The following is a 57,143-nucleotide window of genomic DNA, read 5'->3' as shown; positions in this document are numbered from 1 at the left end:
ATATCGTGCCCAGCGCCCATTTCTATTCGGTCTGGTCGGATATTCGCTCGGCCAATGCCCAGGTCGCGCTCCGCATCGTCTTCATCGCCGATTCCGCCTTCCGGATGATCGATGCCATCGTGCGCTCGATCTACCGCCTGTTCGTCAGCCGCAAGCAGATGCTGGAATGGCGTACCGCCGCCAGCATCCAGTCCTCCGCACAGGGCAGCCCGCAGGATTACTACCGCTCCATGTGGCATGCGCCGGTGGCCGCCGTCCTGGCCCTGATGATTGCCGCCCTGCCGGATGACAATGCCTTCCTCGTCGGCATTCCCTTTGTCATCCTCTGGGTCGTCTCTCCGCTGGTGGCTTGGTATGTGAGCCAGTCGGCGGAAACCGAAGATCGCCTGTTCGTGCCGGAATCCGTCTCGGTCGAGTTGCGCAAGATTTCGCGCCGGACGTGGCGCTATTACGAATCCTTCGTCACCGAAGACCAGCATTTCCTGCCGCCGGACAATTTTCAGGAAAAGCCCGAGCCGATCGTTGCCAAGCGCACATCGCCCACCAATATCGGCGTCTACCTGCTCTCCGTCGTCTCGGCCCGTCATTTCGGCTGGATCAGCTTCCAGGATACGCTGGAGCGCATCGAAGCCACGGTTGCGACCGTGGAGAAGATGGACAAGTTCCGCGGCCACCTGTTCAACTGGTATCACACCGACAGCCTTTTGACGCTCGGCCCCCGTTACGTCTCGACCGTCGACAGCGGCAACCTTGCCGGCCATCTGATCGCCGTCTCGTCCGCCTGCCGCGAATGGGCGGAAGCGCCGTCTGCGCATCTGCAGGCCTCGCTCGATGGCATCGGCGATGTGGCCGGCATCCTGTCGGAAGTGCTGAACGAACTGCCGGACGACCGCAAGACCGTCCGCCCGCTGCGCCGGCGCCTGGAAGAGCGCATCATCGGCTTCGGCAATGCGCTCGCCGCCGTCAAGCGCGAGCACGAGTTTGCCTCGATCCGCATCATCAACCTTGCGGTTCTTGCCCGCGACATCCAGAAGCTCGCCTCCAATCTCGACCATGAGGTCAGTTCCGCGCAGAGCACGGAAGTCACCCGCTGGGCCGAATCGCTCGTCGGTGCCTGCGAAGCGCATATTGCCGATACCACCTTCGACATGACCAATATCGAGCCGCTGCGCCAGCGCCTGACGCAGCTGCGCGACCGTGCCCGCACGCTCGCCTTCTCGATGGATTTCACCTTCCTCTACCGCAAGGATCGCCGTCTTCTATCGATCGGCTACCGCGTCGAGAGCAATGATCTCGATGAGGCCTGCTATGACCTTCTGGCGTCCGAATGCCGCCTGACCAGCCTCTTTGCGATTGCCAAGGGCGATCTGCCGACCGAGCACTGGTATCGCCTCGGCCGCCAGGTCGTGCCGATCGGTGCGCGCGGCGCGCTGATCTCCTGGTCGGGCTCGATGTTCGAATACCTGATGCCGCCGCTCGTCATGCAGGAGCGTCAGGGTGGCATTCTGAACCAGACGAACAACCTGATCGTCGAGGAGCAGATGAACCATGGCCGCCGGCTGAACATCCCCTGGGGGATTTCGGAAGCCGCGTTCAATGCCCGCGACCATAACCTCAACTACCAGTACACGAACTTTGGTGTGCCGACGCTTGGCCTCAAGCGCGGTCTCGGCCAGAACGCCGTCGTCGCCCCCTATGCATCGATCCTCGCCAGCCAATACAATCCGCTGGCAGCGCTCGAAAACCTGCAAAAGCTGCGTGCCGTGGGTGCCCTCGGCAAATACGGCTTCCATGACGCCGTCGATTACACGCCGACCCGCGTGCCGGAAGGCAAGAAATGCGCGGTGGTGTTCAACTACTATGCCCACCACCACGGCATGTCGATTGCAGCCATTGCCAACGTCGTCAACAACGGCAAGCTGCGCGAGCTTTTCCATGCCGATCCGGTGGTGGAAGCGGCTGAACTGCTGCTGCAGGAAAAGGCGCCGCGCGAAGTGCCCGTCATGGGCTCCAAGTATGAGCCGGAAACGCCCGGCAAGGGCCAGGCCGATCTCTTGCGCTCCGAAATCCGCACCATTCAGGATCCGGCCGGCCGCGATCGCGAACTGGTCTTCCTGTCCAACGGTCACTATTCCACGATGCTGACGGCAACCGGCACCGGTTACTCGCGTTGGAACGGCATGGCGGTCACCCGCTGGAAAGCCGATCCGGTCGAGGATCGCTGGGGCAACTTCCTCTTCCTGCGCGATACAGCGAGCGGCCAGTGGTGGTCGACGACGGCCGAGCCGCGCCGTGCGGAAGGCGAAAAGGTCAAAACCGTGTTCGGCGATGAAAAGGCCGAATTCGTCAAGACTGTCGGCACGCTCACAAGCACCGTCGAATGCATCGTGGCAACCGAACACGATGCGGAAGGCCGTCGCCTGACGCTGCTCAACACGGGCACCGAAGATCGCTTCATCGAAGTGACCTCCTATCTGGAGCCGGTGATTGCCAATGAGGATGACGATAACGCCCATCCGGTCTTCTCGCGCATGTTCATTCGCACCGAGATCGGCCGTCGCGGCGATGTGATCCGTGCCTGGCGCAACAAGCGCAACCCGAACGAACCCTCGATGCACATCGCGCATCTGGCCGCCGACAATGCCGGCTCGTCGCGCCCGACCGAGTTCGAGACGGACCGTCGCCGCTTTATCGGCCGTGGCCGCACGCTTGCCGAAGCTGCCGCATTCGATCAGGATGCGACGCTCTCCGGCACGGATGGCTTTACGCTTGATCCGATCCTGTCGCTGCGCCGCGTCGTGCGCGTGCCGGCCGGCAAGAAAGTCAGCGTCATCTTCTGGACGATCGCTGCCCCGAGCCGCGAGGAACTGGACGGCGCCATCGAGCGCTATCGTCACCCGGATGCGTTTGGCTCGGAACTGACGCAGGCCTGGACGCGCGTGCAGGTGCAGATGCGCCATATCGGCATCAGCTCCCAGCAGGCAGCGGCCTTCCAGCATCTTGGCCGTTACCTTGTCTATCCCGACATGTATCTGCGCGCCGATGCGGCAACCGTGGAAGCCGGCCTTGCCTCGCAGCGCCAGCTCTGGGGCTTGTCGATCTCCGGTGACCTGCCGATCTTCACGCTGCGCATCAATGACGAAATCGACATGGATGTGGTGAAGGAGGCGCTGTCGGCGCAGGAATATCTGCGCTCGCGCGGCGTCATGGCGGATCTCGCCGTCGTCAACGAAAAACCTGCTTCCTATGCGCAGGATATGCAGCACGCCATCGATCACATCAGCGAAAGCGTGCGCCGCCTTGGTCAGTCCGAAGGCCGCCAGCAGGTATTTGCGCTTCGCCGCGACCTGATGGACGAGGAAACCTGGGCCGCTCTCATCGCCGCCTCGCGTGTCGTTCTTCACGCCCGCAACGGCAAGATCGAGGATCAGGTCAACCGCGCCGTCTCGCTCTTCTCGTCCCCGCGCGGGGTCGAGGTGGAAACGGATCGTCGCGTCCTTCTGTCTGCCGAAAACTTTGGCGCGCCGGTTGCAGCACCCGTCACCGATCTCGACTTCTGGAACGGTTACGGCGGCTTCTCCGGCGATGGCACGGAATATGTCGTGCGCCTCTCCGGCGGCGGCGCCACGCCGCAGCCGTGGATCAACGTGATCTCCAATGAGAATTTCGGCTTCCACATCTCGGCGGAAGGCGCCGGCTTCACCTGGAGCCAGAACTCGCGCGATTACCAGTTGACGCCGTGGTCGAACGATCCGGTCATCAATCGGCCGGGCGAAGCTTTCTATGTCGCCGATCTCGACAGCCTGCAGGTCTCGACACCGTTTGCCGCTCTGTCACGCCGTCCCTCGGTCGCCTTTGAAACCCGCCATGGCCTTGGCTATTCAACCTTTACCGCCAAGGAAGAGGGCCTTTCGCTCACCTTGACGCAAACGGTTGATCGCACGCGCCCGGTGAAGTTCTCGAAGATCACCATTGCCAACACAAGCGACGAGCCCCGCCGCCTGCGCGTCTACGGTTATGCCGAATGGATCCTCGGCAACAATCCGCAGCGCACGCAGTCGTTCATCTTGAGCGGTCGTGACGAGGCAACGGGCGCGCTCTTTGCGACGAACCCTTACAGCATCGATCACCATCGCACGGCCTTCTTCGGCACGGATGTCACGGCGTCTGGCTTCACCACCAGCCGGCGCGAATTCATCGGCCGCTTCGGCTCGATTGCGGCGCCGACGGCGGTTATCACCGCTTCCGGTCTGAACGGTGCGCTGGAGCCGGATGGCGCGCCTTGTGCGGCTCTGGCCTGCGATATCGAGCTGGCACCTGGCGAGGAGAAGGTCATCACCTTCTTCATGGGCGATTGCGGCACCCGCGCGGAGGCCGCAGGCCTTGCCGCAGAGGTCAAGGCTTCGTCCTTCCAGACCGTGCTCGAAACCACCAACGGTTTCTGGCAGGACTTTACCGGCCGCCTGAAGATCCAGACGCCGGACAAGGCGCTGGACAATATGGTCAACACCTGGCTGCCCTATCAGGCGCTCGGCTGCCGTATCCTGTCGCGCACGGCCTTCTACCAGTCGTCGGGTGCCTTTGGCTTCCGCGACCAGCTGCAGGATACGCTGGCCTTCCTGCTGCACGAGCCGGATCTGGCCCGCCGCCAGATCGTCAATGCCGCAAGCCGCCAGTTCAAGGAAGGCGACGTGCAGCATTGGTGGCTTCCGGGCACCGGTGCCGGCGTGCGCACGACCATCTCCGATGACGTGGTCTGGCTTGCCTATGCCACGCATGAATATATCCACACAACCGGCGATGCCGCCGTGCTGGAGGAGCAACTGCCCTTCCTGCAGGGAACGGCCTTGACGCCCGGCCAGCACGATGCCTTCTACAAGCCGGAGATCTCCTCCGAGACGGCCTCGCTTTACGAGCACGCCGCCCGCGCGCTGGATCTGGCGATTGTCCGCACCGGCTCCAACGGCCTGCCGCTTATCCTCGGCGGCGACTGGAACGACGGCATGAACCGCGTCGGTGTTGGCGGACGCGGCACCAGCGTCTGGCTCGGCTGGTTCCTTGCCGCCGCACTGCGCCGCTTCCTGCCTTATGCAGAGGCGCGCAACGACGAGGCTCGCGTCGGCCGCTGGACGGCGCATCTCGGCTCGCTGAAACAGGCGCTGGAAACGGCCGGCTGGGACGGCACCTATTATCGCCGCGGCTATTTTGACGATGGCGGCCCGCTGGGTGCCAACGGCAATCTCGAATGCGCCATCGATTCGCTTGGCCAGTCGTGGAGCGTCCTGTCGGGCGAGGGCGATCCGGCCCGCCAGGAACAGGCGATGAATGCGGTGATGTACAAGCTGGTCGACGAGAAGGACGGCATCATCCGCCTCTTCACGCCGGCCTTTGCCAACACGCCGAAGGACCCAGGCTACATCAAGGCCTATCCGCCGGGCGTGCGCGAAAACGGCGGCCAGTATACGCATGCCGCTATCTGGGTGGTGCTGGCGCTGGCTGGCCTCAAGCGCGGCGACGACGCCTGGAAGGCCTTCCAGCTGTTGAACCCGATCAACCACGCGCTGGACCAGGCCTCTGCCGAAACCTACCGCGTCGAGCCCTATGTGGTGGCAGCCGACGTCTACGGCGTCGGCGATCTCACCGGCCGTGGCGGCTGGACCTGGTATACGGGCTCTGCCGGCTGGCTGTACCGTGCTGCCGTCGAGGGCATTCTGGGCATTCGCCGCGAAGGAAACCGCCTCTTCGTGCGCCCGGTCCTGCCGAGCGACTGGACCGGCTTCACCGCCGATCTGCAGCTTGCCGGCAAGAGCCGTCGTATCGTGGTCGAGAAAGAAGCCGGTGCTGCATCGGTGACTGTGACCGTGGACGGTATCCTGGTTGCCGCCGACGAAGGCCTGTTGCTCGCCTGACAAGGCGGGCTCTGCAAGCCGTCTGTCGGACAGAATTGAAATGGCCCGGCCTGCCCGTCAGCAGGCCGGGCTTTTTTGTGGGGCAAAGGGAAGGCCATGCGATATGGCCTGTTTCAAGCAAAACCTCATGTCCTCTGCGGCAGTGACGAGAGAGAAAACCCGCTGAGGATCTGCCGGTGATAAGGAAGCATTCCTGTGGACCCAGGATGACCTCCGTCCGCGATCTCGTGGACAGAGAAGGTCCCTTGCCGGTCACCTTGCACTGCGGTGCTCGTTGACAGAGCCTTGCCTCGCACGCTGTCGCTCGCCCGTTTCAGCTTCAAGATCGACAAGGATGTGAAGCAGCTTTCCCACCGGATGCCCGAGAGGGCCGGCCCTGCGGCCTCAGAGGAGTTGCGGTATCCCTCCCGCCCGTCAAAAATGGGGATGCTGTCGCCGATAAAAGGTCGCTCCAAACGCCACAGCATTGACGGCCAGATGTCTCGCTACTGCACACAAAAAAACCGGCTATACGGAAGGTATAGCCGGTCCATTGGTTGATCAGTGTGCCGACGTGTGGCGCTCATGGGCGCGCGTGCCGGGCGGCGTGGCGTCAGGCCGGTTGCGGCAGGGCGAGCGTCTCGGCCGTCTTGGTATCGTCCGCCAGAATGCCGCTGGTCTTCAGGAGCGAGGCAAACCGGCCGCCCATGGCGCTGAGTTCATCGAAGGTGCCTTGTTCGATGATTCGACCATGATCCAGAAACAGCACCACGTCCGCATCGCGAACGGTCGAAAGCCGGTGGGCGATGATGAAAGTCGTGCGGTTCTGGCGCAGGCGGTCGATGGCTTCCTTGACGCGGGCTTCGGTTTCCACGTCGAGCGCGCTGGTCGCTTCGTCGAGAACCAGGATCGGCGCATTCTTCAGGATGGCACGGGCAATCGCGATACGCTGGCGCTCGCCGCCGGACAGGCGGTTGCCGCGCTCGCCGACATGCGTATCGTAGCCGGCAAGGCGGCTCTCGATGAAGTCCGTCGCGGCTGCAGCCTCTGCGGCCGCGGTGACTTCGGCGTCGGACGCGCCCTCGCGGCCGAGCCGGATATTGTCGCTGATCGAGCGGTTCAACAGGCCGGCATCCTGAAAGACGGTGGCGATGCAATGGCGCAGCGACTTGCGGGTCACGTTGGAAATATCCGTGCCGTCGATCAGGATGGCGCCATTCTGCGGCTCGTAGACCCGCTGGAGGAGGTTGACGAGTGTTGTCTTGCCGGCCCCGGTCGGGCCGACAATGGCAACGGTCTGTCCCGCCTTTGCGGTGAAGGAGACGTCGCGGACACCTTGCGTGGTGCTGGCGAAATCAAACGAGACATTGCGGAATTCCACCTCGCCGCGCACGTCGGCAAGCTCGCGTGCACCCGCCGGCTCTTCGCGATCCTTGACCGCATCTTCCAGCGTGAAGAACTCCTCAAGCTTGGAGCGGGCTTCAAAGATCTGCGTGGCGAACTGGCGCATCTGGTCGAGACGGCCGATGAGGAGGTTGGCAAAGCCGATGAAGGCGATCACGTCGCCCACCTTGATTTCCCCGTTCCGCACCAGAATGACGCCGATGACAAGGATGATCAGCATCGAAATGGTGGAGGCCATGCGATTGAGCGCGCTGGCAAGCGCCCACCAGTCGAGAACCGGATACTGGACCGAGAGAAGGTTTTCCGTGTAGCTTTTCAGCGCCCGGGTTTCCGCCTCGATGCGGTTATAGCTGTGCAACACGGTGACGTTGCTGATTGAATCGCTGACATGCGAAAAGACCGTGTGATAGTGCCCCTCGACGGAAGCCTGACCTTCCTTCGTGCGGTTCATCACCGTGCGGCCGATGATCCAGTAGAGAATGCCGAGCACGATCAGGACGCAGCTGAGGCGCCAGTCCATGGAAAGCGCGGTCGGCACTAGAAGCACCAGTGCCACAGCGGTTGCCAGATGCGTGCGCATGAATTCCAGCCACAGACCAAATAGCGTCTCGCTGGCGCGAAGCAGCGTATGGAGTGCGTTGGACGTTCCGCGCTGGTGATGCCAGGAGAGCGGCATGGAAATGATACGGCCGAAAGCCTCGGTCAGGAGCGTGGCGCGGCGTCCATGCGCAAGCCTGTCCGCCTCGCGGGCAACGAGCACATATGCCACGGTGTTGAACACGCCGAAACCGCCCCAGATGATCAGGATGGGCGTGACATCGCCGCCGCCGGAGATCGCATCGATGATCCGGCCGAACAGGATTGGTTCGGCAATCGTGATAATGGCCAGAACAATGTTCGCCACGACGACGAGAGAGACCCGGACCTTGCTGGAACCCAGGTATTTCAGCGCTCTCGCATAGACCTGAAACAAGCTCAAAGATGTTACCTCGGTACTGACTGCATCGGTCCGCTCATAGCGCATCGGACCTGTATGGAGGGTGAACGGCGCTGCCACCCTGCCTTGTGGAGCAATATGGCGATCGCTGCTGGTTCACAAGATCCCCCTTGCAATCGCCGCGAGAATAGAGCCCACTATGGAAATCGCTATCGTTCTTCAGTTCGCGCTGACACGAGTAGAAGGGGCTGGTGCAGAGGATTTGCGGTCAAGTAGTTCTAACAATAAATGTCCATGGCTGTCCATGGCAGGGGGTATGAGTGAAAATTCACTCAATTCTGCAAGTTTTGATATTGATTAACGAGATCAAGGCGCCCGAAGAACTTGCGCGAGAGCTTGAAAATCTTCTGTCCGCCTATGGTTTCGATTTTTACGGCATATGGATCAACCACAAGGCGAATGCCGATCTTTCCGATTTTATGGTGGCCGGCCATTGGCCGGAAGGTTGGCGCAAGGCCTATACGTCCAAGAAATACGCGATGATTGATCCGGTGCGTCGGATGCTGATGGTGGCCCAGCGTCCCTATCGCTGGCGCGATGCGATCAACAATTACAAGAACGATCCCTATCGCAAGCGCATGCTCCGCCTGCTGCAGGATGCCGCGAAATACAGGCTGGTCGATGGTTACACGTTTCCGGTCCATGGCCGCACCGGTCTTCTGGGCTATGTGTCCTTCGGTGGGCAGCCGGTCGACCTGTCGCCGGCAGAACTTTCGCTGTTTGAATCGACCATGCGTCGGTTGTTCTGGCGATTTCTGGAACTGCGGGGCACGGCCGCGGAACTGGAGAAGCTGGCTGTTCTCGACACGGAACTCACCAAGCGGCAGATGGAGGTTCTCTCGCTTCTGGCCGATGGGCTGACGTCGAATGAAATTGCCCGCGAACTGCAGATTTCCAGCCACACGGTCGATTGGTACATCAACGTCATCCAGGAAAAGTTCGGAGCGAAGAACAGGCAGCATGTGATTGCCATGGCGTTTCGCCTCGGACTGGTTAGCTGACGGCAAGCTGACAGATTTTTGACCACGGCAAATTGAACTTCCGTGAAAAGGCGGTAATGATTTCTTTCGCGGGTGCAGCATGCCCCGTGATGGACATGGGGAGACTGTCTTGAAGATTTCGAAGATTCTCGTTGCGAACCGCTCGGAAATTGCCATTCGCGTCTTTCGCGCTGCAAACGAACTCGGGATCAAGACCGTCGCCATATGGGCGGAGGAAGACAAGCTTTCCCTGCATCGCTTCAAGGCCGACGAGAGCTATCAGGTCGGCCGGGGTCCGCATCTTGCCAAGGACATGGGGCCGATCGAAAGCTACCTGTCGATTTCGGAAGTCATCCGGGTGGCAAAGCTCTCCGGCGCCGACGCCATCCATCCCGGTTACGGACTTCTGTCGGAAAGCCCGGAATTCGTCGAAGCCTGCGATGCCGCCGGCCTGATCTTCATCGGTCCGAGGGCCGACACAATGCGCCGGCTGGGTAACAAGGTGGCCGCCCGCAATCTTGCCATTTCCGTCGGCGTGCCGGTCGTTCCGGCGACCGAACCGCTGCCGGATGACATGGCCGAAGTTGCCCGCATGGCGGAGGAGATCGGCTATCCGGTGATGCTTAAGGCGTCCTGGGGCGGTGGCGGTCGCGGCATGCGCGCCATCCGCGACCCGAAGGATCTGGCAAAGGAGGTTACCGAAGCCAAGCGCGAGGCCATGGCAGCCTTCGGCAAGGACGAGGTCTATCTCGAAAAGCTCGTCGAGCGCGCCCGTCACGTCGAAAGCCAGATTTTGGGCGACACGCACGGCAATGTCGTCCACCTTTTCGAGCGCGACTGCTCGATCCAGCGACGCAACCAGAAGGTCGTCGAGCGCGCGCCGGCCCCTTATCTTTCGGAAGCCCAACGCCAGGAACTGGCCTCCTATTCGCTGAAGATCGCCTCTGCCACCAACTACGTGGGAGCCGGCACCGTCGAATATCTGATGGATGCCGATACGGGCAAATTCTACTTCATCGAGGTCAATCCGCGTATCCAGGTGGAGCATACGGTGACCGAGGTCGTCACCGGGATCGATATCGTCAAGGCGCAGATCCATGCGCTGGAAGGCTTTGCCATCGGCACGCCGGAATCGGGTGTGCCGACCCAGGACAATATCCGCCTCAACGGCCATGCCCTGCAGTGCCGCATCACGACCGAAGATCCCGAGCAGAATTTTATCCCTGATTACGGGCGCATCACCGCCTACCGTTCGGCTGCCGGTTTCGGTATCCGGCTTGACGGCGGCACCGCCTATACCGGCGCCATCATCACCCGCTACTACGATCCGCTTCTGGTCAAGGTCACGGCCTCCGGCGGCACGCCGCAGGAAGCGATCAGCCGCATGGACCGGGCGCTCCGGGAGTTCCGGATCCGTGGCGTCGCTACTAATCTCACCTTCCTCGAAGCGATCATCGGCCACCCGAGTTTCCGCGACAACACCTATACGACCCGCTTCATCGATACGACGCCGGAACTGTTCCAGCAGGTGAAGCGCCAGGACCGTGCCACCAAGCTTCTGACCTATCTGGCAGACGTGACCGTCAACGGCCATCCGGAGACCAAGGGTCGCCCAAAGCCGGCCGAGACGGCGCCAAAGCCGGTGGTGCCCTATATCGAGGCGCCGGTTCGCGACGGCACCAAGCAGAAGCTCGACGCGCTCGGCCCGAAAGGCTTTGCCGAATGGATGCGCGCCGAAACGCGTGTGCTGCTCACCGATACGACCATGCGCGACGGCCACCAGTCGCTGCTCGCCACCCGTATGCGCACCCATGACATCGCAAGCATTGCCGGCGTCTATGCCCGGGCGCTGCCGGGCCTCCTGTCGCTCGAATGCTGGGGCGGCGCCACCTTTGACGTTTCCATGCGCTTCCTCACCGAAGATCCGTGGGAGCGGCTGGCGCTGGTGCGCGAGGGCGCGCCGAACCTTCTCCTGCAGATGCTGCTGCGCGGTGCAAACGGCGTCGGCTACACGAACTATCCCGATAACGTCGTCAAATATTTCGTCCGCCAGGCGGCAAAGGGTGGCATCGACCTCTTCCGCGTCTTCGACTGCCTGAACTGGGTCGACAATATGCGCGTCTCCATGGATGCGGTGCAGGAAGAGAACAAGCTTTGCGAGGCGGCGATCTGCTACACGGGTGATCTCCTCAACAGCGCACGGCCCAAATACGATCTGAAATACTATGCCGACCTTGCCGTCGAACTGGAAAAGGCCGGCGCGCATATCATTGCGCTGAAGGACATGGCGGGGCTTTTGAAGCCTGCCGCAGCCCGCGTGCTGTTCAAGGCGCTGCGCGAGGCAACCAGCCTGCCGATCCATTTCCACACGCATGATACATCGGGCATTTCTGCCGCCACCGTGCTTGCCGCCATCGATGCCGGCGTCGATGCGGTGGATGCGGCGATGGATGCGTTTTCCGGCAATACCTCGCAGCCATGCCTCGGCTCCATCGTTGAGGCGCTCTCCGGCACCGAGCGCTCATCCGGCCTCGATCCTGCCTGGATCCGCCGCATCTCGTTCTACTGGGAAGCGGTGCGCAATCAGTATGCGGCCTTCGAAAGCGACCTCAAGGGGCCGGCATCGGAAGTCTATCTGCACGAAATGCCGGGCGGCCAGTTCACCAATCTGAAGGAACAGGCCCGTTCTCTGGGGCTCGATACGCGCTGGCATCAGGTCGCGCAGACCTATGCCGACGTGAACCAGATGTTCGGTGATATCGTCAAGGTGACGCCCTCCTCCAAGGTGGTGGGTGACATGGCGCTGATGATGGTGAGCCAGGATCTGACCGTTGCCGACGTCCAGAATCCCGAACGTGATATCGCGTTTCCCGACTCGGTCGTGTCCATGCTGAAGGGTGATCTCGGCCAGCCGCCGGGCGGATGGCCGCAGGCGCTGCAGAAGAAGGCGCTGAAGGGTGAGGAACCCTATACGGTGCGCCCCGGCTCGCTGCTGGCCGATGCCGATCTCGATGCCGAGCGCAAGAGTATCGAGGACAAGCTCGAACGCCCGGTCAGCGATTTCGAGTTCGCCTCCTACCTGATGTACCCGAAGGTGTTTACCGATTTCGCGCTGGCTTCGGATACCTATGGCCCGGTCTCGGTTCTGCCGACGCCCGCGTATTTCTACGGCATGGCCGATGGTGAGGAACTGTTTGCCGATATCGAGAAAGGCAAGACGCTCGTCATCGTCAACCAGGCAGCCAGTGCGCCGGATGCGCAAGGGCTTGTCACGGTCTTCTTCGAGCTGAACGGCCAGCCGCGCCGCATCAAGGTGCCGGACCGTGCTTTCGGCGCCTCGGGCGCGCTGGTGCGTCGCAAGGCGGAAGCCGGCAATGCGGCCCAGCTCGGCGCGCCGATGCCGGGTGTCATTTCCCGCGTCTTCGTTTCCTCCGGCCAGACGGTGAAAGCCGGCGACGTGCTCCTCTCCATCGAGGCGATGAAGATGGAAACGGCGCTGCATGCGGAAAAGGACGGCACCATTACCGAAGTGCTGGTAAAGGCCGGCGACCAGATCGACGCCAAGGACCTGCTGCTCGTCTACGCCGCCTGACCCTTGAGAAAATGACGGCCGCTCAACCTTCGTGGGTCTGGGCGGCTGTCACCGTGGCGACGAACTGGCGGGTGCGCTCCTCGCGCGGATGGTCGAAGACGTCGCGCGCGGGGCCGGTCTCGATCACCTGGCCCGCTTCGAGGAACACGACATGGTTGGCGATGCGCGAGGCAAGCCTGAGGTCGTGGGTTGCCATCACCATGGTCGTTCCTTCGGCGGCAAGCTTTGCCAGCACGTCCACCACTTCTGCGGCAAGTTCCGGATCGAGCGCCGAGGTTGGCTCGTCGCAGAGAAGAACGCGCGGCGATGGGGCAAGCGCCCGGGCAATGGCCACGCGCTGCTGCTGGCCGCCCGACAGCGTGGCCGGCCAGGCCTCGGCCTTATGCGCCATTCCGACCTTTGTCAGCAGTTCCATGGCGTGTGCGCGGGCCTTTTCCTTCGGCCATTTCAGCACGGTGAGAAGGCTTTCCATGACGTTTTCCAGCGCCGTGCGGTGCGGGAAGAGCTGGAAATTCTGGAACACCATGCCGGTCTGGCGGCGGATGCGCTGGATATCCGGCCAGCCAAGTTTCTTGTCCGGCGCAAACGTGATGCTGTGGTCGCCAAGCGTGAGTGAGCCCTTGCTCGGGATCTCCAGAAGGTTGATGCAGCGCAGAAGTGTGCTCTTGCCGCCGCCGGAGGGGCCGACCAGCGCCGTCACGCTGCCTTCTTCCATGGCAAGGTTGATATCCTTCAGGATGACGGCCTCGCCAAACCGCTTTTCGATGTGGGACAGCCTGATCATGCATTGGTCTCCAGCATGCCGCCATAGCGGGCGAAGCGCTTTTCGAGATGCACCTGTAGCGTGGAGAGAACCGTGCTGAGGGCAAGGTAGAGGATGGCGGCGAGGATGTAGAGGATCAGCGGTTCATAGGTTGTGGCAACGATGCGCTGGGCCGCCTGAAACAGTTCCGGCACGGTGATGGCTGCGGCAAGCGAGGTGTCTTTTACCAGCGAAATGAAGGTGTTGGAAAGCGGCGGCACGGCCACCCGCGAGGCCTGCGGCAGGATCGTGCGGATCATCGCCTGGCGCCAGGACATGCCGATGGAATAGGCTGCTTCCCACTGGCCCTTCGGCACCGAGGAGATGACGGCGCGGATGATTTCCGAACTATAGGCGCCAATATTCAGCGTAAAGCCGATCAAGGCCGCCGGAAAGGCATCGAGCAGGATGCCGACGCTCGGCAGGCCGTAAAAGATGACGAACAACTGCACGAGCAGCGGCGTTCCGCGGATCACCCAGACGTAAAAGCGCGCGACTGCCACCAGAGGCCTTACTGCAAACAGCCGCGTCAGGGCCGTGACGAGACCGAGGGCCAGCCCGAAGGTAAAGGAGAGAAGGGTGAGCGGAATGGTGAAGATCAGCCCCGCCCAGAGAAGGGAGGGCAGGGCATCCGCCATCAGTTGCAGCCAGTGCGGCACGGTGAGTGATCTCCAACAGGGTTTCGGTCAAAGGTATAAAGCGGAAAAGGCGGCCGCTCAAAGCTCCGCCTTTTCACCTCATATGGGGCATCCGTTCCCGACGGGAACGAAGCGAATGATTATTTCGAGACGTCTTGGCCGAAATAGGTGTTGGCGATCTTCTTGTAGGTGCCGTCAGCCTTGATATCGGCAAGCGCCTTGTTGATCGCGGCCACCAGTTCCGGTTCGCCCTTGCGGATGATGATGCCGGAGAAGTCGGCGTCGGCCTGTTCGGCAACCACCTTCACCGGCGCATCGGGCTTCTGCTTCTTGAAATCGAGGAAGGAGAGGCTGTCATTGACGGTGGCATCAGCCCGGCGCGTCAGCACCAGCTGGATCGACTGGTCGAAGCCGTCGGTGCCGACCAGTTCGGCGCCTGCCGTCTGGGCGATCTTGCCAAAATTGCTCGACAGCGACTGGGCGGCCTTCTTGCCCTTGAGGTCCGCGAAGGATTTGATCTCGTCATTGCCGTCGCGCACGATCAGCACGGCCTTGGAGGCAATGTAGGGATCGGAGAAATCATACTTCTGCTTGCGTGCTTCCGTGATACCGACCTGGTTGATCACCACGTCATAGCGCTTGGCGTCCAGACCGGCGATCAGGCCGTCCCACTTGCCTTCGATAAACTGCGGCTTCACCCCGAGCTTCTTGGCAACCGCCTCGCCGATTTCCACGTCGAAGCCGACGAGCTTGCCCGAGGCATCATGGAAGGTAAACGGCGCATAGGTGCCTTCCGTGCCGATCTTGATCGTGCCGGCCGACTGGATGGCGTTGAGGTTGTCGCCTGCTGCGGCGGGAAGGAGCAGGGCTGCCTGGATGAGGGCGGCGGCCGTAAGGGACTTGAACAGTGACATCGAGTGTTTCCTTGGTGTTTTTGTTGTTGAGCATTCAATCGCAGAAATGGGGCGCAAGGGCAGGAGAGAAAACCGCGCACAATGGCCAAAAAGGCGAAAATCTTTTCAAAGAGCCGCCTTTCCCGGCCATATCGCCGACGAAAGCTCTTGCGGCCGGGTCAATTGCCGGGTTATGCACGTTTAAGCGTAATCCTGCACGATTCTAGATCTCATGACCGAACTGATGCTTCCCGAAAGACAGAACCGCATCCGCGCGCGACTTGCGCAGGAGGGGCGCGTTCTGGCAGCAGACCTTGCGAGCGAATTTTCCGTTTCGGAGGATACGATCCGCCGCGACCTGCGCGAGATGGCGGCCGCCGGCCTGTGTGAGCGGGTTTACGGTGGTGCGCTGCCCGTTGGCCTTGGCAATACCAGCCTTAGGCAGCGCATGAGTGTCGCGATGGAGCGCAAGCGCGTTCTGGCGCAGGTGGCCGTCCGGCAGATCGTGCCTCGCTCCGTCGTGTTCTTCGACGCGGGAAGCACGCATCTGGCCATAGCCGAGGCGCTGCCGGACGATCTGGCGCTGACGGCCGTGACCAATGCGCCGGCCATTGCCGTGGCCCTTGCCGAAAAGCCGCGAGTGGACACGGTTCTCGTTGGCGGTCTCATTGATCGTGTCGCGGGCGGTGCTGTCGGGGCAAGGGCCATCGAGGCGCTCTCCGGCATGCGGTTCGACCTCTGCCTTGTCGGGACCTGCGGGATCGACGGGGAGGGTGGTCTTTCCGCCTTCGGCTACGAGGATGCGGCGCTCAAGCAGTTCGCCATCGCTCGCAGCAGCCGGGTTCTGGTGGCCGCCACCACTGAAAAATTCAGCATCGCTGCACCCTATGCGGTGGCAAAAGCTGCGCAATATCACTGTCTGGTCGTGGAGGACGATGCCGATCCCGCCAGGCTTCAGATCATTCGCAATGAGGGCTGCGATATCATCGTTGCCGCAAGAGGAGCGGCATCGGCCGCTTGAGGAGAGCTTTGAGATGAATGACACCCTTGCGGCCACCACCCATCGCCGCAGCCCGGCCATCACACGGGAACGGGCAGCCGTTGCGCTGATGTTCCTGATGAATGGCTTTCTGGTCGGTGCCTGGGCGCCAAAGATTCCGGAATTTGCAGCCCGCCTGTCGTTGAGCGAAAGCACGCTCGGCCTGATGATTCTCGTTTTCGGTATCGGCTCCATCGTGATGATGCCGGTGGCCGGCATGCAGATTGCCCGCTTTGGTTCGGCGCGCGTGACGCGCGTCACGGCCATTCTTGTTCTGCCGACGCTGATTTTCCTCTCTCTTGTCGGCAGCCTCTGGACGGGCGCCATTGCCATCTTTCTCTTCGGGGGGCTCATCGGCGCGATGGATGTGGCCATGAACGCCAATGCCGTTGCGGTGGAAAAACAGATGCGCCGCTCCATCATGTCGTCCTGCCATGCCTTCTGGAGCCTTGGCGGCCTGTTCGGCTCGGCAAGCGGCGGCCTCGTCATGGCCTGGCTCGGCGTTCTTGGTCACGCAGGCCTCGTGACGCTGCTTGCGGCCCTGATGGTTCTTGCCGCCTGGCCGCTGTTGCTTGCGGACAAGCCGCATCCGGAGGAGGCGGGCGCCCGGGTGCGTCTGCCACGCTCGGCACTCCCCTGGCTGATCGGTCTTGTGGCGCTGTTTTCGATGATCCCGGAAGGTGCCATCCTGGACTGGGGTGCGCTTTATCTGCGCAATGAACTCGGCGCTTCCATGCAGCTGTCGGGCCTTGCCTTCGGCGCCTTTTCGCTCACCATGGCCATCATGCGCTTTGGCGGTGATCTGGTGCGCGACCGGTTCGGCGCCGTGCGCACGCTGCGTTTCTGCACGCTTGCCTCGATCGTCGGCTTGCTGACGGCAGGTTTTGCGGTCAATTCGACAATGGCAATCATCGGCTTTGCAATTGCCGGCATCGGCATATCGAACATGGTGCCGATTGCCTTCTCGGCAGCCGGCAACCTACCGGGCATGGCGCAGGGCATCGGCCTGTCGGTTGTCACCACCATGGGCTATTCCGGCATTCTGGTTGCGCCCTCCGCCATCGGCTTCATCGCCGAACATGTCGGGCTTGCCGCTATCTTCGCTGGCCTGCCGCTTCTGCATCTGGTGGTGCTTTGCCTGTCGCATCTCGCCCGCCATGCCGACCGGCCGGCGGGGGTGGCGGTTGAAAAGTGATGGCGGACGGGTGTTGACAAGCCCTGTCGCTTGCGCCACCTGAAAGCCATTCCTTAAGAGATGCGAGACCGCGATGCCTGCCGATTATGATCCGAAACCGCGTCGTGCTTCGGTTGCCGTCGATGTCGGCGGCGTGATTGTCGGCGGCGGCGCCCCCGTCGTCGTCCAGTCGATGACCAATACCGACACGGCCGATATCGATGCCACCGTTGCCCAGGTTGCCGCCCTCTACAAGGCTGGCTCCGAAATCGTGCGCATCACCGTCGACCGCGATGAAAGTGCGGCTGCCGTGCCGAAGATCCGCGACCGCCTGCTGCGGCTTGGACTGGACGTGCCGCTGGTCGGCGATTTTCACTATATCGGCCACCGCCTGCTCGCCGATCATCCCGATTGCGCCGAGGCGTTGGCGAAGTATCGCATCAATCCCGGCAATGTCGGCTTCAAGGACAAGAAGGACAAGCAGTTCGCCGATATCGTTGAGATGGCGATCCGCTACGACAAGCCGGTGCGCATCGGCGTCAACTGGGGCTCGCTCGATCAGGATCTCCTGACCACGCTGATGGATCAGAACGCCGAAAAAGGCTCGCCCTTGTCGGCGCGCCAGGTCATGCATGAGGCAATCGTGCAGTCGGCGCTGATCTCGGCCGAACTTGCCGAGCAGATCGGGCTGCCACGCAACCGGATCATCCTGTCGGCCAAGGTCAGCCAGGTGCAGGATCTGATTGCCGTTTATTCCATGCTGTCTGAACGGTCCGACCATGCTCTGCATCTCGGCCTCACCGAAGCGGGCATGGGCTCGAAGGGCATCGTCGCGTCCTCGGCTGCCATGGGCTATGTTCTCCAACACGGTATCGGCGATACGATCCGCGTGTCGCTCACGCCGGAGCCGAACGGTGACCGCACCCGCGAGGTGCAGGTGGCGCAGGAACTGCTTCAGGTCATGGGCTTTCGCCAGTTCATTCCGGTGGTGGCGGCCTGTCCCGGCTGCGGGCGCACCACCTCCACCGTCTTCCAGGAACTGGCGCAGAACATCCAGAACGACATCCGCAAGAACATGCCGGTCTGGCGTGAGAAATATCCGGGCGTCGAGGCGCTGAATGTGGCCGTCATGGGCTGCATCGTCAACGGTCCGGGTGAAAGCAAGCACGCCGATATCGGCATTTCGCTGCCCGGCACCGGCGAGACGCCGGCCGCCCCGGTGTTCATCGACGGACAGAAGGCGCTGACCTTGCGCGGTCCCAATATCGCGTCCGATTTCGAGGCTCTGGTGGCTGACTACATCGAAAAACGCTTCGGCCAGAAAACCGCCGCGGAATAGCGGCTCTTGCCGACTGTCTATGTCCTCGTTATTGCCGTAATTCAGGGTAAATGACGTGTGAGACGAGACGGGGTTTTGATTCCATGATGAAGAAGCTTGCACTTGTCGCGCTCTGCGCGACATATCTTTCTGCCTGCACCACAACCGATCCCTATACGGGCCAGCAGAAGGTTTCCAATACCACCGGCGGCGCCGCCATCGGTGCGGGCCTTGGCGCCTTGGCCGGCCTTGCCGTGGGCGGTTCGCCCGTTGGCCGCCGCAATGCCGCGCTGATTGGTGCGGGCGTCGGTGCGCTCGCCGGTGGCGCCATTGGCAATTACATGGACCAGCAGGAATCGGAACTGCGTGCGCAGCTGCAGGGCACTGGCATTTCGGTCACCCGCGCCGGCGACCGCATCATCCTCAATATGCCTTCCAACATCACCTTCCCGACCGATCAGGATCAGGTGCTGCCGGGCTTCTATCCGACGCTCGATTCGGTGGCGATCGTTCTCAACAAGTTCAACCGCACCTTTATCGATATCAACGGTCACACCGATTCCACCGGCAGCCTTGCGCATAACCAGCAGCTGTCGGAACGTCGCGCTGCCTCCGTTGCCAACTATATCGGCGGCCGTGGCGTCGATCAGCGCCGCATCTCCACCATGGGCTTTGGCCCGTCTCAGCCGGTCGCTTCCAATGCAACGCCCGATGGTCGCGCCCAGAACCGCCGCGTCGAAATCCAGATCGCGCCGATCACCCAAGGGTAATCTCTTCGATCCTGCCGGATACCAGAAGGCGTCGCGCAAGCGGCGCCTTTTTCATGGAGACTAAAGCCGCCCGCTCAGTGCCGCCCGGGCATCGGTTACGGCAAGCGGGTTACAGGCTGCTGGTCATCATCTTGATGCCGGCAGCGCCGAACAGCAGGGCAAGCAGGGCATCCAGCGGCCGACGGGCGCTCTGGTATAACCGGGCGGCGCGATTGGTGGAAAACATGAGCGCATAGCCCAGGAAGACGACAAAGCCGATGCTGAGGCATCCTGTCACGACAAGGGCGACGGTGCCGGGCGAGGCCTGCGGCGGAAGGCCGACCGAAATCGTCGCGATCCAGCCGAAAATCGCCTTGGGGTTCGTCAGGTGAAGGCCGTAACCGGAGAGAAACGTCCGCCCCTCCGATCGCTGCGCTCTCTGCGCCTTCGGCGGTGCCGTCTGGCCCTTGAGGGCCCCACGGCAGCATTTGAGGGCGAGATAGAGGAGGTAGAGGCCGCCAAGGATCTTGATGACGTAAAGAACCTCTCCGTATCGCGCAAGAATGGCGGACAAGCCAAGCGCTGCGGACATGGCCCAGGTGAAGGAGCCGGCAAAGACCCCAAGCGCGAAGAGAATGGCTCTCTTGCGGCCCTGGTTGATCGCCGTGCTGATGATCGCGATATTGGCCGGCCCTGGGCTTATGACGGCAACCAGATAGATGGTAAAGGCCGTCGCCACGTGCGGCAGGCTGTCAAGGATATCGGACACGCGTAGTCTCTCCAGCGGCGGAAAGCCCGACTATAGGCTGGTTTACACGCGCTGACACACCAAGAGTTTTGATCGGATCCGTCACATTCGATGATGGGCGGTCCTGCGATGTCGTGTCAGTTCTGCCGGTCGGCCACAAAGCGCGCCGTGGCAATCAGCATGTCGGCCTTGTCGCCATAGGGGGCAAGCAGCGCAATAGCCTCCGCCACAAGCGCATCCAGTCGCTGCTCGGCCCAGTCAAGCCCGTGGCGGCCGACCAGCGTTGCCTTGCCGCGACCGGCATCCTTGCCGGTGGCCTTGCCCATGGTCTGCGCGTCGGCGGTCACATCAAGCACGTCGTCGGCGAGCTGGAAGGCAAGGCCGATGATTTCGCCGAACCGCCGCAGCCTAAGCCGGTCTTCGGCGTGCGCCCCGGCAATGATCGGCCCCGCCTCGCAGGCAAAGCGCAGCAGCGCGCCGGTTTTCATTGCCTGCAGCATCACGATGCCGTCTTCGCTCGGCGCCGTGGTTTCCGCCTCCAGGTCCAGCGCCTGGCCGCCGGCCATGCCGCCGAGGCCTGCCGCCCGGGACAGCGCTAGCACCAGTTGCACCTTGCGGTCGTCCGGCAATGCCGTCTCCGGCGCCGCAATCACGTCGAAGGCATAGGTGAGCAGGCTATCGCCGGCGAGGATCGCCGTTGCCTCGTCAAAGGCCTTGTGAACGGTCGGCTGGCCGCGGCGCAGGTCGTCATCGTCCATGGCCGGCAGGTCGTCATGGATGAGAGAATAGCTGTGCAGGCATTCAAGCGCTGCGCCGACGCGGGCCGCCACCGCCCTGTCGCCGGAAAACAGCGCCGTCGATTCCGACACGAGGAACGGACGCAGCCGCTTGCCGCCATTCAGCGTGCCATGGCGCATGGCCGCGACCAGCGTGTCCGGGCGGGCGATCTCGTCTGCCAGCGGCAGGATGGCAAGGAGCCCGGAGAGCAGGCTTTCCGTTTCCGCGGCGCGTTGGCGCAGATAGGTGTCAAAGGCGGCAGGATCGATCATGCCGGTTCATTGGCATGATGGCCGGCGGCTGGCAACGGAGTTTTGGTGAAAATGCCGTCATAGTGGCCTCTGCAACTGGCCTTTGCGGCCATCTGCCGTTATGTAGCCAGAGCGAGACGAAAACGAGTGGCAGAATTTGGACCTCACACCCGAGCGGCAGTCCGAAGAGGAGGCGCCCTTGCCGAAATCGGGGCGCAGGCTTGCGCTGACTGACCGGGCGAGACTGGTGGTGATGGCGCTTGGCGGCCTTCTTCTCCTGCCTTATGCGCTGGTCATCGTTTACGCGCTTCCGTTCATTCATCCCGTCTCGACGCTGATGGTCGCCGATCTGGTGACGTTTCAGGGCTATGACCGCCGCTGGGTGTCGTTCGACAAGATCGCGCCGGTGCTGACACGATCGGTGATGATGTCGGAGGACGGACAATTCTGCGCCCATGACGGCGTCGACTGGGTGCAGATGCGCGGTGTCGTGCAGGATGCGCTGGGCGGCGAGGCAACACGCGGCGCAAGCACCATTCCCATGCAGACCGCCAAGAACCTTTTCCTCTGGAATGGCCGCAATATCATCCGCAAGGTGCTGGAAGTGCCGCTGGCCATGTGGGCCGATCTTGTCTGGTCCAAGCGCCGGATGATGGAAATCTATCTGAACGTCGCCGAATGGGGGCCGGGCATTTACGGCATCGAGGCGGCTGCCCGCTATCATTTCGGTGTGTCTGCGGCCAATCTCAGCCAGAGGCAGGCGGGCCTGCTGGCCGTTGCCCTGCCCAATCCTTTCACGCGGGTGGCAAGCAAGCCGGGGCGCGGCATGCAGCGCCTGTCCTCCGTCGTGGAGCGCCGCGCGCGGGCAGCGGGTGAATACATCAAATGCCTTTATGATTAACAGAAGCAAAAGTCGTTGGCCGCATGCTTCGGCGGCTTTTATGGTGCGGCCACGATAACGGCCGGAGGTTTTGCATGGACGGACTGGTTCTCTATATCGCCAACAAGAATTACTCGTCTTGGTCCTTCCGGCCCTGGATTGCCCTGACGGCAGCGGGCATCGAGTTTGAGGAAGTGCTCACCCCCTTTGATGATCAGGGCGGCAATCCGGAATTTCGGCGGTTCTCGCCAACCGGAAAGGTGCCGGTGCTGCAGCATGGCGATCTGTTCGTCTGGGAATCGCTCGCCATCATCGAATATGCCGCCGACCTTTTTCCGGATGCAGGCCTTTGGCCGCAAGACCGGGGTGACCGGGCGGTGGCGCGCGCGGTCTCAATGGAAATGCTCTCGGGTTTCCGCGCCTTGCGCAATGCCTGCCCCATGAACATGCGCCGCCAGAAGCGCGCCATTCCGCTCCCGGACGGCGTGGCCGGCGATGTGGCGCGCATCACCGAGATCTGGAAGACGCTGCGGGCGAAATCCGGCGGGCCCTTCCTGTTCGGCGCCTTTGGCGCGGCTGACGCGATGTTTGCGCCCGTCGTCAACCGCCTGGACGTCTATGACATTGCGGTGGACGCGGAGACGGCCGCCTATATGGACGCCGTAAAGGCCCATCCGGCCTGGCTTGCGTGGCAGGAGGCAGCGCTTGCCGAACCCTGGATCGTGCCCGCCGACGAGGCCTGACCCGCCCGCGCCGCCTTGCCGGGGAAGCTCTCTCGGTGCGCAAGGCGGCACATCAGGTGTTGCCGATTGAGCGGGACTCTGGCGTGTCGCCTGTGATATCAGGCGGGCTACTCTTCATCATCCGGCGCGGGCACAAGGCTTCTTTTCAAATTTTGCCTGCAGGGACTGGTCAAGAGGGGGATTGCCATGTATAAGCCCGGCAAATTTCCGAGATCGAGACATGTGGAGTTCGGCCTCCTTCGGGCCGCCGAGCATGTTTTGCCTGACAATTTGGAGTAACGAAAATGGCTGTACCGAAGAGAAAAACGAGCCCGTCGAAGCGCGGTATGCGCCGCTCCGCTGACGCGCTGCAGAACCCCACCTACGTCGAAGACAAGAACTCCGGCGAACTGCGTCGTCCGCACCACATCGACCTGAAGACGGGTATGTACCGCGGCCGCCAGGTTCTGACGCCGAAGGAAAACGCATAATCTCTTCTTGAGATCGTGCTGCAGAAGGCCGGTTTTCGCCGGCCTTTTTTGTTGCCTGGAATTTGCCGAATGCATCCGATGTACAAAAAGGGCCGCAGTCACCTGCAGCCCTTTCCGTCCATTTATGATCTTGCGGGCCAAGCCCCGTGACGCTTCAGGAGCCCAGGCTGTCCAGACGCGTCTGCAGGGTCCGCAGCTGATCCTTCAGCTCGTCGAGATCCTTGGCGTCAGGCGCCTTTTTCGGCTCGCGTTCTGCGGGCGCACCCTGCGCGCCGAAGGGCGAGAACATCTGCATGGCCTGGCGGAACAGGTCCGTATTGCGGCGCACCTGCTCTTCCATCATCTGGATCGGCATCTGAAGGTTCTTGGTGAGCGGTGTCTCGCCGAATGCCCGCGTCATCTGCTCGCGCATCTGCGTCTGCTGGTCGGCAAAGGTCTTCATCGAATGCTCGAGGAAGGTCGGCACCACCATCTGCATCTGGTCGCCGTAATAGGAGATCAGCTGGCGCAGGAAGGAGATCGGCAGAAGCGTGTTGCCGGTCTTGGATTCCTGCTCGAAGATGATCTGGGTCAGCACGGAATGGGTGATGTCGTCGCCGCTCTTGGCGTCCTGCACCACGAAATCCTCGCCCTTCTTCACCATGGTCGCCAGGTCTTCCAGCGTCACATAGGTGCTGGTGCCTGTGTTGTAGAGGCGGCGATTGGCATATTTCTTAATGACAATCTCACCATCAGTCTTCGCCATAATTGCCTCCTTGATCCCGTCAATATGGTTTTTTGTCGATATTTCTCTCCCTTCCCAACCTTACGCTCAAATAAACCGGGCTGACAAACGAATTGTGCGATGCGGCAGCCTTTCCGCGTGCATCGCGACAAAACGCAACCTCTTAACAAAGCGCATCAAATTGATGGCTTCGACCCTTTGACTTATACCGGAAGCTTTGCCAGTCTCACATTCAACAACCAAGGAATTGAGGAGACGTCCCATGAGCCAGCCTTCGATTGTAATTGCATCCGCAGCGAGAACGGCCGTTGGATCGTTCAATGGCGCGTTTGCCAATGTTGCCGCCCATGAACTGGGCGCGGCCGCAATCAAGGGTGCGCTGGAACGGGCGGGCGTTGATGCAAAGGAAGTGGACGAGGTGATCCTCGGCCAGGTTCTGCCGGCCGGTGAAGGCCAGAACCCGGCACGCCAGGCCGCCATGAAGGCCGGCGCACCGCAGGAAACCACCGCCTGGGGCATCAACCAGCTGTGCGGTTCGGGCCTGCGTGCGGTGGCTCTCGGCATGCAGCAGATTGCGCTCGGCGATGCCAAGATCATCGTCGCCGGCGGTCAGGAATCCATGTCCATGGCGCCGCACTGCGCGCACCTGCGCGCCGGCACCAAGATGGGCGACATGAAGATGATCGACACCATGATCAAGGACGGCCTGACCGATGCCTTCTATGGCTATCACATGGGCATCACGGCCGAAAACGTTGCCCGCCAGTGGCAGTTGACGCGCGACGAGCAGGACCAGTTCGCGGTCGGCTCGCAGAACAAGGCCGAAGCAGCCCAGAAGGCCGGTCGTTTTGCCGACGAAATCATTCCGTTCGTCATCAAGGGTCGCAAGGGCGACGTTACCGTCGATGCCGACGAATATATCCGCGCCGGTGCCACGCTCGACAGCATGACCAAGCTGCGCCCGGCCTTTGACAAGGAAGGCACTGTGACTGCCGGCAATGCGTCGGGCATCAATGATGGTGCAGCTGCAACCGTGCTGATGACCGAGGCCGAAGCCGCGCGTCGCGGCATCACGCCGCTGGTGCGCATCGTGTCCTGGGCAACGGCGGGTGTCGACCCGCAGATCATGGGCACGGGCCCCATCCCGGCCTCGCGCAAGGCGCTCGAAAAGGCCGGCTGGTCGGTCGGCGATCTCGATCTCGTTGAGGCCAACGAAGCCTTTGCCGCGCAGGCCTGCGCCGTCAACAAGGACATGGGCTGGGATCCGTCGATCGTCAACGTCAATGGCGGCGCCATCGCCATCGGCCACCCGATCGGCGCATCCGGCGCCCGTGTGCTCAACACGCTGGTCTTCGAGATGAAGCGCCGGGGTGCCAAGAAGGGCCTTGCCACGCTGTGCATCGGCGGCGGCATGGGCGTTGCGATGTGCTTCGAAGCGATGTGATGACTTAAGCCATTCCGACCACGAAGAAGGGCCGGACATTTTTCATTGAAGGGGGGAATTGCATGACGAGAGTTGCATTGGTCTCCGGCGGCACGCGCGGCATTGGCGCGGCCATCGCGGTTGCCCTGAAGGCGGCGGGCTATGCCGTTGCCGCCAATTACGCGGGCAATGACGAACGTGCAAAGGCCTTCGAGGCGGAAACAGGCATTCCCGTCTTCAAATGGGATGTCTCCTCCTATGAGGCCTGCGTTGCCGGCATCGCCGCGGTGGAGGCAGCCCTTGGTCCGATAGACGTCTTGGTGAACAATGCCGGCATCACCCGCGATGCCATGTTCCACAAGATGACGCCCGGCCAGTGGAACGAGGTGATCAGCACCAATCTCACCGGGCTCTTCAACATGACGCATCCTGTATGGAGCGGCATGCGGGACCGTGGCTTTGGTCGCGTCATCAACATCTCGTCGATCAATGGCCAGAAGGGTCAGATGGGGCAGGCCAATTATTCGGCGGCCAAGGCCGGCGATATCGGTTTTACCCGGGCGCTGGCACAGGAGGGTGCGGCAAAGAACGTCACCGTCAACGCCATTTGCCCCGGTTATATCGGAACCGAAATGGTGCGTGCCGTACCGGAGCGCGTCATGAATGAGCGTATCCTGCCGCAGATCCCTGTCGGACGGCTGGGGGAGCCGGAAGAAGTCGCGCGCTGCGTGGTCTTCCTCGCCTCAGACGATGCAGGCTTTATTACTGGATCGACGATTTCGGCGAATGGCGGGCAGTATTTCAGCTGATCATCCGGGAGGGGGGGCGCAAGCGTTATCCGATCACGACTAAGCCAGCCTGATAAAACAAAACCGGCGCGGGTGTCCGCGCCGGTTTCGTATTTGGACGGTGTGAATACGTTAGCGGCAGCGTGCCTCGTAGGTACGGCCGTAGCGGTCGCGATAGACGCAGTAGCCCTTGTGCTTCTGCGATTCGCCGATGGCCGCACCGACCAGGCCGCCGGCCACGGCGCCGACCGCTGCACCACCCCAGCTGTTGGTGACGACACCGCCGATGACGGCGCCCGAGCCGGCGCCGATGGCGGTGCCACGCTCTGTAGAGGTGCAGGATGCAAGCAGGCCCATAACGGCTGCGACGGCCAGGATCTTTTTCATGGAGTAGTTCCTTCCCTTATTCGGTTCGTCTGGTTTTGAAATTTAGATCCTGCCCATCAGAAGCAGGATGAGCAGAATCACCACGACAAGGCCAAGACCGCCGGAAGGTCCGTAGCCCCAGCTCCGGCTGTAGCCCCAGTTGGGAAGCGCGCCGAGAAGAAGAAGGACGAGGATAACGAGCAGGACTGTCCCGAGCATGTTGGTGATCTCCGATGCACACATCAATTTGTTGTGCGACGGAAACGCCATGCCCCGATTTTTGTTCCACCGGACTGCAAGGGTGTCGAAACAAAGAAGAATTGCGGCTGGCGAACCTGCATCACAGGCGTCCGCTGATGCGCCCGCCGTTCGGTCGCAGCACGATCGGTTCTATCGGATAAAGCGACGTGCCGCCCAGATTACGGCAAGACCGGCCAGCGCCAGAAGCCCGCCGCGCAGGATCCATGGCGTCTGGTTGATCATGAAGCTCGACGCGGGATAGGGAAAGAGCCCGCTCCCCTGCGCCATCCAGATCAGGCCCATCACAGTTGCCAGAACGCCAAGCACGGTGAGGAGAATCCGAAAGATCGCCATCATGGGAAAACTCCAACGGTGTGGCAGGCAGCTAATGCATGCCTGGTAGAGGCGGGGATACCTTCCTGTCGATGCCTGGCTTTTGTCAAGCGAAAGCTATGGTGCGGCAAACCGCCTGCCGGCATCAGTCAAGTGCAGAACGAAACATGAATCGCGATGGATGCCGATTCGTCGCTGATTCGTTCGCAGCGTGTTCCCGCATGCCAATGGCAGTTTGGCGCGGCAAATGGCGCCTGTTTGCGGAATTTCGATCCAAAACGCGCCGTCCGGCCTCTTGCGGCTTGCCTTATCGGCTACGGATCGCCATGTGTTCGGGGGCTGTGCGCGATCGTGGTGCAGCCGGACACGATGCGCGGATAATGCTTTGAATTCTCAGCCCATGATCTTGAGCGGTCGCGGCGTCACCGCGGTCCTCGGCCCGACAAACACCGGCAAAACGCATTTCGCCATCGAACGGATGGTGGCGCATGGATCCGGCGTGATCGGCCTGCCGCTTCGCCTTTTGGCGCGCGAGGTCTATACGCGCGTGGTGGAAAAGGTCGGCGCAAAGCATGTGGCGCTCGTGACCGGCGAAGAGAAGATTTCTCCCCCAAATGCCCGTTTTTCCGTCTGCACCGTGGAGGCCATGCCGCGCGAGACGAAAGCCGCCTTTGTCGCCATTGACGAGGTGCAGCTGGCGGGCGATCTGGAACGGGGCCACATCTTTACCGATCGTATCCTGCATTTGCGCGGCCGGGAGGAAACGCTTCTTCTGGGTGCCGGGACCATGCGCCCGATTCTGGAAAAGCTGCTGCCCGGCATCACCGTCGTCGAGCGCCCGCGCCTGTCGACCTTGTTCTATGCCGGCCAGAAAAAGATCACGCGCCTGCCGCAGCGCTCCGCCATCGTCGCCTTTTCCGCCGACGAGGTGTATGCGATCGCCGAACTCATCCGGCGCCAGCGCGGCGGGGCCGCCGTTGTTCTGGGCGCCCTCAGCCCCCGCACGCGCAATGCGCAGGTCGGCCTCTATCAGGCCGGCGATGTGGAATATCTGGTGGCGACCGATGCGATCGGCATGGGCCTCAACCTCGACGTCGATCACGTTGCCTTTGCGCAGGATCGCAAGTTCGACGGCTACCAGTTCCGCAACCTCAATCCGGGCGAACTCGGGCAGATCGCCGGTCGTGCCGGCCGCCACCTTAAGGATGGAACATTTGGCGTGACGGGCCAGGTGCAACCCTTCGATGACGAACTGGTGGAGCGGATCGAGGGGCACCATTTCGACCAGGTGAAGGTGCTGCAGTGGCGCTCCAAGCAGCTGGATTTTTCCTCGCTGCGCGACTTGCGCGCGAGCCTCGACATGGCGCCGGCCATTGCCGGGCTTACCCGCGCGCTACCGGCAACCGACATGCAGGCGCTGGATTATCTTGCCCGATACCCGGAAATTCGGGATGTTGCCACAACGCCTGAGCGAGTGGAGATTTTGTGGGAGGCCTGTGCGCTTCCCGATTATCGCCGTATTACACCGGCCCAGCATGCCGATCTGATCTCGACCCTGTTTTCAGATCTGGTGCGCTATGGCACGGTCAACGAGAACTTTATGGCCGAGCAGGTGCAGCGCGCCGATCGGACCGACGGGGAAATCGATACGCTTTCTGCGCGTATCGCCCAAATCAGAACTTGGACCTATGTATCCAACCGTCCGGGTTGGCTGGCGCATCCGACACACTGGCAAGAAAAGACACGAGAAATCGAGGACAGGTTGTCGGACGCGCTACATGAAAGGTTGACGAAACGCTTTGTTGATCGCAGGACATCTGTGCTCATGAAGCGCCTGAGAGAGAATGCGATGCTGGAAGCTGAAATCAGTGTAAATGGGGATGTCTTCGTCGAGGGACACCACGTCGGTCAACTAGCCGGTTTCCGGTTTACGCCCGTATCGGGGACTGAAGGTCCGGATGCGAAGGCGGTGCAGGGGGCAGCGCAGAAGGCGCTGGCGCTGGAATTCGAAGCGCGCGCGGCGCGTCTTTATGCTTGCGGCAACAGCGATCTGGCGGTCGGCTCCGATGGTACCGTGCGCTGGCTCGGCGATCCCGTTGCCCGTCTCGCGGCTGCCGATCACATCATGCATCCGCGCCTCATTCTTCTGGCTGACGAACAGCTGACCGGTAATGCGCGCGATCATGTCGCTGCGCGCCTGGAACGTTACGTCAATCATCATATCGCAACGGTGCTGAAGCCGCTGGATGACCTGTCGCGCGCCGAAGATCTGCAGGGGCTGGCCAAGGGGCTGGCTTTCCAGCTGGTCGAAAACCTCGGCGTGCTGTTCCGTCGCGATGTGGCCGACGAGGTCAAGACGCTCGATCAGGATGCGCGCGCCTCGATGCGCCGCTATGGCATCCGGTTTGGCGCCTATCACATTTTCATGCCGGCTCTTCTGAAGCCGGCACCGGCCGAGCTGATCACGCTGCTCTGGGCGCTGAAGAATGACGGCCTCGACAAGCCCGGCTATGGCGATCTCATCCCCGCTCTGGCTGCCGGCCGCACCTCGGTCGTCACTGATCCGACATTCGAGCGCAATTTCTACAAGCTGGCCGGTTTCCGGTTCCTCGGCAAGCGCGCCGTGCGCGTCGATATCCTGGAGCGCCTGGCGGATCTTATCCGTCCGCTTCTGCAGTGGAAGCCAGGTTCGACCGCGCGTCCGGAAGGCGCCTATGATGGTCGCCGCTTCACCACGACGACCGCCATGCTCTCCATTCTGGGGGCCACGCCCGATGACATGGAAGAGATCCTGAAGGGCCTCGGTTACCGCGCTGATGCGGTGAAGCCGGAAGAGGCGCAGGCCTATCTCGCAAGCCAGCAGCCGGCAACGGCCGCAGCCGCCGAGCAGGCCGGCCCTGATGCTGCCTCCGAAGGCGACGACGCCGATGCGTCCGCGCCAGAGGCGGCAGCCCCTGCCGAGGTATCAGGCGAGACAGCAGCGGCGACCAGCCCGGCTGACGAGCCGGCCGTTGCCGAAACCGCTGCCCCGGAAGCGGCAGCCTCCGCTGATGAAACCGGCGCGTCTGCCGCCGATGCCGGCCTCACGGCCGAGACGGCCGGTGAGCCTGTTGCTGTCGAAGAGGCTAAGCCCGTTCTCCTGTGGCGTCCGGGCGGCGGCCGCAGCGATAACCAGCGCTCCGGTGGCCGCCCGCAAGGCGATCGCCGCCAGCAGGGCAATCGCCACGGCGCCAATGCCGGCAATGCCGGCGAAGCACGCACCGGCGAAGGCCGTCGCGACAGCCGCCGCAGCGATGAGCGTCCCGAACAGGGTGCCCGCCCGAACCGGGAGGGCGGCCAGCCGAACCGTGGCGGCGCAAACCGTGGCGACCGCCGGCCGGAAGGCAAGGGCGATCGTCCGCCGCGCGGCGACCGTCCCGATCGTCAGGACCGGGGTGACCGCAACGACCGCGGCAAATCGGCGCAGCCTGCCCGCTTCGAAGCCAAGCCCCCGCGCAAGGAGAAGCCGATCGATCCGGATTCGCCCTTTGCCAAGCTCGCTGCTCTCAAGGAGCAGATGAAGAAGTAGCCATGCCGGAAAAGCCACTTGAAGAGCAGCGTCAGCGTATCGACAAGTGGCTTTTCTTTGCCCGGCTGGCAAAGTCGCGCAGCCTCGCGCAGGATCTGGTCGAGGCAGGCTTTGTGACGATCAATGGCCATGTGATTGTCCAATCCGGCCGCCAGGTGAAGGCTGGTGATCGCATCGAGATCCGGCTTGAGCGCCGGGACTTTGTGCTGATCGTGCGCGACTGCGCTGACCGGCGCGGGCCTGCCCCAGTCGCTCGCCTGCTCTATGAGGATGTGACGCCGCAGCAGGCGCCTCTGGCGGCGTTCGAGCGGGCGCTTCGGAAGCCGTAAAAGCCTCCGCCGGCCGAGCGCATCGCATGCCGGGGCCGTTTGTCAGATCCTGCTGTAAAATGTGACAGCTCTTCCGCGCGTTGCGGGGTCATTGGATAATCCATCGCCTTTGGCGGCGTTTGAGCGATTGTTTATTCTTGCTAAGCCGCCTCAAAGCCTTTAGTCACAGGGGAAAAGCTGGGGCCGCATGCGAGGAGACGCCACGCGTTTTCGTGTGCCCGGCCATCATCTGGCTCCGCCCGGTCGGCAGGCGTCTCCCACCGCCGATGTTGACCAACCGTGATATCACTGGAGTGCCTCATGACGTATGTCGTGACCGACAATTGCATCCGCTGCAAATACACCGACTGCGTGGAAGTCTGCCCGGTCGATTGCTTCTACGAAGGTGAGAATTTCCTGGTCATCCACCCGGACGAGTGCATCGATTGCGGCGTCTGCGAGCCGGAATGTCCGGCCGAAGCCATCAAGCCGGATACCGAGCCGGGTCTCGATAAGTGGCTGAAGATCAATGCGGAATATGCGCAGGTCTGGCCCAACATCACGGTCAAGCGCGATGCCATGGATGACGCCAAGGAAATGGACGGCGTTGCCAACAAATTCGAGCAGTATTTCTCGCCGGAGCCCGGCAAAGGCGATTGAGCTTTGCGCTGTCCTGTTTGGGATTGCTTAACGATTAGGCACAGACGCGACCGTTGCGTCTTTGCATCTGCGAAAGCAAATCATTGATTTCCTCCCATATTTGTGGTAGACATCCAGAACTGTTCCACAAGGCGGCACTTGCGTGCCCAAAAACATCACGAAAGCAACAGAGCACCCGCCGCGGTTCCCGTGACATAGCCAGCTTTGGATTTGTCGTCGCCGTCCGCGATCAGGTGTTGTTTTCGCGCGCGTTCAACGGACCAGTATGGAGTCACCGACGGTTCCCCCGTCTCATCCGGGCCTGACTGACCCGGCCCCGGTCCCGGAAGGCCGGGTGCGTAACAGGGAGTTTGTTAAACGAATGACGACCCAGCAGAAAAAATCTTCAGCGCGCCATGGTTTCAAGACCGGTGAAGCGATCGTTTATCCGGCGCATGGAGTGGGCACAATCACAGCCATCGAAGAACAGGAAGTGGCTGGCATGAAGCTCGAACTGTTCGTGATCGATTTCGAGAAGGACAAGATGCGCCTCAAGGTGCCGGTTGCCAAGGCCGTCAGCATCGGCATGCGCAAGCTGTCCGAAACCGATTTCGTCGAACGCGCCTTGAAGGTTGTCCAGGGCAAGGCCCGCGTCAAGCGCACCATGTGGTCGCGTCGGGCGCAGGAATATGATGCGAAAATCAATTCTGGCGACCTGATTTCGATCGCTGAAGTGGTGCGCGATCTCTACCGCGCCGAAAATCAGCCGGAGCAATCCTATTCCGAGCGTCAGCTCTATGAGGCTGCCCTTGATCGCATGGCGCGCGAAATCGCAGCCGTCAACAAGATGTCCGATACGGAATCGGTTCGCCTCATCGAGGCAAACCTTGCCAAGGGACCGAAGCGCAGCAAGGTTCTGGACGAGGAAGATTCGCACGAAGAAGCGGCCTAAACCTCTTTTTCCTGCACTCACCTGAAAAAGCCCGGCGAAAGCCGGGTTTTTTATTGGAACTTTTTGACATGACACGCGTTCACCCGCCGGTGCGGCGAGGAATGCAGTCTGTGAAACTGCCTTTGCCGTGTCCGCGCAGGGGAGGGCTTAAGCCCTGACCGCCTGACGTGAACGAGGGGAGCAAAGAGGCATGCCTCAGGCACGATCTGTCCGACCGGCCCTGCCGGCCACGGCAGGTGGGGGGTCTGGAGCGCATGCGCCTTTGTCTGGTCAAACAGTTTCATGGAGAGCGCAATGAATGCCATGTCCGCAGACCGCAATATGATCAAGATCGCGATGGCCGCGCCCTATCTGGCGCGCGAGGAAGAGCGCAATCTTGCCGTGCGGTGGAAGGACGGGCAGGATCGCGATGCCCGCAACCAGATCGCGCTTGCCCATATGCGTCTCGTCATCGCCATGGCCTCCAAGTTCCGTGGCTTCGGCCTGCCCATGAGCGACCTTGTACAAGAAGGTTATGTAGGGCTGCTGGAAGCGGCGGCAAGGTTTGAGCCATCGCGTGACGTGCGTTTTTCGACCTATGCGAGCTGGTGGATCCGCGCCTCCATGCAGGACTATATCCTGCGCAACTGGTCGATCGTGCGCGGCGGCACGAGTTCTGCCCAGAAGGCGCTGTTCTTCAACCTGCGCCGCCTGCGTGCCAAGCTTGCGCGCGGTGGCAATACCAAGACGGCTCAGGCCATCCACGAAGAGATCGCAACGGCCTTGGGTGTCAGCCTGGTGGACGTGCAAACCATGGATGCCCGCCTTTCCGGCAATGATGCCTCGCTGCAGGCGCCCTCGATTGCCGGCGACAGCGATAGCGGTGAGCGGCTCGACATGCTGGAAAGTGCTGAACCGCTGCCGGACGAGCAGGTCTCGTTCATGATCGATGGCGAACGTCGCCTGAAATGGCTGCAGGGAGCTCTGACCAAGCTCAATGATCGCGAAAAGAAGATCATTCGCGCCCGCCGCCTGACCGATGACGGCGCGACCCTGGAAGCGCTGGGTGCCGAACTTGGAATTTCCAAGGAGCGCGTGCGACAGATCGAAAGCCGGGCCATCGAGAAGCTGAAATCGGCGCTGGTGACCACCAACCCGCAGATGGCGGAGGCCTGCTGAACGCAGGCCCGCCTCCTATTCGGAAATGATCTTGACCCGCTGGCCGGGCTGAAGCGACACGCCCGTGGGGAGTGCGTTGATCATCTTGAACATGTCGAGCTTGCGGTCCGTCCCCATCATACGGGCGGCCATGGTCGTGATGTTGTCGCCCGGTTGAACGGTGACGACACGCACGCGAAGCGGCCGCAGCTCCGCTGCCTCCTGCGGCGTCATGCGCCGGAACGTACGCCGCATGGTATCTGCCGTCGCTTCAAGCGATGTGCTCCCCTTCGGCACTGCCGTGAGGAAACGGAACAGCTGCTTGTCGAGGCGAATGACGGTGACGTCGAAATCCCAGCGCTCGGCTGATGCGCGGGCCGTTGCCGCCGGCAGTCCGTTGATCGTAGTTTCCCGCACAGTGTCCGGCTGCAGCCCTGCGACCCAGCCGCTGGTCAGGTAGTTCGACAGGCTCTGGTTGGTATCCGTTGCCTGTACGCCGTCGAAGCGTATGGCGGTCTCGTCCGGTCCCGTCGCAAGGACCGCTTCCACCTTGTTGTCGATGCGAAAACCTTCCGGCACGTCAAACCGGATGCCAAGCCCCGCATGCAGGAAGGTTTCGTTGCGCACATAGCCTTCATCCGGGCTGTCGCCGTAGAGAAGGCCATCGATGCCGGTCAGGTAATAATCGCGTCCGCGGTCCCCGACGGTGCCTTCCTGGCCGAAGGCGCGGGCATGCTGGCGGGCAAGCTCCACCCGCTGCGGTGCGCTGGGATGGCTGGAAAGGAAGTCGAGGCTCTGGTCCGTATCCGGGTCGGCGGACGAATAGCGGGCATAGGCGGACATGGAATCGAGGAACCGGGCTGCCGCATAGGGGTCGTAGCCGGCTTCGCCCAGCATGCGCACGCCGATCACATCGGCCTGCAGTTCCTGCTGGCGGGAAAAGGCCGCAAGCCGCAGCTTTCCTCGCGCCAATGCCTGCTTGCCGGCCAGATCGCTGGACAGGACCTCGGCCACCACCCGGCTGGCAATCACTTCGGCTTCCTCGCGCTTCTGGCGCTCGATGCCGTGATTGGCCGTCACATGGGCCATTTCGTGGCTGAGGACGGCCGCCACTTCCGAGGCGTCATTGGCAAGCGCCAATAGGCCGCGCGTCACGTAGAGATAGCCGCCCGGCAGCGCAAAGGCGTTGATCGCCGGAGAGTTCAAGATGGTGATGCGGTAGGACTGGTTTGGGTTCTCCGAGACCGCAGTCAGCGCACCGGCAATGCGGGCAACCAGCCGTTCGGTCTTTGCGTCATGATACTGGCCGCCATAGCTTGCCACGATGCGCGGATGCTCGCGGGCGCCCATCTGGGCGCGCGGATCGTTCTTCTGCACCTCATCGACAATCTGCGGATTGGCCGAGGGCTTCACATCGGCCTGATAGCTTTGGTCCATGACCGATTGGCAGCCGGCGAGAAGCGTTGCGGCAGCAAACAGTGCAGACAGCGCCCGGACGCCGCGGCCACGTGATCCTCGGTCTGCAGCTATCCTGCAAACCCGGTTCAGCGCTGTCATCGTCGTCCGTTCAGTTGGAACCGTCATTCGTCCAAGCCCGCCATCCGGCGCATCGTGCGGCCTCTGCCCCTGCCGCTCTGGTCTGCGTTCGCTGCGGGTGGCGCAACTGCGCGTAACTGCCGTTTTGTCCTCTCTTCAGACAGAACACAAGCACTCACGCGTAATCTTCCAGCCCTCTTTCGCAATGCGGCATCGCACCTGCGCACGTCTAAAATGTGGCGAATTCGTTGACGCTTTATGACGGATCGTCAAATTTCCTGATACGGGCGTCTTGCGCAGAGGCGAGAAATTCTCTGCCCCGACTATGGGCGGACAGTGCCGTTTTCCACGCCAAGCACCCGGTCCGCCAGCCGCGTAACCTCGTCGCGGTCATGGGTCACGATGACAACCGTATTGCCGCTTTCGCGGTGCAGATTGAGCAGCAGCTCGGCCATGGATACGCGAAGGGCAGGGTCGAGGGCGGCAAACGGCTCGTCGAGGAGAAGGAGCGGGCGCTTGCGCACAAGGGCCCGCGCAAAGGCTGCCCTTTGACGCTCACCGCCGGAGAGCGTGCCGGGCATGCGCTTTTCGTATCCGGCAAGGCCCACGCGGGAAAGCGCATCCGACACCGCGCGCCGATCCGCCGGCGACAGTTTCAGCGCGGGGTGAATGCCAAGGCCGACATTGGTCAAGAGATCGAGATGGGCAAACAGGTTGTTGTCCTGAAAGACCAGCGATAGGGGCCGTTGCCCCGGATGCACCCCGGTCATGTCCCTGCCCGACAGACGCACACGGCCGCTGTCCGGCGTCTCGAAGCCGGCCACAAGGTTGAGAAGGGTCGATTTTCCCGAGCCCGACGGACCGGTGATGGCGGTAATCACCCCCTCCTCCAGCCGGCAGTCGAAGTGAAAACGGGCAGAACCCAGCACCAGTCGGACGTCGAGGAGTTCCACGGCTGCGGCCGGCGCGTCATTCGCCATCACGGTTGCCTCCGGGAGCCGGCGGTGCCAAGGGCGGTAAGCGCAAGGCAGATCGCGCCAAGGATCAGCGCCAGCCCGTCGGCATCGTTCGTCCTGTAGCTGCCAAGCCGGCTATAGACCAGGTAGGGCAGGGTGGTGAGGTCCTGCGAGCCGAAAAGGGCAACGGCGCCGAGATCGCCAAGCGACAGCGCCATGGCAAAGGACAGTGCCATCATCAGCGGGCGCGCCAGAACAGGCCAGTCTACCAGCCGCATCCGTGAAAAACCCGACAAACCAAGGCTTGCCGCAAGCCGGCCCGTGCGCGCCGCATGCGTTTCGAAGGCCGGTGCCAGCACCCGCATCACGAAGGGCAGCGCCATCAGCATGTTGACGGTTGCAACCAGCACCGGTGCGACGCGACTTACATCCGCATACGGCCGGATCAGCAGGAACCAGCCGGTGCCGAGGACGACCGGCGGCACCAGCAGGACCAGCGAGGACATGCCCGAAAGCGCTGCCGAAAAAGCCTTGAGAGGGTGGGGCGGATGCCTCAGATCGGCAATGGCGGCGCGTGCGGCGATAATGCCGAGCGAGACGAGGATGGACAAAAGCCCGGCCGAGAAAGCGATGGCAAGGCTGGTGAGCCCCGCCTGGCGGAAGGCCGGCATGGTGACAAGTTTTAGCAGATCGGCCTTCAGGCCCGCCACGACGATGGAGCCGAGCGGCAACAGAAGAAAAAGCGTTGCCACGCCGATAATGCCGGCATCGTAAAGCCTTGCCGGTAGGCTCCGCCCGTCAAATCGTCGGTTGGCGCGGCCTTCACCTACGCCTGCACTTTCGGCGGGCGGAAGCCGGCTGATGAGGATGAGCACCACGGCGGTCAGGCCGATCTGCAGGAGAGACAGGGCAACGGCGCGTGTCGGATTGAAATCGAAGCGCAGCGACTGATAGATCGCGACCTCCAGCGTCGTTGCCGCCGGCCCGCCGCCCAGCACCAGAACGAGCGTAAAGCTGGTGGCGCAGAGCATGAAGACAAGGCCCGCGGCCCCCGGCGCGACGCGGGCAAGCGCCGGGCCTTCGATGAAGCGGAAGACGGAAAGCGGGCGCATGCCAAGGCTTGCCGAAAGCCGCCAATATTCTGCGGGCAGGCGCTCCAGCCCCGCCAGCATCAGCCGGCAGGCAAGCGGCAGGTTGAAGAAGACATGGGCAATCAGGATGCCCGAGAGACCGTAGATGCTGACCGGCTGTTCGACACCGCCAAACGCCAGCAACCGGTTGAACAGGCCCTGGCGGCCGAAGATGCCGATGAGGCCGAGCGCGCCGATCAGCACCGGCAGCCCCATCGGCACCGCCATCAGCCTGATGATCCAGACCCGCAACGGAAAGGAGGGCCTTCTGGCGAGCGCCAGCGTTACCGGTATGGCGAGAAGGATGGAAAGAACCGTGGAGAGGCCCGCCTGCAGAAGCGTGAAGCGCAGAAGGCTTGCCGTGTAGCCATCAAAGAGCGCAGCTTGCGATGACGAGGCGGGGGCTGTTGCCAAAAGGGCCGTGACCGGTGCCAGAACGAAGAGCGCAACGGCTAAAAGGCTTGCCGCACCGGCAGCCAACCCCCGCTTCCGTTGCGCCTCGCTCAGCATGGATCAGTTCATGCTCATGGCGGCGAGCCATTCGCGTATCCAGGCATCGCGGTTCTTGGCGACCTCCTGCGGGCTCATCAGATAAGTCTTTGCCGGCTGCACCAGCTTGGAAAACACATCCGGCAGCGGCTCTGCGGGCTTTGCGGCGGGCATCATCCAGTTGGTGGTCGGAATGACCGTCTGGAACTCCGGCGAGAGCGTAAAGGCGAGGAATTTCTGCGCAAGCTCCGGGTTTTTGGAAGCCTTCAGGCGGCCCGAAACCTCGATCTGGATGTAATGCCCTTCGGAAAAGGACGCGGCCTGATAGCGATCGGTCTTTTCCTCCATCATGTGGTAGGCGGGCGAGGTGACATAGGAAAAGACCATCGGTGCCTCGTCCTTGGTAAACAGGCCATAGGCCTCAGACCAGCCGGGCGTGACGGTCAGAACGCGGTTCTTCAGCTTTGCCCAGGCTTCCGGCGCTTTGTCCCCGTAGACGGACCGTACCCAGAGGAGCAGGCCAAGCCCCGGCGTGGAGGTGCGCGGATCCTCGATGGCAATCTTCTGCGACGGGTCGCCTTCGACCAGGTCTTTCAGGCTCTTCGGCGGGTTCTTGATGGTCTGCGTGTCGTAGATGACGGCGAAATGACCGTAATCGTATGGCACGAACACATCATCGGAAAAGCCGCCCGGCACGGCTGCGGAAGCTGTGTCTATGCCGTGGGGGGCGAAAAGCCCGGTATCCTTGGCTTCCTGGATGAGGTTGGTGTCGAGGCCAAGCGCCACGTCTGCTTCGGAAGAGGAGCCTTCGAGCTTGAGGCGGGTGAGAAGCGCCACGCCGTCTGCCACGGCGACGAAGTTCACCGTGCACGCGCAGGTCTTTTCGAAGGCTTCCTTGACCTTGGGCCCCGGGCCCCAGTCGGAAATGAAGCTTTCATAGGTATAGACGGTCAGCGTCTTTTTCTCCGCCGCAGAAGCCGGCAGCGAAAGGGTCAGCGCCGCAAGCGCTGCACAGGCAGTGGACAGGAATATGCGCATCGAGGCCTCCTTCGTTGATCAACACAGGGGGAACAGGCGCTGGATGCAAGCCGTCTAATCCCTCCGCCGGTGTTAGCCGGATCAGGTTCCGCGGGTTGACGTGACCGTCTCTCAGCGATGGCCTTGCAGCCATTGCACCCCGTTAGAGCAGGCGAAGATGTATCGGTAGGAGGGTGGCTTGGCAAGCCACCGGAAGATCAGGCGTGAAAGCTCAGGCCGTCGCGCGGGGAAACACCTGCAGCTCGCGCGGCACGGCGGCAATGGCGCCCAGGCGATTGGCAATGGCATAATCCACCGATTGTTCCACCACATGCGGCATGACCGGCTTGGTCAGCACGCCGAGCGAGCGGCCGATGTCGCAGCGCAGCTGTTCCGGATTGGCGGTCATGAAGATCACGGTCACGCCATAGCGCTCGGACAGCTCACGCCCGATGGAGGGACCGGTTGCGCCATCGGACAGGTTGACGTCCACGAGCGCAATATCGACGTAAGGGGCAAGGTCCATGGCGTGGTCGCGGCCGCTTGCAAAGCCGCTGACGGTCAGCCCCATGCTCTCGATCGTATCTGCCATGTCGAGGGCAATCAGAAACTCGTCCTCGACGATCATCACTCTTTGTTTCATGGCTGCACTGGCCAGCCGACGACGCACTACAGATGCCGACATGGTACATTCCTCTTTTGACGGGTACTCGAGGCGCTTGGCTTTGGTTAAGGCCTTGCATCCATCGAACGTGCCGTTTTGGGAAATGTTCCGGGATCTGACGACAAATCTCGACGCTAAGACTTTGTTAAACTTAAGAATAGATTAAGCTCAGCCTTCGAGCTCCTCGCGCAGCATCTCAAGCTCCAGCCATTCCTCTTCCATTTTCGCAAGGTTTTCCCGCAGCTTCTCCAGTTCCGCCGCGATGCGGTTGAAGGCTGCGGCATCCTTCGAGAACAGGTTGGGATCGGCCATGGTCTTTTCGCGGGAAGCGATATCCGCTTCGACCTTTGCCATCTCCTTGGGCAGGTTTTCCAGTGCAAATTTCTGCTTGAAGGAGAGTTTTGCCTTGTTCTTCGGCGCGTCCGTCGCGGTTTGCAAAGGACCGGCTGCGTCCGTGCGGGCCTTTTCAGCCCGGCGCTTCTCATCCAGCACGCCCTTGCGCTGCGCCATCATGTCCGTATAGCCGCCGGCATATTCGATCCAGCGTCCATCCGGCGCCTCGGGCGTTGCCGGCGCGATTGTGGAGGTGACGGTGCGATCGAGAAAGTCACGATCATGGCTGACCAGGATGACGGTGCCGTTATAGCCGGCAACGATTTCCTGCAACAGGTCCAGCGTCTCGATGTCGAGGTCGTTGGTGGGTTCGTCGAGGATCAGAAGGTTGGATGGCTTTGCCATCATGCGCGCCAGCATCAGGCGGGCCCGCTCGCCGCCAGACAGGTTCTTGATCGGCGTGCGCATCTGCTCCGGCTGGAACAGGAAATCCTTCATGTAGCCGGCGACGTGGCGCTGTTCGCCATTCACCAGCAGGCTCTCGCCGCGCCCGTCGGTGAGGTAATGGCTGAGCGTATCTTCAAGGTTCAGGTCCTCGCGCTTCTGGTCGAGCGTTGCGATCTCCAGATTGGTGCCGAGCTTGATCGTGCCGCTATCCTGCTCCAACTGGCCGGTCAGCATCTTCAGAAGCGTCGTCTTGCCAGCACCATTGGGGCCGACAAGGCCGATACGGTCTCCGCGATGGACGCGGATTGAAAACGGCGCCACGACCTGGCGGTCGCCGTAACGCTTGGTAATGCCTTCCGCCTCGATGACGAGCTTGCCGCTCTCCTTGCCCTCCGTCACCGCCGCCTGGATGGTGCCCTGTGGCCCCCTATGGCCGCGGTAATCGGCGCGCAGGCTCTGCAGATTGCCGAGACGGCGCATGTTGCGCTTGCGCCTGGCGGTCACGCCGTAGCGCAGCCAGTGCTCCTCGCGCTCAATCTGCTTGCCGAGCTTGTGCTGTTCAAGCTCTTCCTCCTCCAGCACCTTGTCGCGCCATTCCTCGAAGAAGGCAAAGCCGCGCGCCAGCCGCCGCGACAGGCCGCGATCGAGCCAGACGGTGGCCGTGGAGACCTTTTCGAGAAAGCGTCGGTCATGCGAGATGACCACCAGCGCGCTTCGCGTTTTCTGCAGCTCGCCTTCCAGCCATTCGATGGTGGGAAGATCGAGATGGTTGGTCGGCTCGTCCAGCATCAGGATGTCCGGCTCCGGCGCCATCACGCGGGCAAGCGCTGCACGGCGCGCCTCGCCGCCGGAAAGCCGGGTCGGATCTTCCTGGCCGGTGAGACCAAGATGCTCGAGAAGATAGGTCACGCGGTAGGGATCGTCGCCGGGGCCAAGGCCCGCCTCGGCATAGGCCTGCACCGTGGTGTAGCCGGCAAAATCCGGCGCCTGCTCGAGATAGCGGATGGTGGAGGAGGGGTGGCGGAACACCTCGCCCGATTGCGCCTCGACAAGGCCTGCGGCAATCTTCATCAGCGTCGACTTGCCCGAGCCATTGCGCCCGACAAGGCAGATGCGGTCGCCCGGCTCCACCTGGAAATTGGCGCCGTTGAGCAGCGGTGCGCCGCCAAAGCTCAGGTAAATGTCGTCGAGCTTGAGAATGGGAGGTGCCATCTTGTTCCTTAGGCTCCGGTCAGGTCATAGGGGCGGGCCATCAAAAGCGCGCGCCCGTGTCCGAGCGAGATCGAGATCGGGCCCTGCGCGACATTGGATATGGTGCGCGACGAGCCGAATGTCAGGGAAAAATCGGTGAGCGGGTAGCGCACGTTGGAAAGGGTTAGTCCCTCAAGATCGCTGAAGCCGAGCACGGAAAACAGCGAGCCGTTCGGCAGCTCCAGTTCCATCTCGTCGCCGCTGATCAGCGGATAGGCCTCTTCTTCGCCCGAGGTCAGCATGACTTCCAGCCCCTCTTCGGCGAGCGCCAGTGCATGCAAATGGTGCTGCAGCGCATGGTCGGAGCGCTCGCCGCCCAGCGCACCGACGAGGATCAGCCGCTCGGCCCCGCGCGCCAGGGCTTCGGCAACGGCAATCTCGCCATCGGTTGCAGCCTTCGTTGCAGGATAGGAGTGGCGCTCTACCTGGCGGAACTTGTCGCGCAGTGCGGCATCGGCGGAATCGAAATCGCCCACCCAAAGCTCCGGCATGAGGTTCAGCGATTGGGCATGGCGCATGCCGCTATCGGCGGCAATCACGCGGCTTCCGGCGATCAGCGCGTTCAAACGCTCTGTCACGGTCAGGTTGCCGCCAAGGAGAAGGGTAAATGTGGATGGGCTCATGGGTCATGCCCTTAGCGCATCTTCCGCCAAAAGCAAAAGCCCTATGTGCGCGGCCCGCCTCCAAGTCATCGGTGCTTGCCCATGGAGGGCGAACAAGCGGGTCGTATGGTTGGATCATATGGCTGGAGGGCAACGGGCAGGATAACCACCGGCCGCCGCCCTCCACGGTCGACGTGCCGGGATCACGTGCGGGCGGGCGGGCTGAGCGCGCCGGCCCGCCGCGCATTGTCAACGCTTCTTCGGGCTTGCAGCCGCCGCACCCTTCAATTGCGTGGTGAAGGTGGATGCCGGCGCTGCCGAAGGCTTTTCCTTGTCCTTCTTGGGCTTTCTCACTTCGCGGTTCGAACGGACCTGACCTTTGGCCATGGGATGCTTCCTTGTTGCGCAGGCTCATGCGCTGCGGCGGTGGTGATGCGGATGAAAACAGATCATGCAAGAACGCTCGTCCCGGGGTGAGAGGCCCTTTTGAAATGGCCACGGCATCGGGGCGGTCGGGTGACCGGGCAAGCCCGGTCGGGAAGCAGAAGATATAAAATGCGGTCTTTGCCGGTCGCCTCCCCTGTCTTGTTCAGAAAGGCGAAGCATCAAAAGTTTGCACCTGTTAGCGTGTCAGAACTGTGGCTGAACACAAGCACATTTTTTAAACGGCGATCGCGATCTTTGGCCTTTCTTTCTTGCGAAGGCGGCGCTCGCTCTCTACCTCTTGGCGCCGAAGCCGACCTTGGCCGCTAAAGGCTGGCCGAACTGGGAATGAGGTTCATGCAGTTTACCGGAACCGACGACTATATCGCCGACAAGGACCTGATGGTCGCCGTCAATGCTGCCATCCGGCTGGAGCGCCCGCTTCTGGTGAAAGGCGAACCCGGCACCGGCAAGACGGAGCTGGCCCGCCAGATTGCACGCTCGCTCGGGCTTGCGATCATCGAATGGAACGTCAAGTCCACCACGCGCGCCCAGCAGGGGCTCTACGACTATGATGCGGTCTCTCGCCTGCGCGACAGCCAGCTCGGCGATCCGCGCGTCAACGACATCGCCCATTATATCCGGCGCGGCAAACTGTGGCAGGCCTTTGCCGCCGGTGAGAAGGTCGTGCTGCTGATCGACGAGATCGACAAGGCCGATATCGAGTTTCCGAACGATCTTCTGCAGGAACTCGACCGCATGGAATTCCATGTCTACGAGACCGGCGAGACGGTGAAGGCAACGGTACGCCCCATCGTCATCATTACATCCAACAACGAGAAGGAACTGCCGGACGCTTTTCTGCGCCGCTGCTTCTTCCACTATATCCGCTTTCCCGATCAAGACACGCTGGAGCGGATCGTTGCGGTGCATTACCCCGGCATCAAGTCCTCGCTGCTCAGCGCCGCTCTCACCCGTTTCTATGAAATCCGCGAGATGCCGGGCCTGAAGAAGAAACCCTCGACATCCGAAGCGCTCGACTGGATCCGGCTTCTCGTCTCCGACGATATCGATGCCGAGGATCTCGGTGCCGATGTGAAGACGGCTTTGCCCAGACTGCATGGCGCGCTGTTGAAGAATGAGCAGGACGTGCATCTCTTCGAACGCATGGCCTTCATGGCCCGGCGAGAGCGTTAGGATGTTCGAAAGCAAGAAAAAGCCCGCTGATTGACGAGCAAGGAAGAAAGGCCTATTTAAGCTGCCTCTCGTGGTGATTTGGCCGGCCGGCTTGCAGCCACGTTAAATAAGTCGCTAAAGGGCCGTGAGAAGCGTTCAAAGACTTCCCCCGGACCGGTTGCGATTTTTCGCCGCCGGTTTTTTGTTTTTGACGAGTGAAGACCATGCCGATCAAGATCCCCGATACGCTGCCCGCCTTCGAAGCTCTCACCCATGAAGGCGTGCGGGTGATGACCGAGACGGCCGCGGTGCGTCAGGATATCCGCCCGCTGCAGATCGGTCTGTTGAACCTGATGCCGAACAAGATCCGCACGGAGGTGCAGATTGCGCGCCTCGTCGGCGCCTCACCGCTGCAGGTGGAACTGTCGCTGGTGCGTGTCGGCGGCCACAAGGCGAAGAACACCTCGGAAGAGCATCTCCTCTCCTTCTACCAGACCTGGGACGAGGTGAAGGACCGCAAGTTCGATGGCTTCATCATCACCGGCGCGCCGGTGGAGACGCTGCCCTATGAACAGGTGACCTATTGGGACGAGATGCGCCAGATCTTCGATTGGACAGAGACCAATGTCCATTCGACGCTCAACGTCTGCTGGGGCGCGATGGCGGCGATCTACCATTTTCACGGGGTGCCGAAGCATGAGCTGAAGGAAAAGGCGTTTGGCGTGTATCGCCATCGCAATCTTTCCCCGTCTTCCGTTTATTTGAGCGGCTTTTCCGATGATTTCCAGGTGCCGGTGTCGCGCTGGACGGAAGTGCGCCGCGCCGACATCCAGACGGTACCGGGGTTGGAACTCTTGATGGAATCCGACGAGATGGGCGTCTGCCTCGTGCATGAAAAGAAGGGCAACCGGCTCTACATGTTCAACCATGTCGAATATGATTCCACGTCGCTGGCGGAAGAATATTTCCGCGACGTGAATGCCGGCATCCCCATAAAGATGCCGTATAACTATTTTCCGCATAACGACGTGGCGCTGACGCCGCTCAACCGCTGGCGCAGCCATGCCCATTTGTTGTTCGGCAACTGGATCAATGAGATGTACCAGACCACGCCGTATGAGCTGGAGAAAATCGGCAAGGTGTAAGGGCGGAGGCGCGCCGTGTTCATTCCCTTCTTTCTGTCGCTGAAGCAGGCAGGAATTCCGGTGACGCTTCGGGAATTCCTGGCGCTTCTCGACGGGATGCAGGCGGGGCTTGCCGAGTTCGATGTCGAGGGCTTCTATTATCTCGCCCGCGCCACGCTGGTGAAGGATGAGCGCCATATCGACCGCTTCGACCAGGTGTTTTCGACCTGTTTCAAGGGTGTCGAGGCCGTGTCCGGCGCCGATGCGGTCAATGCAGAACATCTGCCGGAAGACTGGCTGCGCAAGCTTGCCGAAAAGCACCTGACGGCGGAGGAGAAGGCGCTGGTCGAGGCGCTCGGCGGCTTTGATGCTCTGATGGAGACGCTGAAAAAGCGTCTGGCGGAACAGGATGGCCGCCACCAGGGTGGCTCCAAATGGATCGGCACGGCCGGCACCTCGCCCTTCGGCGCGCATGGTTACAATCCGGAGGGTGTGCGCATCGGCCAGGAGACCTCGCGCCATCGCAAGGCGGTCAAGGTGTGGGACAAGCGGGATTTCCGCGATTTCGACGATGCCCGCGAGATCGGCACGCGCAACATCAAGGTGGCGTTGAAGCGCCTGCGCCGCTGGGTGCGCGACGGCGCCGCCGACGAACTGGATCTGCCAGGCACCATCCGCTCCACGGCCGAACACGGCTATCTCGACGTCAAGACGCGGCCAGAGCGGCGCAATGCGGTCAAGCTTTTGATGTTCTTCGATGTCGGCGGGTCGATGGATGATCATGTGCGGGTGGTCGAGGAGCTGTTTTCCGCCGCCCGTGCCGAATTTCGCCATCTCGAGCATTTCTATTTCCACAACTGCCCTTACGAAAGCGTGTGGCGCGACAATCGCCGCCGATCCGAGCGGCTGGCCGTTGAAAATATCCTGCGAAGCTATGGGCCGGACTACAAGGTGATCTTCGTCGGCGATGCCACGATGAGCCCCTACGAGATCAGCCATACGGGCGGCTCGGTCGAGCACTGGAACAAGGAGCCGGGTTCCGTCTGGATGCGTCGGCTGACCGACCACTTCTCCCATGTTGCCTGGATCAATCCCGTGCCGGAGGCCCATTGGCAGCATGTTCATTCGCTTGTGATGATGCGCTCCATTCTGGAAAACCGCATGTTTCCGCTCACCCTGCAGGGGCTTGAGCAGGCAACGCGCGTGCTGTCGCGCTAGGCTATTTCGAGCATTGCGAAGCTGCCGGAAATGGCGCAGTTTGCGCCCGCACTAGAATGAGGAGCAGGACGGATACCATGACGACACAGGGCGAAATCTTCGGCACTACCCCCAAGGGCGAAACCGTCTACCGGGTCAAGATTTCCGGCGGCGGGCTCACCGCTCATGTGATGACCTGGGGCGCTGTCATCCAGGATCTGCGCCTTGAGGGCCATGAGGCGCCGCTGGTGCTGGGCTTTGACAATTTCGACGATTATCCGCTGCATTCCTCCTATTTCGGCGCAACGCCCGGGCGCGTGGCAAACCGCATCGGCAAGGGGCAGTTCACGCTGGATGGCAAGGCCTACCAGCTGGATCTGAACCAGCAGGGTACCACGCACCTGCATGGCGGCCGCGATGGCCTTGGCAAGACCAACTGGACGATCGTGGCGCACGCCGAAAACAAGGTCATCCTGCAGGTGACCGACCCGGACGGCCGCGGCGGCTATCCCGGCAACTGCACCGTCACCGCCACCTATGAGCTGAAGGACGATGGCGTTCTGAGCGTGATCTACGAGACGGTGACGGATGCCCCGACGCTCGCCAATCTCTGCCAGCACACCTACTTCAACCTGGATGGCCGCGACACCATTCTGGGCCACGACATCATGATTGCCGCCGACCAGTATCTGGAACTCGACGAGCAGCAGGTGCCGACCGGCGTTCTGGTGCCGGTCGAGGGAACGGCGATGGACCTGCGCGCGCTTGGACCGGTGGCCCGCACCGATGCGACTGGCGCGCAGGTGGATTTCGACCACAATTACTGCCTGTCGCCTGAGCGGGTGGAGAAGCGCTCCGTGGCACTGGTGCGCAGCGTCAATTCCGGTGTCTCGCTCGAAGTGCGCACCACCGAGCCCGGTGTTCAGCTTTACTGTGCCTTCAAGCTGGTGCCCTCGGTGCCGGGCCTTTCCGGCAAGCCCTACCAGCCCTATGCGGGCCTCTGCCTTGAAACGCAGATCTGGCCGGATGCCATCAACCACAAGGGTTTCCCGAGTGCCGTGCTGCGCCCCGGCGAACTGCTTCGCCAGGAAACCGACTACGTGTTTTCCAAGAGCTGATGGTGTCACCACCGCCCTTTAAAAAGGGGCGGTGGTGGAAAGTCTCGGCTCAGGCCTTTGACAGCGCCGGGCTGAACACCATCAGGCTCAAAAGCTCGAACAGAACCTGCGCGCCGGCATGGGCCGTATTGGCTGTCGAATCATATTGCGGCGCGACCTCCACCACGTCGGCACCGACAAGGTTGATGCCCTTGAGGCCGCGGATCAGTTCCAGCACCTCGCGCGTCGTCAGGCCACCCACTTCCGGCGTGCCGGTTCCCGGCGCAAAGGCCGGATCAAGGCTGTCGATATCGAAGGACAGGTAGGTCGGGCCATCGCCGATGATCGCCTTCGCCTTGTCGATGATGGCGGGAATGCCAAGACCGGTTACTTCCTCGGCATGGATCACCGTCATGCCGCTCTCATAGGAAAATTCCCAGAGATATTCGGCCGAGCCGCGAATGCCGATCTGGATCGTGCGCGTCGGGTGGAGAACGCCATCCAGAACCGCGTTGCGAAACGGGCCGCCATGGTGGAATTTCGTCTGGTCGAAGGCGCCGCTGGTGTCGCAATGCGCGTCGATATGGATGAGGCCGACCGGCCGGCTCTTGCCCACCGCTTTCAGGATCGGATGGGTGATCGAATGATCGCCGCCGACGGCCAGCGGAAGGACACTCGCCTCAACGATCTGGCCAAAGCGCTTTTCGATGTCGTCATGGCTCATTTCCAGCCGGTAGCGGCTGCGAAACGGCACGTCGCCGATATCGGCGACCTTGAGGTCGAAGACCGGCGCGCAGCCGAGGACGTGATTGTAGGGGCCGATGCGGTCGATGGTGCGCAGCGCCCGTGGCCCGAAGCGGGAGCCCGGCCGGTTGGTGACGCCGAGATCCATCGGCACGCCGGTGATTGCCACCTGCAGATCGCCGAAATCCGGATTGTCGGCCGCGACGGGCTGGTAGGGGGCCGAGAGAAACGTCGGGACGCCGGCATAAGGAGCTGCGCGCGTGCCGTTGCGAAAAATCTTCTCGCCCACTTTGGCAAAGGCCGGATCAAAGATCTCGCCGCTTTCGCTTTGCGCATATTTTGCGCGCAGGGCGTCCAGTTTGTCCGGGGTCCAAGTCATGCGGCTTGTCTTTCATCCATTGCCGGAAAGCTGCGCAGGAAATAAGCGCAGCTTCCTTCTGCCTTCGATTTTGGCATTATCTTCGAAATTGAGCCGCAAAATCAATTGACAATCGTTTCCCGACCGCCGTTATTCCGGGACGTTCATCGTAAGGCTGCCGCTCCATGTCCATGCCCGCATTCAATCCGCTCGTGCAATCCATCCAGCCGCCGCCGGTGCCTTCCGTCCAAGCCTGGGCGCGTGCCTATGATGGCTCGCACGGGCCGCTGATCGACCTGTCGCAGGCAGTGCCCGGTTATCCGGCGCATCCGAAGATGCTGGAACTTCTCGGGCAGACGGCCTCCTCGCTTGCCTCCACAGGCTATGGTCCGATCGAGGGAGATGCGAGACTGCGGGATGCCTATGCAGCCCACTCGGCAGAAGTTTATGGCGCCGGCATTACGGCTACCAATATTCACGTGACCTCCGGCTGCAACCAGGCCTTTCTCTGCGCCGTGATGGCCGTTGCCGGCGCGGGCGATACGGTGCTGATGACGGAGCCCTACTACTTCAACCACGAGACGACGCTTGCGATGCTGGGCATACGCAGCCGCTTCGTCGCCTGCGCGGCCGAGGATGGCTTCGTGCCACGCCTTGAGGCCATCGAGGCCGCGCTTGAGGCGGGCGTCAAGGCCCTGGCGCTGGTGTCGCCCAACAACCCGACCGGGGCCGTTTATCCGCCGGACCTCCTGAAGGCGATCTTTGCACTCTGCCGCAGCCGTGGCGTCTGGCTGATCCTTGACGAAACCTATCGCGATTTCCTGCCCACGGCCGGTCTTGCGCCGCATGCGCTGTTTGCCGAAGAGGGCTGGCAGGATGGGTTCGTCTCGCTTTACAGCTTTTCCAAGAGTTTTTGCATTCCCGGCCACCGTCTCGGCGCCATCACGGCAGGTCCCGTCTTTGTCGCGCAGGTGGCCAAGATCATGGACAACCTGCAGATCTGCGCGCCGCGCGCGGCCCAGGCCGCCGTGGCCGAGGCCCTGCCGCTTCTCGCCGACTGGCGTGAGGAAAACCGGCTGGAGATCCTGCGTCGTGCCGATGCCCTGAGGGCGGTGATGGCAAAGCTTCCAGCCTGGCAGCTTGCCGCCGTCGGTGCTTATTTCGCCTTCGTGAAACATCCGTTTGCCGGTGTAAAGTCGGCTGAGGTTGCCGAAGCCCTGGCGCGGCAGGTCGGTATTTCCTGCATTCCCGGCGGGTATTTTGGCGCCGCCCAGGAAAATTACCTGCGCTTTGCCTTTGCCAATGCAGATGCCGCCACCATTGGCCGGCTGGAAGAGCGGCTCGCGGGCTTTAGCCTCTGAGGTCAGGCAAAGACGGCTGCAATCAGGAAAAAGGCGCTCTTGATGATGGCGTAAATGACGCCCGCCACCAGGAACAGCGAGACGACGCCGAGTGTGGCGCCGCCTGCAATCCACACGCCGTCCTTTTCCAGAATGCCGAAGGCCATCATGCAGAGCGCCACGGCCGGCAGCATGTTGCCAAGCGGAATGGGAAGCGCCAGCACCACCGCAAGGATGAGGCTGAAGCAGCCGATGATCCGCTCGGCGCCTGGCGAGGACAGACTTCTCCAGCGCGGCCTCAGCATGCGCTCGGCCTTGGCGATCCACGGGCTTGCCTTGTCGACCATGCCGGCAAAATCGGTCCGCAGCATCGAGCGGCCGGCGATGAATTTCGGCAGCCACGGCGCTTTGCCAAGGGCCATCTGGGCAGCGAGAAAAACCAGCGGAATGCCGAGGATTACCGATGTTCCAGGGGGTGTCGGAATGGTGTTCGGCATGGCAAAGATGAAGATCAGCGCGCCGAAGGCACGGTCCTGCATCAGCGACAGAAGATCGGCCACGGAGACGCGCTCGCGCCTCTTGTCATCGGCCATGGTTCTCAGAATGGCGGAAAAGCTCAAGGGCTCTGCGCCATGTCCGTGATCGGCGCCTGGGCTGTCCTGCGCGTCCTCAGGTGGGTCTTGGGGCAGGGCCATTACATGCTCGACAGGCACTGGAGTACGGGAGGACTATAACGCGAAGATCTCATGGAAATGGCCATGCCGCAAGAACATGGCCATTCGGTGGGCGAAGGCAAAGAGTGCCGGTCAACGACCGCGGGGCAAGCTTAGCCCTCGCGGTCGCCGGTGAGGCTCAGCAGCAGCTGGAAGATGTTGACGAAGTTGAGATAGAGCGACAGCGCGCCGAAGACGGCAAGCTTCTGCTGGCTCTCCTGGTCAAAGTTTTCCGCATACTGCTCCTTGATGTTCTGCGTGTCCCAGGCGGTGAGGCCGATGAACACGAAGATGCCGATGATCGAGATGGCAAACTGCAGGGCGCTGGAGCCGAGGAAGATGTTGACCACCGAGGCGATCACCACGCCGATGAGGCCCATCATCAGGAACGAGCCGAACTTCGACAGGTCACGCTTCGTCACATAGCCGTAAAGGCTGGTGGCGCCGAACATGGTGGCGGTGATGAAGAAGGTGCGGGCGATGCTGGCGCCGGTAAAGACGAGGAAGACGGAAGCCAGCGACAGGCCCATGACGGCGCAGAAGGCCCAGAAGGTCATCTGGGCGGTGGAGGCCGACATGGTCTGGATCTTGAACGAGAAGAAGAACACGAAGGCGAGCGGGGCCAGCATCACCACCCACTTCAGCGGGGTCGAGAAGATCGGCACGTAAAGCGCCGGCGTCGAGGACACGACGAAGGCGACGATGCCGGTGATGACAAGGCCGAGGCCCATGTAATTGTAGACGCGCAGCATGTGCTTGCGCAGCGCCTCATCGAAGACGGCCTGGGATTGGACGGCCGGATTATATCCGAAACGGGGGTTCATCGGGGGTCTCCTGTGGTTGATCAGTAAAGCGATTTTGCAAGGCGTTCGGCCTCGCCACGCAGGTTGGTGGCATTTTCAGCATGGGCGACCAGCGCATAGGCCACCTCGCCGATCTGCCAGTAGGAGGCCTTCACGGCCTCCTGCGTGACATCGGACACCTGCTGCACGGCAAAGCTGCCGGGCCGGACGGCAAACAGCGACAGCCTCGTCTTGTCCCCATCGGTCAGCGCCATCTCGACGCTCGGACCGAAGGCGGAAGGAAAGATCTGCACGTCTTCCACCTGCCAGTCCTTCGGGATGTCGGGCATGACGATGGCGGTTGCCGAGCGGATCTCGGTCGGGTCGAAGCGCGGGGCTTCCGGCTGCGAGTGCATGGTGTGGCGCAGTGCCGACGTGCCATGCGCGCGGATGGCTTCCTCCACGAAGGCGGGCGGCGGCACGGAGGCCACCACTTCCGACACGGTGAAGGGGCCGAAATGGCTGCTGAGGCCCCAGCCGGCAGCAACCAGTGCCACTGTGGCAGCAAGCCGCTGGAGGGAATGAAAAATGCGTCCGCGCGACAGAGCACCCTGCAGACGGCGCGCCGCCTCACGGGTCTCCGGCCGGCCATGGCGATGGCCTTCGGCAAGCGCCAGGCGCAGCTCGCCCTTGATGGCAAGGTCGGCCATCACCCGTGCTGCGATGTCGGGATTTTCCGAAAGATAGGCTTCCACCTCGATACGGCGGCCGGCATCCAGCTGGTCGTCCACATAGGCTTCCACATCGGCGGACTGGACCGGATCAACGGGTTTCATCGCGTCCCCCTTCAATGAGTTTGAGATGGTTGGCGCCCTCGGACGGGCGTCGGCCGGCTTCCTCGAAGGCGCGCAAGGCCGCACGCGCCCGAGAGACGCGCGACATCAGCGTGCCGACGGGAATGGCCAGTGCGTCTGCGGCGTCCTGGTAGGAAAGTCCCTCGATGGCGACGAGGTGCAGCGCATCCCGCTGTTCCGGCGAGAGGGCAAAGAAGGCTTCCCGCAACTGCTTCAGCCGGATCGACTGGTCCGGATCGGCATGATGCACGGTCTCTGCGATGTCGGCGGCGGCCTTGTGGCGATTGTCGGTGGAACGGCGCGCGCGGATGCGGTCGATATGCGTGTTATGGACGATCGACAGCAGCCAGTTGCGCAGGTTGCCACTGTTGCGGAAGCTCGCCTTGCGCTCATAGGCCTTGACCAGGGCATCATGCACCAGATCCTCTGCGTCGTCGGGATTGCGAACGAGCGAGCGGGCATAGCGGCGAAGCGTTGCCAGCTGGTTCAGGACATCGAAGGGGTGTCTCTTGTCGCTCATGCCCCAGTATACGAAGACGACGTGCGATTTATTCCGTGGCGCTGCAATTTTTTCTGAGACTGGCAGCCGGTTCAGCCGATGGCCGGGCCTGTATAGCGCGCGCGGGGGCGGATCAGCTTGTCGTCCAGCGCCTGCTCCAGCGCATGGGCAATCCAGCCGGCCGTGCGGCTGATGGCAAAGAGCGCCAGCGCCGATCCCTGCGGCAGGCCGAGGGCGCGGCGCAGCGCCACCAGCGCAAAATCGCAGTTCGGCAGCTTGCCATCCATGTCGCTCATCACCGCCAGCAGATCGGCCTGTGCTGAATTTTCCGGCAGGTGGGGAAGCAGTCCGCGCGCACGCGGATCGCCGTCCGGATAGAGGTGATGGTCAAAGCCCGGCACGCTGTCGCCGCGCCGCAGGCGGTTTTCGATCACGGTCGCTGCATCGCCGACGCGCTCCACCTCATCGAACAGCAGTTCCACAAGGCTTGTGGTGCCGCCATGCATCGGGCCGCTCAGTGCCGACAGGCCGGCATTGAGGCAGGCGCCAAGCGAGGCGCCGGTGGAGGCGACGACACGCACGGCAAAGGCCGAGGCATTGAGTTCATGATCGGCCAGTAGAACAAGGGCGCGCCGCACGATATCACGGCCCTTGTCATCCAGCCCCCAGGCGTCTGCCAGACACGCGTCGATCGGCCGGCTGTCCGGCTGCCGGCTGACAGCGGCGCCGGCCACGGTGCGCAGCAGCGCGCAGGCGCCCGGCCATAGACGCTGCGGATTGCGCTTCCAGGCCGTTGCCCGCCCGACGGCAATAAAGGGCAGCAGCGACTGGCAACGCTCCGTCAGCGGCAGACTTGCCGTCTTTGCCAGCAATTGCGCGTCGAAGGTCTCGGGCGTCGCCTTTGCCTGAGAGAACGGGTCGTCTTCGCCGCAGTCCCACAGCAGGCGGGCAATGTCTTCCAGGCTTTCGGTGTCGGCCAGATGCAGCGCATTGCGACCGCGATAATAAAGCGCGCCGTTGTCGATCAGCGTGATGGCAGAGGACAGAACCGGCAGACCCCAATCGAGCGTCGTCGCCGCCACGTCTCGCGGCCGCCGGCCGACGGCCTTGCGCTTCTTCAACTCCTCCACGTCGTGGGCGCTGTACAGCCTGCGGCGCGGATCGTCTCCTGCACCGCTCGTCTGGATCAGGCCGCGGCTGACATAGGCGTAAAGCGTCGGCCGGCTGATCTCCAATGTGGCAGCAGCGGCTTCGGCAGTCATGAATTTTTCGCGCAGGCTCATCGGCAAGGTTCACATTGATTGGATGAATCAAGATTGACGATATATATGCACTGCAACATTCTCAAGCGGAATTGACAACAACAATCCCACAAAGAGGAAATGCCATGAGCCATCCCAGCACTCCCGTACTCGCCACCGCATCGCAGGCGCCCGGTCTTGATGATGTGATTGCCGCCGAAACGCGCCTCAGCCATGTGGATGGTGTCGCCGGCGAACTGATCTTGCGCGGCTATCATCTGCAGGAGATGGCCGACTGGACGTTCGAGGAAGCGCTTGCGCTGCTCTGGAGGGATCTGACGCCGCAGGTCTTGAGCGCGGCGGATATCAAACATGCACTCGGCACCGCGCGTGGTCGGGCGTTTGCCCTGATGCAGCCGCTCCTGCCGGCGCTATCGGGCCTTTCGCCGGTGGAGGCGTTGCGGCTTCTGCTCGCAGCCCTGCCGGATGAGGAAACCACAGCCCATCCGGTGCTTGCCGTTGCCGCCGTTCCGGTCTTTGCCGCTGCCATTGCCCGTGGCGGCCAGGGGCTTTCCCCGGTGGAGCCGGATGCATCACTGTCCCAGGCGGAAGATTTCCTGCGCATGCTGAAGGGCGCGCAGGCCGAGCCGGACAAGGTCAAGGCGCTCGATACCTATCTGGTGACGGTTGCCGATCACGGCCTCAACGCCTCCACGTTTACCGCACGCGTCATTGCCTCCACGAAGGCGGGGCTTTTCTCGTCCGTTGTCGGGGCGCTGTGTGCCTTGAAGGGTCCGCTGCATGGCGGCGCGCCGGGGCCGGTCCTCGACATGCTGGATGCCATCGGTGACGCTTCCCGCATCGAGAACTGGCTTTCCGATGCGTTAGCGCGCGGCGAACGGCTGATGGGCTTTGGCCACCGCATCTACCGCGTGCGCGACCCGCGGGCCGATGTGTTGAAGGGGGCCGTCGCTAGGCTGAAGGATGGCAATGGCCGTATCCGGTTTGCCGAACAGGTGGAGACGGCAGCGCTTGCGCTACTCCAGGAGAAGAAGCCGCTGCGGCCGCTGCAAACCAATGTCGAGTTTTACACGGCGCTCGTTCTGGAGGCGGTCGGCTTTCCGCGCGACAGCTTTACCAATGTCTTTGCCGCGGGGCGCATGGCGGGCTGGACGGCGCATGTGCTGGAGCAGGAAGAAACCGGCCGGCTGATTCGCCCGCAGTCGCGCTATGTCGGGCCGATGCCGAAGGCCTGATCATGCGGTCTTCCTGATGTCTCTCCGGAGCGGATGCCAAAACGCATCCGCGACGGGACGAAATATTTGGGAATTTTTGAAGCGACATAAAGCGTAAGCCCGAGAAAATATCCTCGGCCTGACCATCAATTTTCCGTAAGAGAAAATTGGAGCGGGCGAAGGGATTCGAACCCTCGACCCCAACCTTGGCAAGGTTGTGCTCTACCCCTGAGCTACGCCCGCTCATCAATCGCGCGACCCGGGGTAGTTCGCTGGGCCGGCGTGTCGCTCGCTTGCGGCGACGGGGGCTATATGGCCCAAGTGATTTTTGAATGCAACAGGGAAATGACGGGAAACGGAAAAAATTTCGATTTCGCGATTAAGTATCTGACGCGAAACATATTTTTAAGAAGGTGCCGTGGCGACTGTCGCCTGATGCGGACAAAACGCTTCCGTTCCGCTGTCCGATCCGGGCAGGAATTGCAGCCACCCGGCTTGTGAGGATAAGGCTCTGCCGCCATAGTCCAGCCGGCGGCTGGATGCGTCCGTTCGCCATCGCTTGTTCCCCTTCAGAAAGACTGCAGACCTTCACCATGACAGACAGTGCGACAGCCCCGGTGCCGAAGACGGCCGAAGATCTTTTCCGTTTTCTTGATAACCTCGGCATCGCGCACACGACGAAATCGCACGCGCCGGTGTTCACGGTTGCCGAATCGGAAAGCCTGCGCGACGAAATTCCCGGCGGGCATACGAAGAACCTCTTCGTGAAGGACAAGAAGGACCAGTTCTTCGTGCTGACCGTCGAGGAAAATGCCGTGGTGGACCTGAAAACCGTCCACAAGCTCATCGGCGCCTCAAGCCGCGTCTCGTTCGGCAGTCCGGAAAAGATGCTGGAATATCTCGGTGTCATTCCAGGCTCGGTCACCGTCTTCGGGGCCATCAACGATAGCGGGCACAAGGTGACTTTCGTTCTCGATGAGGATCTGATGGCCCATGACATCATCAACGGCCACCCCCTCTCCAATGATGCCACGACCTCGATCGGACGCGACGATCTTGTCCGCTTTCTTGAGGCGACCGGCCATCAGCCGCTTGTCTTGAAAGTCACCGGCTGACATACGATTTGTAGCACAAGGCGGCCATTGAAGCCGCACAGGCAGTTCCGGGAGACTTATCCATGAGCAGTGGCACGAACAACCCCTACGGCGGCTCCTACGGGAACCAGATGAGCGGCACGATGAGCTTTGGCGCCCAGCCCGCTGCCGCATCCCGGCCGGCTGGCGGTTTCGTCAAGGACACGACGACGGCTGCCTTCACCAAGGATGTGCTGGAGGAATCGCGCCATCAGCCGGTTCTGGTGGATTTCTGGGCGCCGTGGTGCGGGCCCTGCAAGCAGCTGGCGCCGGCGCTCGAAAAAGTGGTCAACGAAGGCCAGGGTCGGGTCAAGCTCGTCAAGCTCAATATCGATGATCATCCCTCCATCCCCGGCCAGCTCGGCATCCAGTCGATCCCGGCCGTTATCGCCTTCGTCAATGGTCGTCCGGTCGACGGTTTCATGGGGGCCGTGCCGGAAAGCCAGATCCGCCAGTTCATCGACAAGATCGGGGGACCGGCCGGTGCCGATCAGGCGGCAGAACTGGACGCGGCGCTCGAAGAGGCACAGGGTCTGTTCGACACGGGCGATCTCGATGGCGCAGCCCAGCTGTTTGCGGCCGTTCTGCAAGCCGATCCGGAAAATGCCAAGGCCGCTGCCGGCATGATGGAATGCCTGCTGGCACTGGGCGAGGTGGCGCGGGTCAGCCAGATGCTGGCATCGCTGCCGCCGGAGCTCTCCTCGCAGGCGCCGATCCAGGCCGTTGCCCTGAAGCTCGGCCAGATCGAGGAGGCCCGCAAGCTTGGCGATCCCGTGGCCCTCGAGCATGAGCTGTCGCTTCATCCGGATCACCACGAGGCGCGTGTTAAGCTTGCCAAGATCCGCAATGTGGAAGGCAAGCGCGACGAAGCTGCCGAACACCTGCTGTTGATCATGAAGAAGGACCGCACCTTCGACGATGATGGCGCCCGCCGCCAGCTGCTGCAGTTCTTCGAAGCCTGGGGCCCGAAGGATCCGGCAA

The 57,143-nt window shown here is 62.1% G+C and carries 49 protein-coding genes, 1 tRNA gene and 2 riboswitches (2 of these 52 cut by a window edge); of the genes, 25 read left to right on the top strand and 25 right to left on the bottom strand.

What is annotated here, in order from left to right:
• A protein-coding gene (locus tag J2858_RS16815) for a GH36-type glycosyl hydrolase domain-containing protein (RefSeq protein ID WP_210105971.1) crosses the window boundary here: on the top strand, nt 1-5,909 show its 3' portion. 2,572 nt of this gene lie to the left of the window's left edge; only the last 5,909 of its 8,481 coding nucleotides appear in the window; its start codon lies off the left edge, out of view; it ends in the stop codon at nt 5,907-5,909.
• A gap of 592 nt (nt 5,910-6,501) precedes the next feature.
• Here J2858_RS16815 and J2858_RS16810 read toward each other — a convergent pair.
• The gene (locus J2858_RS16810; protein WP_210105970.1) at nt 6,502-8,271 is read right to left on the bottom strand and encodes a glucan ABC transporter ATP-binding protein/ permease; all 1,770 of its coding nucleotides are present in this window, start codon (nt 8,269-8,271) and stop codon (nt 6,502-6,504) included.
• A gap of 311 nt (nt 8,272-8,582) precedes the next feature.
• On the opposite strand from J2858_RS16810, the gene J2858_RS16805 reads away from it, so the two are divergent.
• On the top strand, nt 8,583-9,290 hold the full coding sequence (locus J2858_RS16805) for a helix-turn-helix transcriptional regulator (protein WP_245366368.1): 708 nt from the start codon (nt 8,583-8,585) through the stop codon (nt 9,288-9,290).
• A gap of 109 nt (nt 9,291-9,399) precedes the next feature.
• Nucleotides 9,400-12,861: a pyruvate carboxylase gene (pyc, locus tag J2858_RS16800; protein ID WP_210105968.1), complete on the top strand. Its 3,462-nt coding sequence runs from the start codon at nt 9,400-9,402 to the stop codon at nt 12,859-12,861.
• A 22-nt stretch (nt 12,862-12,883) separates the two neighbouring features.
• Here the strand turns inward: pyc and J2858_RS16795 are convergent, their stop codons facing one another.
• From J2858_RS16795 to J2858_RS16785, 3 genes are all read right to left on the bottom strand, one after another.
• Complete coding sequence (locus J2858_RS16795; protein ID WP_210105967.1) at nt 12,884-13,645, bottom strand: amino acid ABC transporter ATP-binding protein; 762 nt, start codon at nt 13,643-13,645, stop codon at nt 12,884-12,886.
• The gene (locus tag J2858_RS16790; protein ID WP_210105966.1) at nt 13,642-14,322 is read right to left on the bottom strand and encodes an amino acid ABC transporter permease; all 681 of its coding nucleotides are present in this window, start codon (nt 14,320-14,322) and stop codon (nt 13,642-13,644) included. Before J2858_RS16790 ends, J2858_RS16795 begins: the two co-directional genes overlap by 4 nt.
• Nucleotides 14,323-14,441: 119 nt before the next feature.
• The gene (locus J2858_RS16785) at nt 14,442-15,215 is read right to left on the bottom strand and encodes an amino acid ABC transporter substrate-binding protein (protein ID WP_210105965.1); all 774 of its coding nucleotides are present in this window, start codon (nt 15,213-15,215) and stop codon (nt 14,442-14,444) included.
• A gap of 211 nt (nt 15,216-15,426) precedes the next feature.
• Between J2858_RS16785 and J2858_RS16780 the strand changes: the two genes are divergently transcribed.
• The 4 genes from J2858_RS16780 to J2858_RS16765 all read left to right on the top strand — a co-directional run bounded on the left by J2858_RS16780 (nt 15,427) and on the right by J2858_RS16765 (nt 19,495).
• Nucleotides 15,427-16,215, top strand: coding sequence for a DeoR/GlpR family DNA-binding transcription regulator (locus J2858_RS16780; RefSeq protein ID WP_210105964.1), 789 nt, complete (start codon nt 15,427-15,429; stop codon nt 16,213-16,215).
• Nucleotides 16,216-16,228: 13 nt separating this feature from the next.
• Nucleotides 16,229-17,428: an MFS transporter gene (locus tag J2858_RS16775; RefSeq protein ID WP_210105963.1), complete on the top strand. Its 1,200-nt coding sequence runs from the start codon at nt 16,229-16,231 to the stop codon at nt 17,426-17,428.
• 73 nt (nt 17,429-17,501) lie between these two features.
• On the top strand, nt 17,502-18,746 hold the full coding sequence (gene ispG / locus J2858_RS16770; RefSeq protein ID WP_210105962.1) for a flavodoxin-dependent (E)-4-hydroxy-3-methylbut-2-enyl-diphosphate synthase: 1,245 nt from the start codon (nt 17,502-17,504) through the stop codon (nt 18,744-18,746).
• Nucleotides 18,747-18,829: 83 nt separating this feature from the next.
• Nucleotides 18,830-19,495 carry an OmpA family protein gene (locus J2858_RS16765; protein ID WP_210105961.1) on the top strand — a complete coding sequence of 222 codons (666 nt, stop codon included), beginning with the start codon at nt 18,830-18,832 and terminating at the stop codon, nt 19,493-19,495.
• Between the two features lie 109 nt (nt 19,496-19,604).
• Here J2858_RS16765 and J2858_RS16760 read toward each other — a convergent pair whose 3' ends face one another.
• Both J2858_RS16760 and J2858_RS16755 read right to left on the bottom strand, forming a co-directional pair.
• Nucleotides 19,605-20,243: a LysE family translocator gene (locus tag J2858_RS16760; protein ID WP_210105960.1), complete on the bottom strand. Its 639-nt coding sequence runs from the start codon at nt 20,241-20,243 to the stop codon at nt 19,605-19,607.
• 116 nt (nt 20,244-20,359) lie between these two features.
• A complete protein-coding gene (locus J2858_RS16755) occupies nt 20,360-21,271 on the bottom strand; it encodes a polyprenyl synthetase family protein (RefSeq protein WP_210105959.1) in 912 nt (303 codons plus the stop codon).
• Nucleotides 21,272-21,503: 232 nt separating this feature from the next.
• Here J2858_RS16755 and mtgA point away from each other — a divergent pair, with 232 nt between their 5' ends.
• From mtgA to rpmF, 3 genes are all read left to right on the top strand, one after another.
• Nucleotides 21,504-22,151 (top strand): monofunctional biosynthetic peptidoglycan transglycosylase, encoded by a 648-nt coding sequence (gene mtgA, locus J2858_RS16750; RefSeq protein ID WP_245366493.1) that lies wholly within the window; start codon nt 21,504-21,506, stop codon nt 22,149-22,151.
• A gap of 74 nt (nt 22,152-22,225) precedes the next feature.
• Complete coding sequence (locus J2858_RS16745; RefSeq protein ID WP_210105957.1) at nt 22,226-22,873, top strand: glutathione S-transferase family protein; 648 nt, start codon at nt 22,226-22,228, stop codon at nt 22,871-22,873.
• Nucleotides 22,874-23,157: 284 nt separating this feature from the next.
• Nucleotides 23,158-23,343: a 50S ribosomal protein L32 gene (gene rpmF / locus J2858_RS16740; RefSeq protein WP_210105956.1), complete on the top strand. Its 186-nt coding sequence runs from the start codon at nt 23,158-23,160 to the stop codon at nt 23,341-23,343.
• Between the two features lie 154 nt (nt 23,344-23,497).
• Here the strand turns inward: rpmF and phaR are convergent, their stop codons facing one another.
• Nucleotides 23,498-24,088 carry a polyhydroxyalkanoate synthesis repressor PhaR gene (phaR, locus tag J2858_RS16735; protein ID WP_210105955.1) on the bottom strand — a complete coding sequence of 197 codons (591 nt, stop codon included), beginning with the start codon at nt 24,086-24,088 and terminating at the stop codon, nt 23,498-23,500.
• A 241-nt stretch (nt 24,089-24,329) separates the two neighbouring features.
• Between phaR and J2858_RS16730 the strand changes: the two genes are divergently transcribed.
• The gene (locus J2858_RS16730; RefSeq protein ID WP_210105954.1) at nt 24,330-25,511 is read left to right on the top strand and encodes an acetyl-CoA C-acetyltransferase; all 1,182 of its coding nucleotides are present in this window, start codon (nt 24,330-24,332) and stop codon (nt 25,509-25,511) included.
• Nucleotides 25,512-25,573: 62 nt separating this feature from the next.
• Entirely contained in the window at nt 25,574-26,299 is a 726-nt protein-coding gene (gene phbB, locus J2858_RS16725; protein WP_210105953.1) for an acetoacetyl-CoA reductase, read from the top strand.
• Between the two features lie 111 nt (nt 26,300-26,410).
• Here phbB and J2858_RS16720 read toward each other — a convergent pair whose 3' ends face one another.
• The 3 genes from J2858_RS16720 to J2858_RS16710 form a co-directional block, all read right to left on the bottom strand.
• Nucleotides 26,411-26,665 carry a YMGG-like glycine zipper-containing protein gene (locus J2858_RS16720; protein WP_210105952.1) on the bottom strand — a complete coding sequence of 85 codons (255 nt, stop codon included), beginning with the start codon at nt 26,663-26,665 and terminating at the stop codon, nt 26,411-26,413.
• A 42-nt stretch (nt 26,666-26,707) separates the two neighbouring features.
• A complete protein-coding gene (locus tag J2858_RS16715; protein WP_210105951.1) occupies nt 26,708-26,863 on the bottom strand; it encodes a DUF3309 family protein in 156 nt (51 codons plus the stop codon).
• A gap of 171 nt (nt 26,864-27,034) precedes the next feature.
• Complete coding sequence (locus J2858_RS16710; protein ID WP_210106058.1) at nt 27,035-27,238, bottom strand: hypothetical protein; 204 nt, start codon at nt 27,236-27,238, stop codon at nt 27,035-27,037.
• 379 nt (nt 27,239-27,617) lie between these two features.
• On the opposite strand from J2858_RS16710, the gene J2858_RS16705 reads away from it, so the two are divergent.
• From J2858_RS16705 to J2858_RS16685, 5 genes are all read left to right on the top strand, one after another.
• Nucleotides 27,618-30,785 (top strand): helicase-related protein, encoded by a 3,168-nt coding sequence (locus J2858_RS16705; RefSeq protein WP_210105950.1) that lies wholly within the window; start codon nt 27,618-27,620, stop codon nt 30,783-30,785.
• 2 nt (nt 30,786-30,787) lie between these two features.
• Nucleotides 30,788-31,114 carry an RNA-binding S4 domain-containing protein gene (locus tag J2858_RS16700; RefSeq protein ID WP_210105949.1) on the top strand — a complete coding sequence of 109 codons (327 nt, stop codon included), beginning with the start codon at nt 30,788-30,790 and terminating at the stop codon, nt 31,112-31,114.
• Between the two features lie 300 nt (nt 31,115-31,414).
• The gene (gene fdxA / locus J2858_RS16695) at nt 31,415-31,753 is read left to right on the top strand and encodes a ferredoxin FdxA (protein WP_210105948.1); all 339 of its coding nucleotides are present in this window, start codon (nt 31,415-31,417) and stop codon (nt 31,751-31,753) included.
• A gap of 361 nt (nt 31,754-32,114) precedes the next feature.
• The gene (locus J2858_RS16690) at nt 32,115-32,684 is read left to right on the top strand and encodes a CarD family transcriptional regulator (protein ID WP_210105947.1); all 570 of its coding nucleotides are present in this window, start codon (nt 32,115-32,117) and stop codon (nt 32,682-32,684) included.
• Nucleotides 32,685-32,978: 294 nt separating this feature from the next.
• Entirely contained in the window at nt 32,979-33,842 is an 864-nt protein-coding gene (locus tag J2858_RS16685) for an RNA polymerase factor sigma-32 (protein WP_210105946.1), read from the top strand.
• A gap of 15 nt (nt 33,843-33,857) precedes the next feature.
• Here J2858_RS16685 and J2858_RS16680 read toward each other — a convergent pair whose 3' ends face one another.
• The 8 genes from J2858_RS16680 to J2858_RS16645 form a co-directional block, all read right to left on the bottom strand.
• Nucleotides 33,858-35,258, bottom strand: coding sequence for a M48 family metalloprotease (locus tag J2858_RS16680; RefSeq protein WP_245366364.1), 1,401 nt, complete (start codon nt 35,256-35,258; stop codon nt 33,858-33,860).
• Between the two features lie 422 nt (nt 35,259-35,680).
• Entirely contained in the window at nt 35,681-36,337 is a 657-nt protein-coding gene (locus tag J2858_RS16675) for a thiamine ABC transporter ATP-binding protein (RefSeq protein ID WP_210105945.1), read from the bottom strand.
• The gene (locus J2858_RS16670) at nt 36,337-37,953 is read right to left on the bottom strand and encodes a thiamine/thiamine pyrophosphate ABC transporter permease ThiP (protein ID WP_210105944.1); all 1,617 of its coding nucleotides are present in this window, start codon (nt 37,951-37,953) and stop codon (nt 36,337-36,339) included. The genes J2858_RS16675 and J2858_RS16670 overlap by 1 nt, the downstream gene beginning before the upstream one ends.
• 3 nt (nt 37,954-37,956) lie before the next feature.
• Complete coding sequence (gene thiB, locus J2858_RS16665) at nt 37,957-38,970, bottom strand: thiamine ABC transporter substrate binding subunit (protein WP_210105943.1); 1,014 nt, start codon at nt 38,968-38,970, stop codon at nt 37,957-37,959.
• Nucleotides 38,971-39,011: 41 nt separating this feature from the next.
• Nucleotides 39,012-39,122: riboswitch (TPP riboswitch) on the bottom strand.
• 59 nt (nt 39,123-39,181) lie between these two features.
• Nucleotides 39,182-39,634 (bottom strand): response regulator, encoded by a 453-nt coding sequence (locus J2858_RS16660; RefSeq protein WP_210105942.1) that lies wholly within the window; start codon nt 39,632-39,634, stop codon nt 39,182-39,184.
• Between the two features lie 147 nt (nt 39,635-39,781).
• Complete coding sequence (locus J2858_RS16655; RefSeq protein WP_210105941.1) at nt 39,782-41,605, bottom strand: ABC-F family ATP-binding cassette domain-containing protein; 1,824 nt, start codon at nt 41,603-41,605, stop codon at nt 39,782-39,784.
• Between the two features lie 8 nt (nt 41,606-41,613).
• A complete protein-coding gene (locus tag J2858_RS16650) occupies nt 41,614-42,267 on the bottom strand; it encodes a thiamine diphosphokinase (protein WP_210105940.1) in 654 nt (217 codons plus the stop codon).
• A 228-nt stretch (nt 42,268-42,495) separates the two neighbouring features.
• The gene (locus tag J2858_RS16645; RefSeq protein ID WP_210105939.1) at nt 42,496-42,633 is read right to left on the bottom strand and encodes a hypothetical protein; all 138 of its coding nucleotides are present in this window, start codon (nt 42,631-42,633) and stop codon (nt 42,496-42,498) included.
• Nucleotides 42,634-43,026: 393 nt separating this feature from the next.
• On the opposite strand from J2858_RS16645, the gene J2858_RS16640 reads away from it, so the two are divergent.
• The 4 genes from J2858_RS16640 to J2858_RS16625 all read left to right on the top strand — a co-directional run bounded on the left by J2858_RS16640 (nt 43,027) and on the right by J2858_RS16625 (nt 47,284).
• The gene (locus J2858_RS16640; RefSeq protein WP_210105938.1) at nt 43,027-43,866 is read left to right on the top strand and encodes an AAA family ATPase; all 840 of its coding nucleotides are present in this window, start codon (nt 43,027-43,029) and stop codon (nt 43,864-43,866) included.
• 60 nt (nt 43,867-43,926) lie between these two features.
• Nucleotides 43,927-44,004: riboswitch (SAM riboswitch) on the top strand.
• 65 nt (nt 44,005-44,069) lie between these two features.
• Nucleotides 44,070-44,990: a homoserine O-acetyltransferase MetA gene (gene metA / locus J2858_RS16635; RefSeq protein WP_210105937.1), complete on the top strand. Its 921-nt coding sequence runs from the start codon at nt 44,070-44,072 to the stop codon at nt 44,988-44,990.
• A 15-nt stretch (nt 44,991-45,005) separates the two neighbouring features.
• Nucleotides 45,006-46,187: a vWA domain-containing protein gene (locus J2858_RS16630; protein ID WP_210105936.1), complete on the top strand. Its 1,182-nt coding sequence runs from the start codon at nt 45,006-45,008 to the stop codon at nt 46,185-46,187.
• A gap of 77 nt (nt 46,188-46,264) precedes the next feature.
• Nucleotides 46,265-47,284 (top strand): aldose epimerase family protein, encoded by a 1,020-nt coding sequence (locus tag J2858_RS16625; protein ID WP_210105935.1) that lies wholly within the window; start codon nt 46,265-46,267, stop codon nt 47,282-47,284.
• Nucleotides 47,285-47,333: 49 nt separating this feature from the next.
• Here J2858_RS16625 and speB read toward each other — a convergent pair whose 3' ends face one another.
• Nucleotides 47,334-48,386: an agmatinase gene (gene speB, locus J2858_RS16620; protein WP_210105934.1), complete on the bottom strand. Its 1,053-nt coding sequence runs from the start codon at nt 48,384-48,386 to the stop codon at nt 47,334-47,336.
• Nucleotides 48,387-48,556: 170 nt separating this feature from the next.
• Here speB and J2858_RS16615 point away from each other — a divergent pair, with 170 nt between their 5' ends.
• Nucleotides 48,557-49,726 carry an aminotransferase gene (locus J2858_RS16615; RefSeq protein ID WP_210106056.1) on the top strand — a complete coding sequence of 390 codons (1,170 nt, stop codon included), beginning with the start codon at nt 48,557-48,559 and terminating at the stop codon, nt 49,724-49,726.
• 2 nt (nt 49,727-49,728) lie between these two features.
• On the opposite strand, the gene J2858_RS16610 is transcribed toward J2858_RS16615, so the two are convergent.
• The 5 genes from J2858_RS16610 to J2858_RS16590 form a co-directional block, all read right to left on the bottom strand.
• Complete coding sequence (locus tag J2858_RS16610) at nt 49,729-50,400, bottom strand: exopolysaccharide biosynthesis protein (protein WP_245366362.1); 672 nt, start codon at nt 50,398-50,400, stop codon at nt 49,729-49,731.
• Nucleotides 50,401-50,531: 131 nt separating this feature from the next.
• Nucleotides 50,532-51,242, bottom strand: a complete 711-nt coding sequence (locus tag J2858_RS16605) for a Bax inhibitor-1/YccA family protein (RefSeq protein WP_210105933.1) — start codon at nt 51,240-51,242, stop codon at nt 50,532-50,534.
• 20 nt (nt 51,243-51,262) lie between these two features.
• A complete protein-coding gene (locus J2858_RS16600) occupies nt 51,263-52,036 on the bottom strand; it encodes an anti-sigma factor family protein (RefSeq protein WP_210105932.1) in 774 nt (257 codons plus the stop codon).
• Nucleotides 52,023-52,574 carry a sigma-70 family RNA polymerase sigma factor gene (locus tag J2858_RS16595; RefSeq protein WP_210105931.1) on the bottom strand — a complete coding sequence of 184 codons (552 nt, stop codon included), beginning with the start codon at nt 52,572-52,574 and terminating at the stop codon, nt 52,023-52,025. The genes J2858_RS16600 and J2858_RS16595 overlap by 14 nt, the downstream gene beginning before the upstream one ends.
• A gap of 71 nt (nt 52,575-52,645) precedes the next feature.
• The gene (locus tag J2858_RS16590; RefSeq protein WP_245366360.1) at nt 52,646-53,836 is read right to left on the bottom strand and encodes a citrate synthase; all 1,191 of its coding nucleotides are present in this window, start codon (nt 53,834-53,836) and stop codon (nt 52,646-52,648) included.
• A gap of 104 nt (nt 53,837-53,940) precedes the next feature.
• On the opposite strand from J2858_RS16590, the gene J2858_RS16585 reads away from it, so the two are divergent.
• A complete protein-coding gene (locus J2858_RS16585) occupies nt 53,941-55,050 on the top strand; it encodes a citrate synthase/methylcitrate synthase (protein ID WP_210105930.1) in 1,110 nt (369 codons plus the stop codon).
• Between the two features lie 147 nt (nt 55,051-55,197).
• On the opposite strand, the gene J2858_RS16580 is transcribed toward J2858_RS16585, so the two are convergent.
• A tRNA-Gly gene (locus J2858_RS16580) sits at nt 55,198-55,272 on the bottom strand.
• A gap of 350 nt (nt 55,273-55,622) precedes the next feature.
• Here J2858_RS16580 and J2858_RS16575 point away from each other — a divergent pair.
• Together J2858_RS16575 and trxA are read left to right on the top strand one after the other, a co-directional pair.
• Nucleotides 55,623-56,144 carry a prolyl-tRNA synthetase associated domain-containing protein gene (locus J2858_RS16575; protein WP_210105929.1) on the top strand — a complete coding sequence of 174 codons (522 nt, stop codon included), beginning with the start codon at nt 55,623-55,625 and terminating at the stop codon, nt 56,142-56,144.
• Between the two features lie 62 nt (nt 56,145-56,206).
• Nucleotides 56,207-57,143: the 5' portion of a thioredoxin gene (trxA, locus tag J2858_RS16570; protein WP_210105928.1), read on the top strand. It continues 44 nt past the right edge of the window; 937 of the gene's 981 nt are visible here — the first part of the coding sequence; its start codon is at nt 56,207-56,209; its stop codon lies off the right edge, out of view.

The organism is Neorhizobium galegae (assembly GCF_017877135.1).
Taxonomy (GTDB): Bacteria; Pseudomonadota; Alphaproteobacteria; order Rhizobiales; family Rhizobiaceae; genus Neorhizobium; species Neorhizobium galegae_A.
Note: the sequence above shows the minus strand (reverse complement) of the source record. Positions and strands in the feature narration are given on the sequence as shown.

Bases quoted from the DNA above. Each gene is read 5' to 3' on its own strand.
- J2858_RS16645 (WP_210105939.1), bottom strand. From the start codon at position 42,633: ATGGCCAAAGGTCAGGTCCGTTCGAACCGCGAAGTGAGAAAGCCCAAG.
- J2858_RS16690 (WP_210105947.1), top strand. From the start codon at position 32,115: ATGACGACCCAGCAGAAAAAATCTTCAGCGCGCCATGGTTTCAAGACC.
- J2858_RS16720 (WP_210105952.1), bottom strand. From the start codon at position 26,665: ATGAAAAAGATCCTGGCCGTCGCAGCCGTTATGGGCCTGCTTGCATCC.
- J2858_RS16745 (WP_210105957.1), top strand. From the start codon at position 22,226: ATGGACGGACTGGTTCTCTATATCGCCAACAAGAATTACTCGTCTTGG.
- J2858_RS16730 (WP_210105954.1), top strand. From the start codon at position 24,330: ATGAGCCAGCCTTCGATTGTAATTGCATCCGCAGCGAGAACGGCCGTT.
- J2858_RS16715 (WP_210105951.1), bottom strand. From the start codon at position 26,863: ATGCTCGGGACAGTCCTGCTCGTTATCCTCGTCCTTCTTCTTCTCGGC.
- J2858_RS16605 (WP_210105933.1), bottom strand. From the start codon at position 51,242: ATGAACCCCCGTTTCGGATATAATCCGGCCGTCCAATCCCAGGCCGTC.
- J2858_RS16590 (WP_245366360.1), bottom strand. From the start codon at position 53,836: ATGAGCCTGCGCGAAAAATTCATGACTGCCGAAGCCGCTGCTGCCACA.
- J2858_RS16685 (WP_210105946.1), top strand. From the start codon at position 32,979: ATGAATGCCATGTCCGCAGACCGCAATATGATCAAGATCGCGATGGCC.
- metA (WP_210105937.1), top strand. From the start codon at position 44,070: ATGCCGATCAAGATCCCCGATACGCTGCCCGCCTTCGAAGCTCTCACC.
- J2858_RS16585 (WP_210105930.1), top strand. From the start codon at position 53,941: ATGAGCCATCCCAGCACTCCCGTACTCGCCACCGCATCGCAGGCGCCC.
- J2858_RS16650 (WP_210105940.1), bottom strand. From the start codon at position 42,267: ATGAGCCCATCCACATTTACCCTTCTCCTTGGCGGCAACCTGACCGTG.
- fdxA (WP_210105948.1), top strand. From the start codon at position 31,415: ATGACGTATGTCGTGACCGACAATTGCATCCGCTGCAAATACACCGAC.
- J2858_RS16710 (WP_210106058.1), bottom strand. From the start codon at position 27,238: ATGGCGATCTTTCGGATTCTCCTCACCGTGCTTGGCGTTCTGGCAACT.
- J2858_RS16655 (WP_210105941.1), bottom strand. From the start codon at position 41,605: ATGGCACCTCCCATTCTCAAGCTCGACGACATTTACCTGAGCTTTGGC.
- J2858_RS16785 (WP_210105965.1), bottom strand. From the start codon at position 15,215: ATGTCACTGTTCAAGTCCCTTACGGCCGCCGCCCTCATCCAGGCAGCC.
- J2858_RS16775 (WP_210105963.1), top strand. From the start codon at position 16,229: ATGAATGACACCCTTGCGGCCACCACCCATCGCCGCAGCCCGGCCATC.
- J2858_RS16700 (WP_210105949.1), top strand. From the start codon at position 30,788: ATGCCGGAAAAGCCACTTGAAGAGCAGCGTCAGCGTATCGACAAGTGG.
- J2858_RS16670 (WP_210105944.1), bottom strand. From the start codon at position 37,953: ATGCTGAGCGAGGCGCAACGGAAGCGGGGGTTGGCTGCCGGTGCGGCA.
- J2858_RS16660 (WP_210105942.1), bottom strand. From the start codon at position 39,634: ATGTCGGCATCTGTAGTGCGTCGTCGGCTGGCCAGTGCAGCCATGAAA.
- J2858_RS16625 (WP_210105935.1), top strand. From the start codon at position 46,265: ATGACGACACAGGGCGAAATCTTCGGCACTACCCCCAAGGGCGAAACC.
- J2858_RS16610 (WP_245366362.1), bottom strand. From the start codon at position 50,400: ATGGCCCTGCCCCAAGACCCACCTGAGGACGCGCAGGACAGCCCAGGC.
- phbB (WP_210105953.1), top strand. From the start codon at position 25,574: ATGACGAGAGTTGCATTGGTCTCCGGCGGCACGCGCGGCATTGGCGCG.
- ispG (WP_210105962.1), top strand. From the start codon at position 17,502: ATGCCTGCCGATTATGATCCGAAACCGCGTCGTGCTTCGGTTGCCGTC.
- J2858_RS16595 (WP_210105931.1), bottom strand. From the start codon at position 52,574: ATGAGCGACAAGAGACACCCCTTCGATGTCCTGAACCAGCTGGCAACG.
- phaR (WP_210105955.1), bottom strand. From the start codon at position 24,088: ATGGCGAAGACTGATGGTGAGATTGTCATTAAGAAATATGCCAATCGC.
- mtgA (WP_245366493.1), top strand. From the start codon at position 21,504: ATGGCGCTTGGCGGCCTTCTTCTCCTGCCTTATGCGCTGGTCATCGTT.
- speB (WP_210105934.1), bottom strand. From the start codon at position 48,386: ATGACTTGGACCCCGGACAAACTGGACGCCCTGCGCGCAAAATATGCG.
- J2858_RS16615 (WP_210106056.1), top strand. From the start codon at position 48,557: ATGCCCGCATTCAATCCGCTCGTGCAATCCATCCAGCCGCCGCCGGTG.
- J2858_RS16795 (WP_210105967.1), bottom strand. From the start codon at position 13,645: ATGATCAGGCTGTCCCACATCGAAAAGCGGTTTGGCGAGGCCGTCATC.
- J2858_RS16675 (WP_210105945.1), bottom strand. From the start codon at position 36,337: ATGGCGAATGACGCGCCGGCCGCAGCCGTGGAACTCCTCGACGTCCGA.
- rpmF (WP_210105956.1), top strand. From the start codon at position 23,158: ATGGCTGTACCGAAGAGAAAAACGAGCCCGTCGAAGCGCGGTATGCGC.
- J2858_RS16640 (WP_210105938.1), top strand. From the start codon at position 43,027: ATGCAGTTTACCGGAACCGACGACTATATCGCCGACAAGGACCTGATG.
- J2858_RS16755 (WP_210105959.1), bottom strand. From the start codon at position 21,271: ATGATCGATCCTGCCGCCTTTGACACCTATCTGCGCCAACGCGCCGCG.
- J2858_RS16680 (WP_245366364.1), bottom strand. From the start codon at position 35,258: ATGGACCAAAGCTATCAGGCCGATGTGAAGCCCTCGGCCAATCCGCAG.
- J2858_RS16780 (WP_210105964.1), top strand. From the start codon at position 15,427: ATGACCGAACTGATGCTTCCCGAAAGACAGAACCGCATCCGCGCGCGA.
- J2858_RS16765 (WP_210105961.1), top strand. From the start codon at position 18,830: ATGATGAAGAAGCTTGCACTTGTCGCGCTCTGCGCGACATATCTTTCT.
- J2858_RS16705 (WP_210105950.1), top strand. From the start codon at position 27,618: ATGATCTTGAGCGGTCGCGGCGTCACCGCGGTCCTCGGCCCGACAAAC.
- thiB (WP_210105943.1), bottom strand. From the start codon at position 38,970: ATGCGCATATTCCTGTCCACTGCCTGTGCAGCGCTTGCGGCGCTGACC.
- J2858_RS16600 (WP_210105932.1), bottom strand. From the start codon at position 52,036: ATGAAACCCGTTGATCCGGTCCAGTCCGCCGATGTGGAAGCCTATGTG.
- J2858_RS16575 (WP_210105929.1), top strand. From the start codon at position 55,623: ATGACAGACAGTGCGACAGCCCCGGTGCCGAAGACGGCCGAAGATCTT.